Source organism: Algoriphagus machipongonensis, from assembly GCF_000166275.1.
In the GTDB taxonomy this organism is placed as follows: Bacteria; Bacteroidota; Bacteroidia; order Cytophagales; family Cyclobacteriaceae; genus Algoriphagus; species Algoriphagus machipongonensis.
The window spans coordinates 4,726,200-4,783,870 of the sequence record NZ_CM001023.1; the positions used below are offsets into that span (position 1 = coordinate 4,726,200).

A 57,671-nucleotide genomic window follows, 5' to 3' on the forward strand; every position below is an offset into this window, starting at 1 on the left:
TGGCAAATCTAACTCTTCAAAACTATTCTGGAAAAAGATTCTCCCAGATAGCCTCATCAGTTCGATTTCCATCTCCTTAATATTATAAATCGAGGTAATTAATCGGTTTTCTGCAGTCAATAAATTGACTTGAGCATCCCTAAATTCCAAGTAGGAGGATATTCCCAGTCTAAACCTTTCCAAAGCAATATCGGTGTTTTCTTTCGCCACTTCGTAATTACTCTTTTCGATTTCCAATAAGTTTCTGTTCGTCTCATACGTGTTATATGCTCTATGAATATCAGAAGTCAATTGAATTTCATATTGATCTAAGGCATAGCCCTGAATTTTCTTTTGGACTTTGGCATTTTGAATTCTTCTATTCAATGTCAATCCGCTGAATAGGTTCAACGTAATATTTCCGCCAAAATTAAAACCTTGTCTTTGGTTTTGAAGCAAGAAACCAGCATCTGAATTAGACGTGTTATTCACATATGTGCCCGTTAGATTTATCTGAGGAAGCCTTGACGTTTGAAGTTCTTTCAGTTGAAGGAATGCCACGTTTTCCTGTCTTTGCGACACTAATAACTGCTTATTTTCCATAAAGGCATTTTCTTCCAAATCCAATAATCTAAGCTGATCACCCACCGTAATGGTGTCATTCACTTGAAATTCAGTATCAGGTGCTAAAGCCATCAACTCATTCAAGTTAATTCTTGCTGCTCTAATGATTTGCTCTTGATTGACCAACAAGGTTAAATCTGAATTGTAATCCACTTCTGCCGTAAGGAAATCCCTCTTTCCAGCTCCACCTAGCTCATACTGAGCTTCGGCAATATCCAGTCTGGATTGACTCAGCTCAAGGGTTCTTTTTAAAACCTCATATCTCTGGAGTTCAAGCACCAATCGGTAATAGGCGGTAGAAATTCCTGCTACCGTATTTTCAACCACTATTTTAGCATCAAGTTCTGAAATTTCAGTCAGTTGACCGAGTCGTTTCATTACCACAATATTCTCTGGTTGAAATCCATAAATCCCCACTATACTAAAATTCTCTGTTCGGGATTTAGCGTTATCGATAGTACGAGGGTCTGGGTCATTGATAAACTTTTGCTCTACGTCCTCTTTACTGAAATTCCGGGCATAGGTCGCATCAATTACTGGAAGAAAATAATCGCCAACACCGATTTTTTCATTCGTTTCGTTGACCGTGACATTTTCCACAGCAATTTTTATCTCCAGATTTTTTTCCAAGCCAATTTGAATCGCTTTTTCTAGATCAAGAGATTCTGGACTTTGGGCAAAAAGAGTAGTACCTATACTGCTCATTAAGAGCACTGCAATAAAATTCTTCATTAAATTCTGGCTAATCTTCCTTCTTTGGATGTGAGATAAGTATAAATAGCTGGGATCACGAAAAGGGTTAATATGGTCGCAAAGGTCAAACCTCCAATTACTGCAGCTCCCATCGGAACACGGCTTTCGGCCCCTGCTCCTAGCCCTAGCGCAATTGGCAAAATCCCTAATATTGTCGATAAACTTGTCATCAAAATCGGTCTGAATCGTGCCACAGCAGCTCCATAAATGGCTTCATGAATTGACATCCCTGAGGCCTTTCGTTGATTGGCAAATTCCACTATCAGAATACCATTTTTGGTCACCAGACCTATAAGCATGATGATACCGATCTGACTAAAGATATTTAAAGTGAAACCTAGAGACCAAAGGGTAAACAGCGCTCCAAAAATCGCAAGTGGAACTGTAAACATAATGGTTAATGGATCCAAGAAACTTTCAAATTGAGCAGAAAGGACAAGGTAAATCAATACCAATGCAAAAAGGAATGCAAAGAGTAAGCTGTTTGAACTCTCTCTGAATTCTTTGGAAGGTCCTGATACGTCCGTGGCAAATGACTCATCCAGTACTTCAGCTGCGATTTTGTCCATCTCGGCCAATCCATCTCCAATCGTGTAACCAGGAGCCAAGTTGGCAGAAACAGTACCACTCACAAATCGATTAAATCTATACAATTGTGGTGGCGTACTTTTTTCTGTCACCTTCACAAGGTTATCTAGCTGAACCAAACTTCCATTTTCAGCACGTACATAAAGCATTCTTAGATTGACTGGTTCATTTCGATCTTCCAATCTCATTTCACCGACAACTTGGTATTGCTTACCATTCTTGATAAAATAAGCAAAGCGCTGGCCTGAATAGGATAATTGTAGGGTTCTAGCAATCTCCTGAACAGAAACTCCAATATTTCTTGCTTTTGCCCTATCAATTTCTATTTCAAGTTCAGGTTTGGTGAATTTCAAATTGATATCTGAGAATATAAACGCTGGGCTTTTACCTACTTCCTCCATAAAGGTAGGAATGGCTTCCTTCAGTTTTTCCAAGGTAGGTGCCTGCAGTACATACTGAACTGGAAGTCCCCCTCTTCTATTACCAATAGACTGCGGCTCGGAAGCAAAAGCTCTAACTGCAGTGTATTCTTTGAGCATTTCATTGATCTCATTGAAGTAATCATTTTGAGACCTTTCCCTATTTTCAGAATCTGTCAAAATAAAGCGGATAAACCCTGAATTCGTGCTGGAAGAACCAAAACCAGGTGAAGTCACAGAAATCAAACCAGTAACTTCATCAGGTGGGAATTCGGCCTTAAAATCTGCTACCATCTGATCGATTACTCGGTCCATGTAGGAAAAAGTTGCTCCTTCTGGACCACTTAATTGAATCCTAATTTCTCCTCTATCCTCCACTGGAGCTAACTCACTTGGAATTTGATTAAATAACCAATAGATACCGATACCCATGAATGCAATAAGTACAAAGGATACCCATCGGAACTTCATAAAACCTCCAAGCATGCGGTCGTATCCATCATTCAACCAAACAAAAATTGGCTCTGTTGCATTGTAAAATCTATTGTGCTTTTCTCTTCTCTTCAGCAATCTAGAGCTTAGCATCGGCGTCATGGTCAATGCTACAAAAGATGAAATAATTACTGCTCCTGCTACCACAATACCAAATTCACGGAATAGTCTACCTGTCGTTCCAGTTAAGAATATTACAGGAAGGAATACCGCGGCCAAGGCTACTGTAGTCGCAATTACCGCAAAGAAGATCTCTTCAGCGCCTTTTTCTGCTGCTGCTAAAGGTTTCTCTCCCTTTTCTATTCGGGTATAGATGTTTTCCAATACCACAATAGCATCATCCACCACCAGTCCAATCGATAGCACGATACCCAGCAATGTCAAAACATTGATGGAAAAATCCATCACATACATAATGAAGAAAACTCCAATTAAGGAAATCGGGATTGTCAATACTGGAATAAAAGTCGTTCTCCAATCCCTAAGGAAAAGGAAGATAATCGCCACTACCAGAATAAAGGCGGTGAGTATAGTTTCCTGAACTTCTTGAATGGAACTTCGGATATACTCTGTGGAATCAAATCCAATTTCCAAGCCCACATCTTCTGGAAGATCTTTCTTGATGAATTCTAATCTTCTATAAAACTCATCTACGATTTCAATGTTATTGGATCCTGGCAAGGGTACTAAAACCACCCCAACCATGGGAACGCCATCTCTTTTCAAAACGGTTCGCTCGTTTAAAGCAGCCAATTCAGCATGTCCTACATCTTGAAAACGAACAATGTTATTTTGATCTTCTTTGATGATCAATGAATTGAATTCCTGCGGTGTGCTCAATCTACTTTTTGTCCTTACGGATAATTCAATTGCTTCACCTTCTATTCTTCCCGAAGGAAGCTCTACATTCTCACTTTGTACTTTTGAGAGCACATCCAATGGTGTGACGCCATAAGAAGCCATCTTTAACGGATCCATCCTTAGGCGTATTGCGTACTCTTTCTCTCCCCAAATTTGTACTCGGCTGACACCAGGGATAGTTTGCAAACGCTCTTTGAATATATTTTCCGCAATATCAGAAAGCTCCAATAAAGTTCTTTCGTCACTTTTTACATTCAAAAAGACGATAGGCTGAGAATCCGCATCGGCTTTGGAAACTACAGGTGGTTCTGCATCTGGAGGCAAATTCCTCTGTGCACCAGAAACTTTATCTCGAACATCATTTGCTGCTGCTTCCAGGTCAGCCCCAACATCAAATTCCACAGTAATACTACTTCCTCCATCATTACTGGTAGAAGTTAGAGACTTAATCCCTTGTATACCGTTAATCGCTTCTTCCAGAGGCTCGGTAATTTGTGCTTCAATGACATCAGCATTGGCTCCTACATAGGTAGTCCGAACATTGATCACAGGAGGATCCACACTTGGAAACTCCCGGATACCCAATAATGAAATCCCAATAGCACCAAAAAGTATGATGACTAGTGACATCACTATTGCCAATACCGGTCGGTTGATACTTACATTTGATAAGCTCGCCATGTTAGTTAATTTGAGTGTACTCTACAGGTGACCCCTGCCTTGCTTGTAAAACCCCAGTGGTAAGAACCAGATCACCCACTTCCAGACCACTCGTGATCTGAACTTGCGTATCTGTACGTGTACCGATTTCTACTGTGCGTACCTCAGCTTTATTATCAGCACCTACTACAAAAACTTTATATCCTTGAAGTTCCGGGATGATTGCTTCTGATGGAACCATCATAGCATTTTCTGTTTCTCCCAAAACAAATCGTATTCTCACAAACATTCCAGGCAAGAACTTCTTCTCCTTATTAGGGCTTTCAGCTCTTAATTTCAAGGTTCTAGTAGCCGCATCAATCTGAGTTTCGAATGCATACACAGTTCCTGTTACCTCCTCAGGGGAAGACTCATTGGTAAAAAAAATCTCTGATCCTACAGTTACTTGATTGGCATATCTTTCTGGAATAGAAAATTCAATCTTAATCGGGTCAATATTGACAAAATTGGCAATGACATCCGCCGTACCGATCACACTACCTTCACTTATTTGTCTCAATCCCAAAACTCCATTGAAAGGAGCTCTTATCACTGTCTTTGCAAGTTGAGCCTCCACCAACTTTAAATCTGAAAGCGTGGTATTGTATTGGTTTAATACAATATCATATTCTTCCTGACTAATCGCCTCACGTGCCAATAATTGCTTTTGTCTATTTTCCTGACTTTCAAAAAGTTTTTGGGTATAAACCAAACGTTGATATTGAGCTTGTAACTCATCGTCATTTAAATAGACCAATGGAGTTCCTTTTGTTACGTACTGACCTTCCTTAAAAGATATACGAGTTACCAAGCCAGAAACTTCTGATCTCAAATCCACCGATTCATTAGGTATAATCGTACCAGTGACAGAAAGTTGATTTCTTAAAGTTTCCTCTCGGATTTCAACCACTTTTACAGGCAAAGTGGTAGGCGCCCCTGGTCCAGCCCCAGAAGCTGCAACACTTGCCTCATTGGAATTACGATTGTCTAGCCTTGGATATAAAAAAGCTGCAATGATGATGAGGACAATCCCTACTATCAGGATAATCTTAGTCTGGTTTTTCATAAATAATGAAAGTACTCCGTTTTAGTTTTGACTATGTATAAAAGCTAGTGCATGTTTATTAAATCGTTCTGGCTGCTCCACATTCACTACATGCCCGCAAGCTTCCACGATTTCCAACACCGCATTTTTATGTTCTTTAACAATTTTTTTCACTGGTTCTAAAAACATCAAATCCTGATCTCCCATCACATATAAAGTGGGTATCTCCGTTTTTTTCTCTTTGAAATACCTCAATAATGGGTTTATGTCTTTGGTTAACTTAAACCAGCGAATAAACTCTTTTTGACAAAGCTTTTTCGCTTCATTAATAAATAAATTCCTAGACTCAGAATGTTGCTTTCTCGGCATAATAATAAAAGCAAACAGACTATAAAGCCACATATATGGAATTACTTTCTTACCTGCATTACCTAAAAACACCAGAAACCTCGACCGGATGTTTAACCTGGTTATAGCTCCTGCTAACACCATAGTCTTCACTCTATCTGGCTCAAGCTCCGCTAGGTTTCTAGCAATAATAGTCCCTAGAGAAACTCCTGCAAAATGTGCTGGAGGAATCTTCCAATAGTCCAGAACTTCAATAATATCCTTTGTTATTTCTCTAAAAGTGTAATCATCCTCCCAAATGGCTTGTGGAATATTTGCCGACTTACCATGACCTCGAAGGTCTAATAACAAGACGTTGTAATTTTCCTTAAAATCCCTCAATTGTTTATACCAAACAACTGATGAACCACCTGCCCCATGAATGAAGACTACCCATTCAGAACTACTAGGGTGTAAGTACCTTTTATTATAGAGCATATAGATTAAACCCCTAGGCTAAACAAAGGTTTCGAGGTTAAATTTAATTGGATAAAATTTAGAAAGAGGTCAAAAAAGATACTGGAGGCAAATCTTCACTATCAATGGAAAAAATACAGGATGTTTTCTTCTGAAAAATTAAAAAAAACTTAAAATTTCCACCCAAGTGTACTTTGAAGGACATAATCAAAATCTGTTGCACCTACTGTCGGTTTGCTATCATAATTCACTGCTAATCCGATTTTTAAAAAAAAGTCATCGATAAACTTATACGTTGTATCTAACCTTCCATCTGCTCGATACCTACCTTTTTCTGAGAAACTTTTATAACCGTTCAAGGCACCAGAAAAATTAAATTTCCCAGCATCAAAAATGCTAAAGTCAGTACCAAAAATTGCTTCTCTGGTACTATTTGAAGGCAAATCCCCGGCAAAATTCTCATCGTTATTGTTAATACCCGCTTGAATATTCCAATACGAGTGGTTGGTATGAATTAGATAAAATCCAGCACCCACTACAGTGTTTACCCGAAGGTCAATTAATTGCTGGGTATTGCTCAACAAATTGATCATCCCAACCAAAAAGAAGTCTCTTGGTAAGTAAAAAAGCACATAGGCTGTCCCATCATACCTTTCAATTGGTTTTGTAGATTCTTGGATGGATCGAATCGCATTGAAGCTGAGTCCTCCTCCCCATCGATCTCCTGAATAGTTCAAGTTACTTCGAAAGGAATACTGTCTCAGCTTATTAGATCTGGCAAGGTTAAAACCCAAACTTATTTCTCCATTTAACTTACTCGCAAAGCTTTCATTGATTTCATTTAGCTGCACGACCATTTCTTTATGAACCAACGCCTGATCCTCAGTATCCAAATCTATATTATTTCTTGTCCTTTGACTGGGATCAAAAACAGACAGTTTCAAAGAATCATTGGAAATAGTTTCCAGTTTTGCTTTTAATCTCTCTCCACTTTGTAAGGTTACCAAATACAGGTGAGCGGTATTTATTTCACTTACCTCTTTCCATTTTACCTCGATATCGGAATTAGAATATACTGTTTTGACATAAAGAACTCCTTTGTCCAGATACTTTATTTCCCCAACCAAAATATCTTCGTTGGATAATCTTAACGTGTCTTTCTGGGCATAGCAAAAATGATGAAACCCTACCAAAAGCAGGGTTCCTAGTACTAGTACTCTATGATAAAGTTTTACAATTCCCATCCAACAGTGGTTTGAAAGATATAATCCAGGCTAGTTGCCCCTTCAATAGGCATATTATCGTAGTTCATGGTGGTTCCCACTTTTACATAAAAATCATCCAAGAATTCATATTTCACATCCAAGCTAAAATCTGTTCTGAAACGTCCTGACTCTGTGAGAGAGGGGTATGAAATCAAACTTGTGAGTAAAGTCAAATCACCTATGTCATAAAGATTTAACTGGGCACCTAGCATAGCTTCCCCAGATTTTCTAGAAGGAGTATCATCAAAATAAGTTTCAGAGTTTAAGTTGATACCGGCCTGAAAACCAAAATAAGTCTGGTTGGTGTGGATAAGGTATTTACCTAGACCTATTTGGTTACCAATCCTGCTTTTTATCAGCTGCTCTGTATTAGATAAATAGGTAAGATTGTAAAGTAAAAACCAATCCTTTGGTAGAAAGAAGTTAAATACTCCATTAGCGTCCGTACGCTTTACTGGGTCTACTTCATCTTGATTCGAGCGGAGAGAGTTATATGAAGCGTTGGCTTTCCAACGATCTGCTAAATATCCCAGACCACTCCTTACATTAAACTGCCTCAAATTATTTGCTTTGGTAACACTCCAACCCAAATCAATATTCGCTGACAGTCTACTCCAAAACCCATCATCCAAGGCATTTAAATAAACAATTTCCCCAAATGGAACATCTATGGAACCTCCACCTAAATCTTCTGTGTTATCGTTTTTCTTCTTTTTACCTATAGTAAGAAGTCGATCAGGATCGTAAGTGTTTATACTTATGGTACTATCATTCACGCTATTAATGGTACCATTGTAACGTTTTCCATTTGATAGTGTAATTAGATATTTGGTTTCGGAGAAAAGCTGCGAAATACCATCCCAGGAAATCTTAAAATCTGAGTCACTATAATCTGTCTCTACTGTGACCACCCCTTTGTCCATACTTTTTATTTCACCTATGATGACATCCTTATTTTTCAGTATCAAAGAATCTGTTTGTGCATAGGCTCCGAATGACAAACTAAAAGCAAATAATAATTGTAAAAATTTCTTCATATGATATACCATTTACAGTAAAAATAGAAAAACACCTCTAAAAAGTAGGTGTTTTTCTATATGAACTTTATGATTTTAAAACTTTCAAGGTTTAAAATAAATATCTCAAACCAAACTGCATGCTCCAGGTAGTAGAGAAATTACTAACATTCTGATAAGGGGAAGAAGCTAAGTTTCCAGAAACCTGACCCATCACGTAATTTGGATTTACGCTTACGTCTCCAGATCTAGACAGCAAATTCTGAGATCCATTCAATCTCTGCTGAATACCCCAGTCCTTATTAAGAAGGTTACCAAAATTGACGATATCCAAACTCAATTGAAGCGTATTTCTTGTATCTCCAATATTGGTGAAAATATCTTGTAGAATTCTCACATCAAATCTGCTCAAATAAGGCATTACTAGCGCATTTCGAGGTACATAGTCTCCTCTGAACTCTTCTAGGTCATTGTCCTCAACATATTGATCAAATGCGGCTGCTTGCTCTGCAGCAGTATAAACTACATTTCCATTAGACACAATATCTACGAAGTTGAAGTCGCTCGTATTTTCAGGAATGAATAGCAAGTCAGCATTGACACCATCACCATTCAGGTCATTTCCATAAGTGTAAGAATATCTTCCTTGGTTAGCTCCAGAATAATAAACACCTACAGTGGTGGCAAAATGGTTGGCATACTCCACTCGATAGCTAAAGTTAGCAACCACTCTATTTGGCACTGCAAAATCAGAAATGTGTAGCATCTGATCATTTGGAGAGTTGATGTTAGGACTTGCTCCCCAAGCCGAACTTGCATTCGAACCAGAGTTAGCACTCACTTCTTTTGCTGCTGAATAGGTATAGAAAACACTTCCAGAGAAGCCATTGTACTCAGGCACAGAAATACCTAAAGTAGCCGAGAAAGCATGACCTTTAACATCTGTGTTTGAAAGGATCGTCGCATTGTTTGCTCCCATCACAGGGTTGTAAGTGATATCATCCGTATCCAAAACCAATTCTCTATCATCGCCTGCGCTGTTCATTCTATCAGGAGAAATAGCTCTGTTAGCACCAAACTGGAATACCCCGTTTATGTCTCTTGTGTAAAGTAAATCAGCTGTCAACATAAATGGAGAGTTACCCAATTTATAATCAGCACCTAAACTTGATCTCCAAACCATTGGCATTTTGAAGTCTGTATCTACCAAAGCAAAAGAACTTGGCGCTCCCTGTTCGGGCGTTTTAATAAATACGTCTTCTGCACCTTCTGGCGGGTTTTCTACATAGTAATATCTTTCTGGCTGGAAAGTTACATTTCCTATCCAACCTTCAACCTGCCCGTAGCTTCCTGGCTCTACATTATTTTGCAATACACCTGCGCCTGTTGGCATGTTTGTTAACCAAACAAATGGAACTCTTCCTGAGAATACACCGGTACCACCTCTAAGGATAAGGCTTCTATCACCGTTGACATCATAATTAAATCCAAATCTTGGCGAAAGCATCAATTTGGAGTCAGGCCAGCTTCCAGAGTCATAATTCTTCGGATTGTACTCTGTATCCAATAATGTGATATCGTTAATGGAAGGATTTGGAGTCAAATCATTTAGATAAATAGGTAATTCAGCTCTTAAGCCAAGCGTCAAGGACAACTGGTCATTCACTGAAAATTTATCTTGTGCATAAAGAGAGGCTAAGCCGAAATTAACTCTGGCATAGGTCTCTTGCCCTTCGTAAGGATATGTCAATCCAAACATGATTGGAGCTACTTCATTAGCAGTACCAGTGGTCAAGAAATCTTCTACAGAAGCATACCTGTAATAAGAAGTACCCATTCTCACATAAGAGTTACCAAATTTTTGAATTTCAAAAGCAGCACCTCCAGTGATTGTATGACGGCCTTCAATATAGGTCAGGTTGTTAATAAATGAGAAGTTATCATTTACCACATCATTATTGTAAGAGAACAACTCCGTACCGAAGGTCATATAGTTCATATCACCGTTTCCGATTCCACCATCCCAGATATCAACCATTGGAAATAGTTGGTCACCTGGAGTAGTTCTAGTATCCTGGATTTTAGAGTAGGTAAACAAGAACTGGTTGGAAACTTTTGGACTGAAATAAGAATTCAATTCCGCTGTGATAGATTTTACTGAGTTTTCAAATCCATAGGCAGAATTTTCAAAAGCAATAGAATTAGGACCTACCCTTGCTCCTGCCGGAAAAGGCGTTCTTGGTCTAGGACCAGAAGTAGCATTGGTTGTCTGAGGGGAAGTACCCACCACTTGATTATACCTTACTGCTAACTTGTGCTTATCGTTAATGTTCCAGTCAATTCTAGCCAAAAACTTCGTACTCGCTTGTTCAGCTTCATTTGCGTAACCTTGATATCTTCCTGGGTCATATCCCCATTGGTTGATCAAATGATCTCTAACACTTTCGAGGTCAGAAACAGTCGTTCTAGAAATGTTATTTTCAGGATTAGAAACCCCATCTGTAGAAGCTTTCCAAAGGTTTGCTCCAGAGGCATTTGCTCCTGTGTTTACTTCTCTTTCACCATTTACAAAGAAGAAAAGTTTGTTTTTGATGATTGGCCCACCTAGTCTGAAACCAAAATTCTTAGTCGCTGCATCCACTTTTTCCAGCTCATTTTCTCCAATCTTTCTTCCTTGAAGACTTTGGTTTTTCCCAAAGAAATAAGCTGAACCTGACATTGTGTTGGTACCGCTACGGGTTACCGCATTGATACCTGCTCCTGTAAAACCTGATTGAGTAACATCAAATGGAGCAATGTTTACAGAAATTTGCTCAATCGCATCTAAAGAAATTGGCTGAGAGTTTCCTCCTGGAAGGGGGTTGCTACTTAAACCAAACCCATTATTGAAGTTAGCACCATCAATTTGAATGTTATTGTATCTAGCATCTCGTCCTGCGAAAGAAGTTCCGTTAGCCTGTGGAGTCAATCGAGTGAATTCCGTGACACTTCTATTGATTTGAGGCAGCTCTGTTAATTGCTTTGTAGAAATACTGGTAGAGGTACCTGTTTTATCAGATTCAAGTTCACCAGTCCTACTACCCGTCACCAAAACTTCTCCTAATTCTGTAGCATCATCCCCTAGGACCACATTCACTACATAGGGCTCACCTAATCTTAGGATTATCCCAGAGAAAGTGGAAGTTTCATATCCAATAAAACTTACTGTAACAGTGTATGGCCCCCCAATTCTCATATTTGGAATCGTGAACCTACCATCTAAGTTTGATACAGCACCGTATCTTGTTCCTGATGGCTCGTGTGTCGCAACGATATTTGCCCCTGGAAGGGTCTCGCCATCCGCATCATTAATCTGCCCTTGAATAGAGCTTGTTGTTACCTGTGCCTGAGCCATTCCTAATCCCAAGGAAATGAACAACATAACAAGGAAACTTCTCAGTAAATTTTGCCTCATAATTTATTGGTTTTGATATAAGTTGGTTTGATTATTAAATCACAGCAAAAGTAAAATTGTGATACGGCATTCTGGGATATTTATTGTTAAATTTCAACACTCGAATTTCACATTATTTAACAATAAATTAATATAAATCAGCTATTAATATTCTCTTTCCTACAAAAATTCTTTCGATTTTTTAGTGCTAGACAGAAGATTTTAAGAGTTTATTGAATTTTTTGTTGTTAGTCAGGTATTATACTTAGACTTAAAACAAATTTGTAATTCTTTAAATTGATCGGGATTTCATCCTGTGATTACAGAATAAGAAGGTTAATTTTACCTCTCAAATAATTATTCCCTTTGAAAGATAAAAGCATAGTCTGGCTGTATTTATTCCTTTTTGCGACCTTAGTAGATATCGCTTTTCTACTGGAGTACAAATCTCATTTAAGGTTTTTTTCAAAGCCATTAATACTTCTAGGCCTGATCATTTACTTCTTTAAAATCACTAAGCCAATAGCAAGTACATTATTGACAAAAGCTATTTTGGGAGCCTTAATTTTCTCTTGGATTGGTGACATTTTACTGCTTTGGCCTCAACTATTTGCCTATGGTCTCGGGGCATTTTTATTGGCACATGTTTGCTATATCATTGGGTTTAAGGTTGCTCAAAAGAATCCCGGGCAAATCAAAAATGTAAATTTTATCAAGATTTTCTTTTTAAACCTCCCCTTTTACATTTTGGCGGCCTTTGTTTACTATTTGACCCAACCTAATCTTGGTATTTTAAAAATTCCCGTAATCATCTATATCATTGCAATCGTATCGATGGTTACCACAGCAAGAGAAAGGTTTGGGAAATGCAACATTGCTAGTTTTTGGCAAGTGATGATCGGAGCCTCCCTGTTTTTTATCTCAGATGGTTTATTAGCTCTTAATCGCTTTTACCTAGAATTTCCCGAATCAGGAATATTGGTGATGGGTACATACGCTGTTGCCCAGCTACTGATCGTGATGGGAATTAGAAGCCATTTAATCCAGCCGCAATAAACATAACTTCAACACCTGCAAAATTCCTTATGGACAAGCAAATCCTCATCGATTTAGTTACCAAGAGAATGCCTTTTGGTAAATACAAAGGAAAGCTTCTTTGTGATATTCCAGAACATTACCTAGTCTGGATGCATGGTCAGGGCTTTCCTGAAGGGAAACTTGGGATGTGGCTTCACACACTTTATGAGATAAGACTTAATGGGTTGGAGGATATTTTGAGAGAATTAAGGAGGAATTATTGATCTTAAACCATTAGAATCAATGCTTCTTTGAATACACCAGCTCTCCAGCTTTTACCGCCTGTAGGATTTCCAATTCGGTTGCTTTGAAATCTAACACCAGCAAATCTGCTTTATTTCCTCTCCTTAGTCCGACAGATTTCTCCTTATTAATATATTGTAAGGGTCTTATGGAAGCCATTTCAATAGCCTCTGGCAAAGTAGCTAGCTGATGCTTCACCAAAAAATTCACGCATTGAAGTAAAGAAGAAGCGGAACCTGCCAATAATTCGGGCTTTTTCTCCATAAACAATCTTCCATATTTGTTTAGTACTACTTCTCCACCAATTGGACTTTGATATTTCCCAGGAGGAAGCCCCGCAAACTGTGTGGAATCGCTGATAAGAAAAGTGTATTCAGGCTTCACTTTCATAAAAACTTTAATGACTGCTTCCGGTAGATGAAATCCATCAGCGATGATACTCATCCACAGTTTTTCAGATGCTAGCTGATCCCAAAGATAGTTGGGATGTCTCGGCAGCATGAGGTGGGCAGCATTTCCGAGATGGGTGGATAAAGTGGCACCTGCTTTTACCGCAGCTTCTATCTGGGAAGTATTTGCAGCTGTATGCCCAATCGCTACTTTTACTCCCGATTCGACACATTTCTCAATAAACCCATTAGATTCCGTCCATTCTGGGGAAACTGTAATCAGTTCAATCCTTCCTTCAGTCTCCTCTTGCCAAGCACAGAACTTTTCCCAATTGGGTGCTTGAATATATTCTAAAGGATGTGCTCCTCTAGGACCTTCCTCTTTTGATAGAAAAGGACCTTCTAAGTGAATCCCCTGAATCGTATTTTGAACGAGTTTATTAGAGGAACAAGCTTTGGAAATGGTTTTTAATGATCTTCGAATAGATTCATCACTATTGGTGATAACAGTTGGGAAATAGGTGGTTACCCCATTTTCTAACAACGTCTGTGTAACATTTTGAATTTCAGACTCCTCTAAATTTGAATCGTTAAAATCTATCCCTTGGAAACCATTTACTTGAAGGTCAACAAACCCTGGTGCAATCAGGCTTTTCGATTCTGTTGCTTCCAATTCTATGATCTCTAAAATGATTCCATCTTTAATAATCACTTTGATTGGTTTCCCAGTCTGATAATGTATCCCTTCTATGCTGTTATTCATAAGGATGGGTTTAATCTTTCGCACTCAGGTTACTTAAAAGTTGCTTCACTTCTATCGAAGGTTCTTTTTTACTTAGCCAACCAGAAATGGTGTATAATAATAAAGAAACAATAGTAGGCGCACCTATAGAAACTGCCAACAAATCCACTGGGAATAATTTAAGAAGTATAAAAGTTATCAATCCACCCAGAATAGAAATCACAGCAATTTTTCCATCACTCCGCTTAAATGCCGGCAATAAACCTAAAATCATCGGGATTGCTATTGGCCCCAACAAGGCTGCAAACCAAGAGATTATTAAGCCGATAACTCCACCAAAATGAGATGAATTTAAGGCAGTAAGTATGGTCAGAAGGGTAAAACTAAATGTCGTTATTCTGGCTAACCTTAAACTTTTCGCCTTTGATAGGATTCTCACTTTAGGAAATAATATTGGTAAAATATCTCTACTGATGACTGCTGATATGGTATTGGAATCCGAAGCCGTCATGGAAAGTGTATTCGCAAATAGGGAGGCTAATATCAACCCTACCAGCCCTGCAGGCAAAAATTGTAAGACCAGCTTCCCATAAGAAAGAGTAGGGTCAGCCAGATTTTCAAAAAATATTGGAGCTGCGAACATTGGGTAGAATAAGATCAAAGGCCAGATGAAATACAATAAAGAGGATAATATTGCTGCTTTTTTTGCGACGAGCCCTGAAGTTGTAGAAATGAATCTAGTAGCCAAATTCCATGTTCCACCACTATAACTGAAAAAATTAATTACCAACATCACTAAGGCAAAACCTAAGGTATATGGATCATGAAAAAACTGGGAGTTTTCAGCTGGCAACCTATCCCATAAAGATACAATGCCTCCAATTCCATCTCCCAATTGAACAAGGATCATCACAAACATGGTCAGTCCAGCCAAAACCTGGATTACAAATTGTCCTAAATCATTCCAGACATCCGCCCAAAGTCCCCCAATAGTAATATATATCAGTGAAACAAACCCAACCAAGAGCACTCCAAAAGTAATGGAAGAACCACTGAATACATTTAATAAAATTGCGATGGCAGCCAATTTTCCTCCGGTGTCAAAAACCTTGATCAAGGTGCCTACCCAGGCAATTAATTGCTGGGTGGGTAAATTGTATCTCACTAATAGGTACTCTGTTGGGGACTGAATTCCAGAAAGTATTCTCAAACGAGACCAACGAGGCGCGATATAAAATGCGGCAATCAACACTGAAATCCCCACAGTAAATGCCCACCACACATAAATTGTAAATCCATGGGTATAGGCAATGCCTGCGTAGGCGACAAAAACTGCTCCACTATAACCTGAAACATGGTGAGAAATACCGGATAGCCACCAAGGTAATTTTCCTCCTGCAGTAAAAAAATCAGCAGAATTATTCACCTTGAAATAAGCCCATACACCTATGGATATAAGCATCAGGAAATACAAAGCGAGAATAATCCAATCCAGTAACTCCATGAATCAATTAGTAGTGAAATGAAACTGAGGAAGTTTACTTACGGCATCTGCATCAAAATAAAATTTGCACTGAGGATGTGTCATCAAAATGGAGGCAGGACATGTTTCAGATAGTGGTCCAGTCAAGGTGTTTTTCACTGCTTCACTTTTATTCTTACCCAGTACCACACAAAATAAATTATCTCCAGACATCAGAGCTGGAATAGTTAAAGTAAGGGCCTTTCTAGGAACTTTATCTAGGCTTTCAAAGCATCCATCATTCACTTGCTGAGTCCTGCATGCCTGATCCAATAACACTTCTTTAATGAATACTGGATCCTGAAAATTCGCAACGGGCGGATCGTTGAAGGCAATATGTCCATTCTCCCCTATTCCCAAGCAAACAATGTCAATTGGAGCTTTCTTCAACAAATTTGAATACCACTTGATCTCCAACTCTTGTTTCCCTTGGGTTTGAATCAAATGCACTTCTTTGAAAGGTACTTTGGAGAACAAATTCTCTACCAAATACTTGGAAAAAAATTGAGGAGACTCTGGAGGAAGACCAATGTATTCATCCATATGCATAGCCACTACTTTCTCCCATTGGATCTTTTTGGAATTAGCCAAGTAGTTCAGCATACCAGTTTGAGAGGGGGCTGCAGCAAAAACCATCCTGATTTCTTCTTGTCTTTCCTGAAGATCTACGATACACTTTTCTACCGCTTCTCCTGCCGACTTCCATGTTAAGTCTCTTGTAGAAAATACTTGAATCTCCTGTTGAATTTCTTTCATCTCTTGGAATATCTCTTAATTCCCCCAAATAGATCTGGCAGATTATCAGGGGCTATTTCTTAAATATAAGATATCCTTATTAGATCAAAAGCAATTTCATATTCTGTCTTTTCTATAAATTACGGGATATAAAAAAGGTCTTTACACAAAAAAAAGAGGCCGAAGCCTCTTTATTATTTTTTAATATTCAATTGTATGGAAAGCTCTCCCAGCTGTTCGGGCGCTATCGAACTTGGTGAATCAATCATCACATCCCTTCCAGAATTATTTTTAGGGAAGGCAATGTAATCTCTAATGGAATCAGAACCACCAAAAATGGCACATAGCCTATCAAAACCAAATGCAATTCCTCCATGGGGAGGTGCTCCGTATTCGAATGCTTCCATCAAGAATCCAAACTGCTTCTGAGCTTCTTCATCAGTGAATCCAAGGTGTTTAAACATCAACTGCTGAGTCGCTCTGTCGTGGATACGAATAGATCCGCCTCCAATTTCAACCCCATTGATCACCAAATCATAGGCGTTGGCTCTAACAGCCCCTGGATCAGAATCCAATAATGGAATATCTTCTTTCTTGGGTGAGGTAAATGGATGGTGCATCGCATGGTAGCGCTCAGTTTCCTCGTCCCATTCTAATAATGGAAAATCTACCACCCAAAGTGGTTTAAATACATTTCTATCACGAAGTCCCAAATCCTCGCCCATTTTCAAACGAAGTTCTGAAAGCTGTTTTCTCACTTTATTAGCATCTCCGCTGAGGATCAACATCAAGTCTCCTGGCTCAGCTTCAAATGCTGATGCCCAAGCTTGTAAATCCTCCTGAGAATAAAATTTATCTACGGTAGATTTGATCGTTCCATCCGCATTGTATTTGGCGTAAACCATCCCCTTCGCTCCAATCTGAGGTCTTTTGACCCAATCAGTTATAGCATCCAGTTGTTTTCTAGTATACTCTGCAGCGCCTTTGGCACAAATCCCTACAACCAATTCTGCATTATCAAATATGCCAAAACCCTTTCCTTGAGCAAGCTCATTCAGTTCGACAAATTTCATATCGAATCGAAGGTCTGGCTTGTCATTACCATAATACTTCATGGCATCTGCATAAGTCATACGCTTCACTTCTTCCAGCTCGACCCCTTTGACATTAGCAAATAGGTGTTTGGTCAAGCCTTCAAAAGTTGATAAAATATCTTCCTGCTCCACAAAAGCCATTTCACAGTCAATCTGAGTGAATTCTGGCTGGCGATCTGCTCTCAAATCTTCATCACGGAAGCACTTGACAATCTGAAAATACCGGTCAAAACCGGATACCATCAACAATTGCTTAAAAGTCTGAGGTGATTGTGGCAAAGCATAAAACTCTCCAGGGTTTACCCTACTTGGAACGACAAAATCTCGGGCTCCCTCAGGAGTGGACTTGATTAATACAGGAGTCTCTACTTCCATAAAATGCTCCGCATCCATGTATTTACGAGTCTCTTGCATCATTCTATGTCTCAGATGTAGCTTTTCCCTAACCACATTTCTTCTAAGGTCAAGATACCTGTATTTCATGCGAAGCTCCTCACCCCCATCCGTATCATCTTCTATAATAAAAGGAGGAACTTTAGCAGCATTTAGAACTTGCAGATCTGTTGCTTTGATCTCGATAGATCCTGTGGGGATTTTATCATTTTTGGAAGTCCGTTCAATGACAGTTCCTGTTGCTTGCACAACAAATTCACGGCCTAATTCTGCCGCTTTTTCCAATAGAGCTTTATCCGTAGATCCTTCTTCAAAAATTAATTGGGTAATACCATATCTATCTCTTAGGTCTACCCATACGAGACCTCCTTTGTTTCTTACTCGCTGTACCCAGCCAGACAAAGTGACTTCTTGATTGACATGATCTAGGCGTAATTCGCCACAAGTATGCGTCCTCAGCATGATGTTAGTTTTTTTGGGAGGTCAAAGATAAAGAAATGCCATGGAGTACACCACCTTCTTTTTGGGATTCATTAGGATTCTGTACAATTCTATGTAAAAAGTGCTCTTCTTCACCCATTTCTTTGAAAGAATTTCAATTTTTTCTTAAGCTTTCCTTCTTCTGAATAAATACTTTACACAAATGATTTGAAATATGTAGACGGTTGATTTCGTTGGTATGATAGTTGACAAGCCCTTTATGCAAGGAAATTGCATAAAAACTTGGAAAAACAAGTCATTTTTCCTTGCTTGAAAGGTTATTCGATCATCCCAAAAAAGAAAATAAATTAATGAACAAAAAATGGATTGTTGCTGGTTCGCTCATTCTCACCCTCGCAACAGCAGCCCTTTTCCAGTATTTTGGCTTTTCCCCTGAAAACAAGCCAACTCCAATTCCAACTGAAGAACTGGTTTTAGAAGACACTAATGATGATGTTTTCTTGTATGGAATCAATGTCACTGATCTTAATATTGTAGAGGGAACCGTAAGTAAAAATCAAACGCTGGCTACCATCTTAGCGCCTTTCAACGTTCCATATCAAATCATTGACGAAATCGCTAAAAAATCCAAAGAGGTTTTTGATGTTCGCGGTATCGCAACCAATAAAAAATTCACAGTACTTACTCCTGCTGATTCAACCATTGCTCAATTTTTTATTTATGAACCTAATCCTGTTGAATATGTAGTTTTCAATTTGGACTCCAAGGATATCTACAAAGCAGAAAAGCCAATAGAATTTGTCAAAAGAGAAGTTGCAGGTGTCATCAGAAAGCACAGCAATCTATCGGACGAAATGACCAATCAGCAGGTCAGTTATGATATCGTCGATCAATTTGCTGATTTGTATGGATGGTCTGTTGATTTTGGAGCTTTACAAGAAGGAGACAAGTTCAAAGTCGTTTTTGAAGAGAAAATGATTGAAGGGAATGTAGTTGGTGTAGGAGATATCAAACTCGCCTATATGGAACACCGAGGAGAGCAATTTCACGCTATTCCATTTGAACAGAATGGGGAAATGAATTTCTTCGATCAAGAAGGAAATAGCCTCAAAAAGGCATTTCTAAGAGATCCAGTTAAATATACAAGAATCAGTTCCCGTTACAGCAAAAGAAGATTCCACCCTGTACAAAAGCGCTATAAAGCTCACCTTGGAACGGACTATGCTGCGAGAAGAGGAACCGAAATTAGATCAGTTGGTGATGGATTGGTTACCCATGCAAGTTACACTGGAGGTAATGGAAATTATGTGAAGATTAAGCATAACGGAACTTACACCACGCAGTACCTGCATATGTCCAAAATAGCAAGTGGTATTAAACCTGGAACTCGCATCAAGCAAGGTCAAGTGATTGGTTATGTTGGTAGTACTGGTTTGGCCACCGGCCCACACTTGTGCTTCCGATTCTGGAAAAATGGGAAACAAGAAGATTGGTTGAGAGAGAAAATCCCTCCTTCCGAGCCAATATTAGCAGCAAATAAGGCCGCCTTTGAGTCAACTAAATTTGAATCTCTTCAACTTTTGGCTAATATCAATTACCCAGGAGAAGGCCCAAAACTGGTAGCAGAGGTTGAAAAAAATCCAAATGCTGCGACTTTGAAAGCTAAAACGGATTAATCTTTTACATAAAAAAATTGAAAAATGGCTCCAAAATGTGTTTGGAGCCATTTTTTATTTATGATACTTCTACATCACATCGACTTTCTTTTGTCTGCCTGAGTAGGTAAACTGGGACTTGCCCACCCTGAGTTCGGTCCTTCTGTTCAGCTGGTGCATCGCAGAGGTACAGTCCAGTTCACTGCAGTCGTTCACCGGTTTGGTCTCCCCGAACCAGGTCTCTTCCATTCGCTCCCCTTCAATGCCACGCTTGGTCAGATAGGCCTTCACCGCATCCGCTCTTCTTTCTGACAGGCTCTGGTTGTATGCATCATCACCTCGCTGGTCGGTATGCCCCTCGATGTACAGCATCAGGTTCGGCATACGCTTCAGCATGATCGCGGTACGCTCCAGCTCCTTCTTGTGAACACTTCTCAACATGCTCTTGTCAAAGTCAAAGTAAATCGTCGGGATCTGGGCAATCTCGTCCTGGATTTGCGTGAACAGGTCCTCCGGGTCACAGAAGTCCTTGTCCTTCAACTCCTCGGGAATCTCATACTGCTTGCTCGGGTCCGAAAACGCCTCCAGTACCAGTTCCGATCGCCTGTTCAGCTGGTGATCCGTCTCCGGACACGGTACCCCGTCCCCACAGTCATTGACCAGCTGCTGCTCCCCGAACCATTCCAGACGGATACGCTCCGCAGGGATGTTGTACTGGGCCATGTATTCGGTCACGGCCTCCGCACGGTTGTTGGACAGCGTAATGTTGTATTCGTCACTCGCCCTGGAGTCTGTGTGGGAGCCCACCAGTAAATCCAGGAACTCGTAGCGGTTCATCAGCTCGCCCAGCTTGTCCAGTACCGGTTTCGCATCTTCCCTGATCTGGTACTTGTCCAGGTCGTAGTACACAATGTCCACATACACCGGCAACTGGTAAGGAATCGGGATCAGCTTATACTCTCGCTTCAACGTGTCCCCCTCAAAGCCCTTCGTGCTGATATCCTCATCGGTGATACTGAAGTAACCCGGCTTGGAGATCTTGATCCCGAAGTCGCTGTCCGGCTCCAGTTCGGCCGTCAGCTCCCCTTTGGAGTTTCTGCTTGTCTGCACATCCCCGTTATGGGTCTTGTCCCTTAAGGTGGCCAGGTAGCTGTCACCGATCACCAGTCCTTCGCAGTCGATCACACGTGCCAGAAACTGCTTGTAAACCTCTGCCACACTGTAAATATCATCCAGTCCCATGCCCCCTTTTCTGTTCGAGGACAGGTACACTTCCTCTTTTCCTTCCCTCTCCACCTCACGGTAGGCAAAATCATCTGCCAGCGAGTTGACAGGTGAACCCATGTTCATCACATTGCTCATCCCCGTGGCACTGTAGTCGGCCATGAAGATATCCATGCCTCCCATGCCTTTGTGGCCCGTGGAGCTGAAGTAGAACTTATCCTCTTTGCGGAACGCATGGGATTCGTTGCCCGGGGTGTTCACCGGGGAGCCCAGGTTCACCGGGGTCCCGAAGGTCATGTTCTCGTCGTATTCTGAATAGTACAGGTCGGTGCCGCCCATGCCGCCCGGCATATCCGAGGTGAAGTAAAGTCTTTTTGCCGCCTCGTCCACATAGGGATTCATCACCGCATAGCCGATCGAATCGTTGAACGGGACAGCTGTAAAGCCCGTCAGCGTACCGTCTTCGTTCACCTTGCTGTAATAGATCTCCGGCTGTACCACGATGTCACGGGTCTTCTTCACTTTCGTGATCCCTCGGGTCACCGAGTAAAAAAGCATCCCCGATTCCTTGGCAAAGCTCGGGTCGGAAAAATTGTAGGTGTCCGGGATATTCGATACCACTTCACTCACATTCCCTTCTGTATCCTGCTTATACACCGAAAAATATTCCCGGTCGGTATAATCCTGTTTCTCTTCACTGAAAATCTTGTTTCTTCCGTCGATTCGAAGGCTCGGCATCTTGCTCGGATAAGTCCCGCCACGGTCGGAAACAAAGTACCTGTTGCCCGAGCCGTCCACGGCCATCTCAAAGTCTGAGCCGCTGGAGTTCAGTCCTTCCACGCCTTCCACCTTCAGCTTTCGCCTGCTCTGAACATTCAGAAGCTCTTCCACCTGAATGCTGTCCCCGCTCACTCCCTTGCTCTCCAGAATGCTCTTCGCCTCGGATAGCTGGTCGGTCAGCTGACCATACCGCAACAGCTGCATATAGTCTCCCGGTGTAGCCTCATCGTATTCCGATACCGTCGTCTTCCACCAGTCATAGCTGTTGTCATAGTCACGCAGGACTTCATAGGCCTGCGCCGTCTTCTTTGCCGCCTCATACGTCGGCTTCTTCGCATAGGCTTCCTGATACACTTCCACCGCATGCTGGTAGTTCATCAGCTCCATCTGCTCGTCGGCATAGCGTATCTTGCTCTTCTGTGCCTCCGTGGTTCCCACTGTTACCAGTGTCATTGCCGCGGCTATACTCAATATCGTCAATGTCTTTTTCATAATCAGAACCATCTTTGGTTTTTCATTGCTGCTTTTCTAGGGGTCATGTAGAAGCCTACTGACAGCTCATGGGAGTTGTTCTTGTAGTTGCTCAGTACGTTCAGGTTATGGTCATACGCATAACCCAGTCTCAGACGGTCCGTCGCAAAAATCTCGATGATCGCCGCCACCGCGTTCCGGTTGTTCAGGTTCTCGGCAAGGTTGTCGTTCCAGATCTTTACGTTGCTCCGGTAACTTCCTCCAAGCCAGATCCTGTCGTAAAACAGAAACATCGCGTTCAGATCGTAGTTCGTCGGGGCTCCCTTCACTTCCTTGATCAGGAAGCTCGGCTTGAACTGTACCTGATCGGAGAAGGGGATCATCACACCCGCGGTCAGGTAATAGTGAAAATCATGATAGGCCAGCGCAACATCCTCTTTCTCCAAAGCCTTGCTCCCTACCATGTTGTACATACTGAAGCCCGCATAAAATCGGTCCGTATGGAAAAACAAACCCGTGTTCAGGTTCGGGGTCATCAGGTTGATACGTCCGTCGGGTATCTCGCTGTCAGGATAATCGTTCGGATCCAGCATGCTCCCGTCTATCGAATACTGGCTGAAACCAGCACTCACTCCAAGACCCAGCCAGCTCTTCGCTCCCGTCTGGATTCGATAAGCATACGTCAACAGACCTCCGGTCGTCTTCGCAGGACCCAGATTGTCGCTCATAAAACTCACCCCAAAGCCCATCGTTCCCTCGTTCGCCGCCAAATCAGCCGTCACCGTGAACGTCTCAGGCGCTCCCGGAAAATTGATCCACTGGCTGCGGTACGTGCTCTGGATATAGGGCTCGCCCTTGTAACCCGCATAACCCGGATTGATGTGCAACCCGTTGAAAATGTACTGGCTGAACTGCGGAAGCTGTTGGCCATTTCCCTCATGTACGCCGATAAAGATGGAAACCAAAAATGCAATACTTAAAATCCTGAAAAACGTTCTCATATCGATAGAGATTTAATGCTATAACAGATGGAAAGGAAATCACTTCTAATTTCCTTTCCCTTTGTGACTCGTTAATTTTTAATTACCTGGATCCAGCCTTTGAACTCATGGGTTTCACCTGAACTATCGACCGCAGTCAATACGTAGAAGTAGGTTCCTGCAGTCTGATCAGGAGCATCCCAGTTATTCTGATAATCTTCTGTTTCAAATACATGGTCTCCGAATCTGTTGAAGATTGTGATTTCGTTGCTCACAAACTTACCTAGACCCTGGATCTCGAAAGTGTCATTGTCTCCGTCATTATTAGGAGTAATCACATTCGGAATATGGAACGGTAAGATGGTATTCACATCGTCGTCCTGATTATCGACTTCATCCGTATCGGTTTCACTCGAGGTAACCTCAGCCACATTAGTAATTAACCCTGGATCTCCAGCCTTCACTCTAATGTTGATAATCAATTCGGCATCAGCTTCAAAGAATGGAATAGTCCAAGTTATTGCACTTCCAGATATATTCTCAGTCACTTCTGCATCACTATTATTGCTTGAAATCTCAGATGATAAATAAGTGACATTGATTGGTAAATTATCCGTCAAAACAACGTCTGTCGCATCAGTTCCACCAATATTCTTTAATGTCACTTCATACTCAAATTCATCTCCTTCAAAAATTTCAACTTCAAAAGAGGTTTTCTCAACAGCAAGGTTTACATCATCCGGCACTTCAAAACATCTGACACCATAATCAAAGTTAAATTGGGTTGGATTTTCTCTAGAAACAGTCCCCGTCTGAACCATTGGTGTTGTTACCTCACAAACCAAAGCATTCACACCCTCAGTTTGACTAGTTCTACCAGAAGGATCCGGCAAGACTTTCACCAAACCTGAGCTTCCCAAAGCCAAAGCTTTCGAATCAAACACTGGATCTGGGATCAAAGTCACCTCATAATCTCCATAAGGTAATGGCTGAGTTAATTCATGTTTCCAGTTTCCAAAGGATCCCACGGACTCCATGGCTTCATAGTCATTTGGTCCTTTGATGGAAATGTTCTGTCCTCCAGGGTTTCCAAATCCTGCTTTGTTGAGCTCCCCTGCATTTTCTGGTCCTTCATAACTTCCATCTCCATTAAGATCTAACCATTCCCAACGGTAAATATCTATTGGTTGGTCAAACGTGATGAAGTTTTGGGTTACTTCTCCATCATCGTTGGCATCGTACCACTCATTTTCTATGCCGTCGCCATTAATATCGTACCAAACGAAGCCTCTTAGGAATGGATTATCACCACCAATCACAGTACCTGACCCTGCCAAAGTATATCTGAAATCAACGGGGTTATAGTTACATACCTGAACTGTAATGGAGGCTTCATCCCCGTCAATTGACCGGAGACCTTCGTTGATCTCTAGATTTTCATCCAATACCTTGATCAGGTAATCTCCCTCATCTACTCCAATAAATTGATACCTACCCATGCTATTCGTTACACTAATAAGTGTGTCACCAGGTGTATTTTCCCCAGGAATTAAAATAACAGGAACATTCGGTAAGCCTGTCTGAGAACCAAGTCGATAAATCAATCCAGTCACTAGAGTCTCTCCGTTACACTCTATTCTGGTAGTAGCTTCATCCTCATCTGTGAGCGGATCAATATCTACCGGATTTGGAGCAGACACATAGGCTATGTTTACAATAGGATCGCCTGCATCAACGTCTGCTTCAGTGACTGTATAAGTGGTAATGAACTCAATAGTTTCTTGCGGGGAGATACTGGTGATATTCTCATCAAAGCCTGTCAAAGGATCTGTCACATGCACATCTAACAAGTCTACGTTTCCTGTATTGGTGACGGTCAAAGTATAGGTGATCACCTGGCCGCTTGCTATGACAACATCCTTATCTGCAATTTTTTCAATCTCAATACCGGGCTGTGCATCAGTAACCACAACAGCATCATCACTATCTTCCACATCATTACCCATTGGGTCCTGTGCAACAACACTAGCTGAATTGGTGATGCTTCCCTTCTCCATATCTGGAATAGTAACAGTGTAAGTAGTAGTATAAGTAACTGATTCGCCTGGAGTCATGACAGGATAAGTTTCCACCAATCCAGATAGAGGATCTGTAATCAAGGCATTGCTCAAGGTTGTATTTCCGGTATTGGCTATCGTAACGGTATAAGTGATCACATCACCCACCTGATCGTAAGTGGCTACATCTGCTGTTTTCGTCAATCCAATTCCAGAAGACTGAACCGCCGTCACCGTAGCTGTAGCAGTATCGCTTAAGTTGGAGTTGGTTGCATCAGTTGCAGTTACTGTCGCTACATTCACTACTTGGCCTGCATCGATGTCAGCCTGAGCAATGGTATAACTTTCTGTAACTGTCACTAGTTGGGCAGGTACCATCGAACCGATAGCCTGATTCAATCCTGTTAATGGATCGGTCAAGGTTACATTAGTCAATGTCTCATTTCCGGTATTGGTCACTGTCAAAGAATAAGTGATCACATCACCCACCTGATCGTATGTGGCAACATCCGCTATTTTGGTCAATTCGATGCCTGAAATTTGAACTGCTGTCACCGTAGCAGTAGCCGTGTCGCTCAAGCTTGCATTGGTTGCATCCGTTGCAGTAACCGTAGCTACGTTCACCACAGATCCATTATCAATATCAGATTGTGTAACCGTATAGCTTTCGTTCACTGTGATCACCTGAGCAGGTGTAATGCTGCCAATGTTCTGGTTTAGTCCCGTCAATGGATCAGTCAAAATCACATTGTCCAAAGTTTCGTTACCTGTATTCGTCACTGTCAAAGTATAAGTGATTACATCACCTTCCTGATCATAGGTAGATACATCAGCCTCTTTCATCAAGTCAATACCTGAAGTCTGAACAGCTGTGACAGTTGCCGTTGCTGTGTCAGAAACACTAGCATTTGTAGCATCAATTGCTGTGACAGTAGCAATATTCACCACCTCACCAGCATCGATATCAGTTTGCGTAATTGTGTAGGTTTCAGAAACAGACACTACCTGACTAGGTGTCAAGTTGCCAATGTTCTGGTTCAAACCAGTCAATGGATCAGTCAAAATCACATTGGTCAGGGTCTCATTACCAGAATTGGTCACGGACAAGGTATAAGTAATCACATCACCTTCCTGATCATAGGTTGCCACATCAGCCACTTTTGTCAAGTCAATACCTGAAGTCTGGATAGCTGTCACTGTCGCAGTGGCCGTGGCACTCAAGTCTGCATTGGTCGCATCCGTTGCAGTTACTGTCGCCACATTCACCACTTCTCCAACATCTATATCAGATTGAGTGATGGTATAGCTTTCGTTCACTGTGATCACCTCACCAGGTGTCATGGTACCGATATCCTGGTTCAAGCCGGTCAATGGATCAGTCAAGATCACATTGTCCAAGGTTTCGTTTCCGGTATTCGTCACTGTCAAGGTATAGGTAATCGCATCACCCACTTGATCATAAGTCGTCACGTCAGCCACTTTCGTCAAGTCAATACCTGAAGTCTGGATGGCTGTCACTGTCGCAGTGGCCGTGGCACTCAAGTCTGCATTGGTCGCATCCGTTGCAGTTACTGTCGCCACATTCACCACTTCTCCAACATCTATATCAGATTGAGTGATGGTATAGCTTTCAGTTACCGTAATCACCTGAGCAGGTGTCATGGTACCGATATCCTGGTTCAAGCCGGTCAATGGATCAGTCAAGATCACATTGTCCAAAGTCTCGTTACCCGTATTGGTCACGGTCAAGGTATACGTGATCACATCACTCACCTGATCATAGGTTGCCACATCAGACACTTTTGTTAGTTCAATTCCAGAGGCCTGAATAGCTGTAACCGTGGCCGTTGCTGTATCACTAAGAATTGAGCTATTTGGATCAGTGGCTGTGACAGTTGCTATATTCACAACTTGACCAGTATCGATATCTGATTGGATTACAGAATAGGATTCTTTCACAGAGACTACTTGACTTGGTGCCAAGGTGCCAATGTTTTGGGTCAAACCAGTTAATGGATCTTCAAGAACTAAATTGCTAAGTGTTACATTACCGGTGTTAGTAATTACCAATGTATAAGTGATGACATCACCCGCTTGATCATAAGTCGTCACGTCAGCCGTTTTGGTCAACTCGATTCCAGAAGTCTGGATGGCTGTCACTGTAGCGGTAGCCGTGGCAATTTTGTCCACACCTCTGCTATCTGTTGCTGTTGCAGTAGCGATGTTGATCACCTGACCTGCATCCACATCCGCCTGGCTCACCGAATAGGTCTCAGTCACACTGGCCGATTGCAGAGGAGCCAAGGTCCCTGCATCATAGGTCAATCCGGTCAGAGGATCAGTAATCACCACATTGTTTAAAAGTAGGTTGCCTATATTCCTTACCTCCAGATTGTAACTGATCACATCACCCACCTGATCGTAAGTTGCTACGTCCGCTGTTTTGTTCAACTGCAACTGGGATATTCCAATGGCTCTCACCACTTCACTGTCTGTCGTGGTCAAGGTCGTGTTGAACGGATCTTCGGCTGTTAATGTCGCAGTGTTGTTCACACTGCCTGCATCCACATCAGACTGTATAATCGTGTAGCTGGTAGGTATAACGGTCATTACACCCGGATTCAGTGTTCCAATGTTCTGGCTGAGATTAGTCAATGGATCTGTCACAGTCACATTGTCCAAGGTCAGGTTACCCGTATTGCTTACCTCCAAGGTATAATCAATCACCTGTCCGGCTAGAAGGTACAGTTTCGGACTTGCCGTCTTGATTAATTGGATACCTGCAGCCCGAACTGCCGGTACGGTTTTGCCATCCTTGGACGACACTATTCTTCCTCTGGAACCTTCTGCTCTCACGTTGGCCGTATTGTAGACCTGACCTGCATCTATATCGGTCTGTGTGACGGTATAGCTTGTAGGGATGACGGTGACTGCACCCGGTGCCAAGTCATTGAGCATAATTTGATCCAGGCCGGTCAACGGATCGTTCAGCGTCACATTGGTCAGGGTCACATTACCTACATTGGTTACCGTCAAGGTGTAGTCAATCACATCTCCAGGCTGACTGTAGTCCGCCGTCGTGCTTTGCTTGTCCAGCTTGATACCCGGCTGTCTTTTGGCGATCGATACCGCATTGTCCTTGTCACTTACCGGTCTTGCCTGCGGCGTGTCTTCGATACCTGAGGCTGAAGCCACATTCGTGATCAGACCGGCATTTAGATCAGCCTGCGTCACCGCATAGGTAGTTGTATAAACCGCACTGGCACCTGGCAACATCGTACCGATGCTTTGGGTCAGCCCGGTCAGGTCATCGGTCATTACCACATTGGTGACTGTCACGTTTCCTATGTTGGTTACCGTAATCTGGTAATCGATCTGCTCATTGACCGCACTGTATACTTTTTTCAGCGATACCTTATCTACTTCGATCGCACCGAAGTCCTCCGCAGCGATCAGGGCACGGTCAGTTGCGGTAGCCGTACTGTTGTCCGGTGCTCTACCGTTTACCGTCGCCGTGTTGATCAGGAACTGGTTGTTGATATCTGTCTGGGTCAACGTGTAAGTTGCCGTGAAAGTCTGACTGTCCCCAGGAGCCATTGTTCCTACTAACTGATTGTATGGGATCAATGGATCATTGAGGACCACATTGTAGAGAGTCACATTGCCTGCGTTGGTTACCTCAAACGTATAGGTCACCACTTCTCCCGCATTCACAAAAATCCTTGGGCTGGCGGTCTTCACCAGATCCAGAACAGGTGCTGTGTTGGCCAACACCAGTTCGTCGTCTACTGCATCCACCATCACATTCGCAGGGGAAACACCTGTTGCGGTTGCCGTATTGAATATGCCTCCTACATCGATGTCTGCTTGATCGGTTGTATAGGTCGTCGTATAAGTTACTGTTGCACCCGGTGCCAGGCTAATCGCAGGTGTAGAGCTGAAGCCTGTCAATGGATCGCTCACCGTCACATCGTCCAGTGTCACGTTGCCTCTGTTCTCCACTTTTAGGGTGTAGGTAATCACATCCCCGGCCTGATCCACGGTCAGTCTGTCTGCCGTTTTCTCCAGGCTGATTGCAGGACTCTGACCTGCGGTTATACGTTCTGAAGCCGTCACTGTCAATACCGTATTGCCCGGATCGGTACCCACCGCTGTTGCGGTATTGTCTATTGAACCTCTGTCAATGTCCGCCTGGGTAATCGTCACGGTTCCTGTAACAGATTCTTTCTGTCCCGGTACCAGCGTGAAGCTCGGTGAGGTATAGCCTGCCAAAGGATCGTTTACCACCACATTGGTCAGGGTCACGTTACCGGTGTTCTCTATCTCCAACGTATAGTCGATCAGCTCTCCAACCTGGCTGTAGGTATGCGGGTTCGCAACCTTCTTCAGATCCAGTGCTGCTGTCTGAACGGCTGTTACCGTCGCAGTGGCAGTTGCCGTCTGGGTTCCGTTGTTGGAATCCTGGCCTGTTGCTGTCGCGGTATTCACAAAGCTGCCGTTGTCTATGTCTGTCTGGGTGATCGTATAGCTGCCTGTAACAGTCGCTGTCTGACCTGGCTGCAGCGTGCCGACCTGCGGATTCGACAGCGTCGTACCCGGATCGCTCAGTGTTACCGCGTCTAAGGTCAGGTTGCCCGTATTGCTCACCACCAGCTCGTAGCTGATCACTTCGCCAGGCTGGCTGTAATCCCCAGGGTTGGCTGTTTTGGTCAAGCCGATGCCCGGATTCTGTACCGCTGTCACCGTGGCAGTCGCTGTCGCTGTCTGGGTAGCTCCGTTCGGATCCTCACCCGTCACTGTTGCCGTATTCACATAACCTCCTGCGTTGACATCTGCCTGGCTCACCGTGTAAACTGCAACGACTGTGGCAGTCTGGCCTGGCGACAAAGTGCCCACGGCTGGATTCGAAACTGTCGTTCCTGCATCACTTACCGTTACATTTTCCAAAGTAACATTACCCGTATTGGTCACTACCAAGCTATAGCTGATCTGATCACCGGATGTAGAATATGTCGTCGGAGATGCCGTCTTACTTAGGCTTATTCCTGGAGTCTGGATCGAAGTGACTGATGCAGATGCGTAGTCATTGACTTTTTGATTTTTCGGATCTACACCACTAGCAGTCGCAGTATTATGGATAATTCCGGTATCAACATCGTTTTGCGTAGCAGTATAAACTGTGGTTAATGTATATGTTTCTGCTGGATTCAGACTTCCTATTCCTTGCCCCAAATTGGTCAATGGGTCGGTGACATTTACTTTTTCCAAAGTCACATTACCTGCATTAGTCACCACCAAAGTATAAGTAATGAGCTCTCCTGCATTAGAGAAAGTGGCTTTATCTGGAGTTTTGGTCAATTCAATATCTGGACGACGGACAGAAATCAACCTAATATCATCAGAGTCACTCACAATAATCGACTTAGGATCTGTACCAATCGCCGTTGCAGTATTGACAAAACTACCTGCATTAACATCCGCTTGAGAGATGGTATAACTTGTAGCTAAGTTTGTCACTGAACCAGGTGCCAGAACCCCAATGTTGTTGTTAAGGCCGGTCAATGGATCTGTCACGGTCACATCCGTCAAAGTCACATTTCCTGTATTGGTAATAGTCAGCGTAAAGTTTGCTGTCTGATTAGCCTGAGTATAAACAGATATATCGGAAGTTTTGGTGATTTGAATGTCTGCTGATTGGACCACAGGAACAGTCACAGAATCATCATCCTGAACCGTCTGATTAGTTGGATCCAAACCTGTAACTGTTGCAACATTGACAATTGATCCGGCATCCAAATCCGCCTGGCTAACTAAGTAGGATTGATTATTGGTAACTACCTGACCAGGAAGCATCGTGCCAATATCTACTGTTAGCCCTGTAAGCGGATCCGTCAAGACCACATTTTTCAAAGTGACATTTCCTGTATTGGTGGCTTCCAAATCATAATTGATCGCATCTCCAACTGCATCCACTTGATTGACATCAGCAGTTTTTACCAAAGTAATTTCAGGTTGCTGAATTGCTTGTATCGTTACTGAAGCTTGGCCGTTGACCGAATTTCCTTGAGGAGAGAATCCTATAACGGTTGCCACGTTGGTCAGTGAACCAGCGTTTACATCTGCCTGAGTGACTGTATGAGTAGCAGAATACACCCAAGTTTCTCCTGGAGCCATTCCAGCTTTTACTTCCAAGGCCGGAATCTGCTTGTCTGCTAAGGTTACTCCTACTAAAGAGGTATTTCCAGTATTTGTCACCGTCAGTGTATACTCTATTAAGTCACCTGCATTTTGATAAGTAGTTACATTAGCAGTTTTTGTAATGCCCAGAGCAGGTGAATTAGAAGCTGTGATTCTTTCTGTATCTATTGCTCTAAATCCTTTTCCTTTTGGCCCTGTACCAAATGCAGTAGCTTCATTGAATATATAGCCTCTGTTGAGATCAGCGAGAGTTACTGAATAGGTTGCGGTTGCAGTAACTGATTGGCCTGGGGCTAAGGATGCAAAATTTTGATTCAGGGAAAGTTGAGCATCTGTTAGGTTAACCGGTGCCAGAGTCAAATTACCTGTGTTTTCGATTACGAAAGTGTAGGTTATTACTTCGCCTGGAACAGCATAGACTTGTGGATTTGCAGTTTTTGTTAGAGTAATACTTCCATTTTGAATCACATCGACTGTGGCATCATCAGTATCCATTCTTAACACCCCATAGCTGGTACTACCTTCTACAGTGGCAATATTTTGGATGCTTCCTGCATCGATGTCCGCTTGAGTAGTTGTGTAGGTAGTTGTGTAAACTACGTTTGCACCTGGAGCTAAACTGATTTCAAATTCGCTCAATCCTGTCAAAGGATCATCCGTTGTTACATTATTAAGAGTGAGATTTCCTGTGTTGGTCACAGTCAAAGTGTATGTAATGACCTCACCTGGAGAAGTTACAGTGCTTAGATCTGCGTCTTTTTGGATAGAAATGGATCCGTCTCGTTGGACTTTTACAGTTGCTGCATCTATGTTTGAAACAGTATTATTGTTAGGGTCCAAAGCGGAAACTCTAGCCACATTGACTATAGATCCTCGATCAATATCTGCTTGAGTGGTCTGATAAGTTGCAGTGAAAATTTCTGTCTGCCCAGGATCTAGGTCAAAAGTAGCAGGGCTGAATCCTGGCAATTTTGTATCAACCAATTGGGCTCCTGTCAGTGTGACATTGCCTGTATTAGTTACGGTAAAGGTATAAGTAAGATCCACTCCTGGAGCTACAATAGAATTTGGATTTACCTCTTTCACCAAATTAATTTGAGGATTCTGTGCAGCTGTCACTAGGGCATTGTCCGTATCACTTTGAGTCTTGCCATCACTATCCAAAGCAGTAACGGTGGCAGTATTGGTGATAGATCCGGCATCCAGATCCGCCTGAGTCACGGTATAATTTGCCGTAAAGACCACTGTCTCTGTAGGATTCATAGTGGTGATAGACTGAGAATAAGAAATTCTCGGATCATCCAATTGGACATTGTCCAAAGTGAGTGTGCCGATATTAGTAAGGTCCAACTCATATTGTATCACATCACCCACTTGGTCATAGGTATTCGTAAGAGCTGTTTTCGTCAGTTCTATTCCACCTTTACCATTGGAAATGGCAATTGCATCATCTTGTCCTATGGTTTTATTTCCATTTGGCTTAATGCCAGTAGATTGAACCGTATTTCTAAACAAGTCATTGTCTACATCTTGCTGAGTGACCGTGTATGTAGTGGAATAAGTCAATATACCACCTGGTGCCAAGGTTGGCTCAGATTCTGAAAGTCCTGTTTGTGGGTCTTCTGTACGAACAAGGTTGAGGGTAACATTCCCTTTATTTTCTACAGTGATCTGATAGGTCAATACATCTCCGGCAATGCTGTAAACTACTGGGCTGACTGATTTTTGAACATCCAATTGACTGTACTGAACTGCTAAAGCAGTCCATGAATCCGATGCTGTGACATTTGGACCAGTAGGAGGTGTACCTTTGACATTGGCGACATTGACAAAGCTACCTTGATCAATATCTGCCTGAGTAATAGAATGGACTCCAGTGTACGTAAATGATTCACCTGGGAGTAATGTACCCAGTTCATTGATTCCCAACTTATTGTCTACTGTGTTGACATTCGTCAAAGTGACATTTCCAGTATTGGATACTATTAATGTGTAATTGATATCCTCGCCAACAGCAGTGTAATAAGATAGGTCTGCAGTTTTGGTCAGTTCGATGAGAGCATTTTGATCCGCATAAACAGTGACTTCATCGTTATCAGAAATCGTTTGACCGTTAGGAATTTCACCAGTGACTGTTACTGGATTGACAATTTCTCCGCTGTCAAAGTCCGCTTGGGTAACTGTGTAGGTTGCAGAATAAGTCTGTACATCACCCGGAATCATGGTACCAATTACCTGCGTAAATGGAATTCGGGAATCTACCAACTCGACATTTGTCAAAGTCTGATTTCCGGTGTTTTCCACCACAAAAGTATAGGTGATCAATTCACCAGCTGCACTCACCTGAGAGACATCTGCTGTTTTCTGAATTGAAATATCAGGATCCTGTACACCAACTGATTCTTCTTGGTCTGTATCAGTAACAGTGACGTTATTCGGATCAACGCCAGTTGCTGTGGCAATATTAGGCACAGATCCGTTATCCAAATCAGTCTGAGTGACTGAATAGGTCGCGGTGGTTGAATAAATCTCTCCTGGAAGCATGCTGCCGATTGGATCATTTAATCCTGTCAAAGGATCCAACAGATTGACCTGATCCAATGTGACATTTCCTGTATTCTCTACTACCAAAGTGTAATTGAGCACTTCATTAAGAGAATCATAGGAAACAGGATCAACAGCTTTGGACACTTGAATTTCAGCATCCTGAACGGCCGTCACGGTCACTGAATTTGTGGTAGCCGAAATTGGGTCTGAATTGACATCAATTCCATCCACGGAAGCAATGTTGATGATTCTACCTGCGTCTATATCCGCTTGAGTTACTTGGTAAGAAGCAGAAACATTAAGTGTCTGGCCAGGTGACAAGGATGCGATCGGACTGCCGCCATTTACTGTAGCTTTAGCATCCGAAACAGCCAAATCCGTAAGGGTTAAATTTCCGGTATTTGTTACGGCAATATTGTACTGGATCACCTCGCCCACTTGACTGTAGTTCTGGACAGAAGAAGTTTTCACTGCTTCTAAATCAGATGATTGGACAGCAGTTACAGTTACTGAATTGGAGATGGACGAGATTATTCTGTCCTGTGGATCTTTCGCCTGAACAGTTGCCACATTTACGATAGTGCCTGCATCCAAATCAGCTTGAGTAACAGTATGTGTTGCAGTCACTGTTTGAACTGAATTTGGTTGCATGGAGAAAGGTCCTCCCGCTACAACTGTGTTATTGTCAAATACTCTGGTATTGTTCACAGTCACATTACCAGTATTTGTAATTACAAACTCATAATTGATTACCTCACCTACCGAAGAATAAGTGGCTTGTCCAGCACTTTTTACAATCTCTAGGTCTGGATTTTGTATAGCCGGAACAGTTACCTGATTGGAATTTCTATTAACGTCTTTACTATTTGGATCCTTGGCTTTGGCGGAACCTGTATTTTGGTATTTACCTGCATTGAGATCGGCTTGTACCACACGATGTTCGGCTGTAATGGAAGCCGATTGTCCCGGTGCCAAAACAGGAATAGGATTCCCACCTGTAATCTGGGCTTTTGGATCTGTCAACGTGACTTTAGTGAGGGTCACATTTCCGGTATTCTCTACCACAAAGGTGTAATCAATCACATCTCCTGGAGCATCATAATCTGCTGTGGAGCTGGATTTGGTAACAGTATAGTCAGGATTTTGGACAGCCGGTACTCTTACCTGATTTGTTTGTTTTGTAATAACCGTTCCATCTGGCTCAGATCCTGAAACTGTGGCTGTATTCACATATTGACCAGCATCAATATCAGCCTGCACCACTGTGTGCTCTGCATCTACTACCACTGTCTGTCCCGGAGCGATTGAGGAAATCGGCATTGGAGTGATAATATCCGCTTTTGGATCCTCCACTACTACATTAAACAAAGTCAAATTCCCAGTATTTTCAACCGAAATGTGATAGTCAATCACATCCCCCGGATTAAAGTAACCAGCTGTGGTGGTAGATTTACCGACCACTAACTTTGGATCCGGAGTACCAATCAGCAATTTGGAATCAGTGGCACTTAGGATATTTCCGTTAAAATCTCTTCCAATTGCCGAAACCACGTTGGTGATGCTACCCAAATCAACATCTGCCTGTGTGACTATGTAATCCACATCGAACTGGGTTAATTCGCCAGGTCCGAACACCGGAATGGTCGTATTAAGACCCACTTTATTATCCACCACCTGAAGATCAAAAATGTTGATGTTTCCAGGGTTTTGAACGTAGATAGTGTAGTTAATCACTTCACCAGCAACATAATACCCACTTTGCAATACATCTTTGAAAAGGTTCAACCCTGAGGTTTGAGCACCATTGATGATCTCAGTGGCTGTATCGGAAATGGTGGTTTGATCTGGTTTGGTTCCGGTGACTGTAGCTATATTTTCAATAGTACCACGGTCAATATCTGTTTGAGTAATCGTGTAGTTTTCCTGATAGGACTTTGTATCTCCAGGATTCATAAGAGCGATCACATCCGAAAGCCCTGTATTTGGATCCTCCACTAACACATTGGTAAGAGTCACATTCCCTGTGTTTTCTACCTCAATTGTATAATTCAGCACATCACCTACTTTGCTAAATCCGTTTTGCGCTACGTTTTTGGTAATATCAATAGTCGCTGTTTGTACAGCAGGCACGATCTCGTTGTCTACAGCAGATGGTAAATTTCCTCCTGATGGATTACCTGTTGCCGTTGCCGTATTTTCATATTGTCCAGCATCAATATCCGCCTGTTTGGTAGTATAATTTGCCGAGTAAGTCCAGACTTCCGTAACATCTAATTTCTGGTTGTTATTCAAATCTCCAGATCGATAAGTTGGTCCTGTGGTAGCTCCTGGGTCCAAAACAGAAACCGAACTGATAGTCACATTTCCAGTGTTTCTAACAATAATATTATAGGATAATCCCTGACCTGGTTGGTTGAAAGAATTTGGCAGTGTGGTACTTATTTTTTCCAACTCCCAATCTGGGGTCTGAAGAGCTGAGACAGTTTCGGAGTCTGTTACATTCGGTATGGAGCCACTAGCTAAAGTTCCTGAAGCCGTCGCAGTATTAGTGAAGCTACCATTGTCCAGGTCAGCCTGAGTCACTGTATGATCCGCTGTGTAGGTCCAAGTCTCAGTAACACCAAGTTTGTTGTCATTATCTGTATCTCCACTTAGGTAGCTTGGTGCAGCGTCTGCTTTTGGATCGGTCACAGTAACATTGCTGACAGAGACGTTTCCGGTATTTGTTACCGAAATCTGATAAGATAGGACATCACCCACTGCCTGATAAGAGGCAGGATTGTTAGATACCGTTTTGGTTATATTCCAATCAGGTTGAATATCAGATGGAACATTCACATCCGTGTTGTCAGAAACCGGACCTGCTGAAGAAGTAGTACCGGAAGCATTGGCATCATTGGTAAATCCGCCATTATCCACATCATCTTGCGTGACGGAGTAGCTGGTGGTAAAAGTCCATATCTCTCCAAGAGAAAGTATAGTATCTCCACCCGTGTCACCTGAGGCGTACGCAGGTGCATTTGCTTTCGGGTCAGTAACCTGAAGGTTTTCAACAGAAATATTTCCAATATTCTCAACAGTGATTGTGTAATTGATCACATCACCTTCTGAATCAAAAGAGTTTACATCAGCAACTTTGGTAATAGAAATGGCAGGATTCTGATCAACATTTGTTTTTGTTGATGAATTGCGGTTATAAGTATTATTTAATGCATCCGAACCTGTCAAAGAAGCTGCATTCGTGATACTACCATTATCCAAGTCAGTTTGGGTGACTGTATAAGTAGTTGTGTATGATTCAATTTGATTAGGATCCAATCTTGCTATTGTCTCATCCAATGAGACCAGTGGATCTGTGATATTTACATTGAACATGGAAATATTACCTGTATTCGCCACTCGCAGAATATAGGTGATCACATCTCCAACTCCATCAACTGTTTTCGGAGTGGACGTCTTGACAAAAACCAAGTTAGGGTTTTGTGCTGCATCGATAACGGCATTGTCCTGTGAGAATACCCGCTGCCCTTTTGGACTTGTTGCTTCTGCATTCGCAGTATTGGTAATAGAACCAGCATTAATATCATCCTGCGTGACAGTATAAGATACCACTCTGGTAATAGTAGCTCCTGGTGCGATATCAGGAATAACCACCGGTGCAGAAGTGACTAATGGGTCATTAACCCTGACATTACTTAGGGTAACATTACCCGTATTAACCAAGGTAAATTCATATTCAACAATCTCACCAGCAGTATCATATCCGGTGGCTAAGGCACGCTTCTCGAGTTTAATTTTCGGAGTTTGACTTCCAAGAATAACTACCACGTCTTCATCAGAAACTGAAACCCCTTGGCCAGGTGCATCAGCTGTAACACTTGCGAAATTCTGGATTTCTCCGAGATCCACATCTTGTTGGGTAACCACGTAGCTAGGGTTATAACTGATGGATTTTTTAGGAGGAAGAGTACCTATGGATTCAGAGAGCCCTAATTTGGCATCCACTAAAATTACATTCTGAAGTGCAGTATTTCCATTGTTAGTAATTACTATGTCATAAGTAATAACCTCTCCCGCAAATGAATAACCAAAGGCAGACGTACTTTTCTTAATTTCAATTCTAGGATTAGGATTTCCGTCAATCCAGTTAGTATCCTGATCTTCGACAATATTTCCATTTGGATCTTGACCAGTTACGGTAGCTGTATTGATAACATTTCCACTATCAATATCTGTCTGGATAACCGTATAATAAGCAGTGACAGTAGATGACTCCCCTGGATCAAGATCACCCACATCGATTGTAGATGGAGTAGTCATTGGGTCATTTACTTCTATATCATAAACCGTTACGTTTCCTGTATTGGTCACCACAAATTGGTATTCAATCACATCTCCCACTGTATTGATATCATTGATGTTAGATTTATCAATGGTCAATTTTGGATTTTGCGCACCGTTTAGAGTATCATCATCTGCAGCTTCGACATCTCCTCCATTAGGATCTTTTCCATTTACAGTAGCTGAATTGGTGATGCTGCCATTATTGACATCATCTTGCGTAATGGTGTATTGAATCGTATAGGAAACAGTTTGCCCTGGTGACAAATCACCTACGTCAATGTCATCTCCTGTGAGCGGATCTATGACTTCTACATCAGACAGATTAACATTCCCAATATTTTCAACCACCAAGACATAATCCAAAATATCTCCGGCTTGATCATATCCCGTGTTGAGGACAGTCTTATTGATATTCACAGCAGGAGTAAATGAACCATCAATGGTAACATCGTCAGAACCTACCACCGGATCATTATTTGGATCTAGAGCATCAATAGAAGCCAAGTTGGTAATAGATCCATTATCCACATCAGCCTGAGTCACTGTGTAGCTGGTATTAACAGTGTATGCCTGACTTGGAGCTAGCGTAGGTCTAGTTACATCTAAGCCAGTCATTGGATCCGTGACATTGAGGTCATCTAAGGTGACATTGCCATTATTTACAATGACAATTGTAAAATCAATCACATCATCGGCATTAGTATAGCCAGATGCATTCGTGGTTTTGAGTATCTGAAGATCCGGGTTCTGGATGGCATTGGCATCCACCTGAGTGTCGTCCTCTACTGTGTTGTTGTCTGGGTCAGTACCTGAAGCTGTTAGGGTATTGCTTAGGGAACCATTATCTATATCAGCTTGCGTAATTGTATAAGTCCCTGTCAGTGTCCTCGACTGACCTGGTGCAAGTGTTGGAATGGTTTGGGTAAAGTTGATTTCTGGATCGGAAACCTGAACACCGGAAATAGTTACATTTCCAGAATTGGTTACTTCCAACTTATAAGTAATAATCTGACCTGGAGTATCGTAGGTGGTTGGGTTTACAGTTTTATTGACTGTAATGTCAGGGTTTTTGTCGGCAGTTATTGTTTCATCAGCAGTCGTAGGGTTCAGCGAACCTTGAGATGGTGTACCAGTCGCAGTTGCACTATTTGTAAAACTACCTGAATCAATATCCGCCTGAGTAATTTGATATGTTGCTGTAAAAGTCCATGTCTCGGATGGTTCCAATTTATTGTTTGAATTGGTATCACCGCTTTGCAATGTAGGACTGGAAGTCACATTTGGATCATCTAGGACTATGTTAGAAATAGTCACATTGCCGGTATTCTCCAATACAAAAGTGTAGGTAATCGTCTGACTCGCTGAATTGTAAGTAGGTTGAGAAGCAGATTTATCAAGCGTCCAACTTGGGTTGCTGGTCGCAGGAACAGTCTCACTGTCTGTTTTTTCAGGAAGAGTTCCGATAACAGAAGTTCCATATATAGTTGCAGTATTGGTAAAATCTCCAGCATCTACATCTGCCTGAGTGACGGTGTAAGTTGCTGTATAAGTCCAGCTTTCGCCTACATCCAAGATACCAGTATTTGCTACATCCCCAGATGAAAAAGTAGGCCCAGTACTTGCCTGAGGGTCATTAACATTGATTCCTGTGATGGAGATATTTCCAGTATTGCTGACTACAATATCATAAGTGAGGATATCACCTGCATTGGTATATTCACTAGGACTGTTTGTATTAATTTTCTCTACTGACCAATCCGGGTTTTGATTACCTGATGTGGTAACTGAAGAAGTTTCTGGTGACAAAGATCCTGCGGCAGGTGTACCATTTGCCGTGGCGGTATTCGTAAATGTACCTGCATCCACATCTGCTTGGGTTACAGTATGGGTAGCGGTGTATGTCCAAATTTCTCCAACATCGAGTACTCCTACATTAGTCAGATCTCCTGAGACATAAGTTGGGCCAGTATCGGCATTTGGATCAGTTACCACAGGATTATTGATGGTGATGTTTCCATCATTCTCTACAATAATTGTGTAGGTGATCACTTCTCCAGCAGCAGTGAACTGAGTCGTGCTGGTGGATTTATCTATGGCTATTCGAGGTGTCTGAGAAGCATTAATCACTAGGTCATCACCTTTTTCCAAAGGATCTCCATTCGGATCTGTTCCGGTGACACTTGCCACATTGTTAATAGACCCCGAATCAATATCTGCTTGAGTGATCGTGTAGCTAACAGTATAAGTCTGGGTTTCTCCAGGTGTGATACTTGCTACTGGGAAGGTATCACCTGTATTCACATCTTCTACCTCAAATCCATTCAAGGTGACATTTCCGGAGTTATTGATATTGATGTAGTATTCTATCACCTCTCCTGCCTGACTATAGCCAGTGACATTAGAAGTCTTGATGATGTTAATGTTTGGATTCAATACCGCATCAATCGTGAAGCTACCTGTACCAGGAATCAGAGTGCCTTGAGAAGGAGTACCGTCTGCAGTTGCAACGTTCACGATCTGGCCAGCATCCAAGTCTGCCTGAGTCACTTGGTGAGTAAGTGTATAAATCCAGTTTTCTCCAGGAGACATGATATCGTCATTACCTATATCTCCAGAAACATAAGTTGGCCCAGTGGTAGCTATTGGATCATCCACAGTAACATTAGAAATTGACACATTTCCAGTATTCTCAACTTCAACCGAGTAGGTAATGGAACTTCCAAGCTGGCTATAATTAAGATTTGAAGAAGTTTTAGTGACGGTCAATTCTGGATTCACATCAGCCGGAACAACAACTGTATTGCTGGTTGCATCAGCTAATGTGCCTCCTGCTGGAGTACCCGTGGCTGTTGCTGTATTCGCATATTCACCTGCATCGATGTCCGCTTGGTCCACTGTATAAGAGGCAGTATAGATCCACGTTTCCCCAACATCCAAAGTGCCCGTTGGTGCAGAGTCTCCCGTGATTGTTCCACCGACTGTTGTATTTGGATCTGTCAGTGTAACTCCAGAAATGGACACATTTCCTGTATTTTCCAGATAAAGCTCGTAATTAATCACATCTCCAGGACTAGCATAGTCTGGGGTAGAATTTGATTTGGTCAGGGTCCAGGATGGTGACTGAACGGCAGGAACAACTACTTGATTGCTGCTCGCATCAGCTAATGCACCTCCGGCAGGCGTACCACTTGCAGTGGCAATATTCGTTACACTTCCAGCATCGATATCTGCCTGGCTCACCCCGTAAACTGCCCCATAAGTCCAGCTTTCTCCTACATCCAAAACACCAGGATTCGAATTGTCACCAGTGATTGTCGGAAATATTTGAACCTTGGGATCTGTAAGACTCACATTGGAGATCGAAACATTCCCTGTATTCTGAAGTACAAATTCATAGTTGATGAAATCGCTGGTGGAAGAATAGCTGGTTTCAGTTGCTGATTTGGTCAAAGTCCAAGAAGGAGTCTGAATAGCGTTAATCACCACCGGATTAGATACAGCATCATCCAATGTACCTCCTGCTGGAGTTCCATCAGCTGTGGCAATATTCGTTATACTTCCAGCGTCAATATCAGCTTGGCTCACCACATAATCTGCATTATAGGTCCAGCTTTCTCCCACATCCAACACACCTGGGTTGGACGTGTCTCCAATTATTGTAGACTGAATCTGGGCAATTGGATCGGATAGGTTGACATTGGAGATGGATACATTCCCAGTATTCTCCAAGACAAATTCATAATTGATGATATCTCCTGCCAAGGAATAATTAGTAGGTGTGGCAGATTTTGTCAAAGTCCAAGAAGGAGTGGTAGGACCAATGATAAATGTAAAGACAGCTCCTTGGTTTAATGGAACTCCTCCAAAAGCTGCTACTCCGCCGGCAAAGCTAGAAGAAGCAATTACCTGTGGGTTACCAGTTTGGAAATCTCCATCTCCATCTGAATCAATCAGTATAAATATGTCTTCTTTTCTAGTTGCTGAATAGGTCAACCCGTTAAGGTCAAAATACAGATTGATGTTGGTAGGGTTGCCTGTTAGTTGAGCTTTCCACTCTCTACCCACTCGGAAATATTGGCTGTAATTAGTAGGCAAATCTGAAACTTGGGGATCAAGGGAATTATTGTCATGGCCTACTACCAAAAAGGTGTTATTAGGAAGACTTCCACCGATATGTTGTAGTCTTATATTCCCTTTACCGCTTTGTCCTATTCCATTTCCACTTCCCGTATTAATGCTATTTGAACTGCTTTGATTCAGGCCACTTCCATCATCCTTGCCTATACCAAAAACATCGTTCCAATAAGTCGGTTGATTCCAAATCACTGTGCCATCCGATGTCAAATAATTAGTGATGGATGGATCTAGCGTAATCCCGTATTTGATCGCGAGATAACTCTGAATTTTTGTTCGTTCTTCTGAAGTCAGGAATTGATTAAAAACAATCACTTCAGCAAGATCCATATTTGCTTTTTGGAAGTCATTCCCGCCAAATGTTAGTGGATTTGAAGAGGAAACATCTTTATAAGTCCCAGTAACATTGGAAAAGGATGTACCATTTTCGCTGTATTCTAAAGTATTGGAAACTGAAGAGGTTTGGGCATTCAAATCAATCAATACAACCTCGTTGGCATCTGTAGTATTGCCACTTGCTTCTAATCCATGCTGGGTGACCCCACCTGCTAAATTTGTACCGATTTTCCAATCTGAACTTAGGGAATTAGAATTGTCTGAATAAAAATATACAGGCGCATCATCTAAACCAGAAGCTCCTTTACGATATACCACAAATTGAGAACCGATGTTTTCTCCATTGCTAAAGCTTAATGGATCACCTATAGCTCCTGTGACCAGCTGATCATCCGATCCATCAAATCCTAAGGTAGGATTGAAATTTATCATTCGAGAATCAGCATCTTGATATTGCGGCTGACTGCTGGCTACTGATTGGATTGCATTCGAATTCGGAGAGCTTCCCTGATTTTCCCAAGTCAGGGTACCCCCAGTTAAAACCCCTTCATTGGCCTTATACCATAATTTTGGATTGGATACCCCTCCAGGTCCGCCCGTTTGGTAAATAGAGAAAATATAATCTTCAATTTCTCCATCAGAAGCAGTTGATATACTTCTTTCATCCACATCTGTAGTTGAAGGATTATCTACGAGAAGTCCACTCGTAATCCTTAATCGCATAAACTTATCTCCAAAGCTGGTATTGGCAGGAATTGAAAAGTTTAGCGTGAGTGTATCCAAAGAATTGGTTGGACTTACCGAAATATCTGCGAATTCATTTGCTTCGAATGATCCATTCTCATTAAAATCGATCCAAGCATTAATTATTGCATCGCTACCTGTGTTATTAAAAGCCGATACGTCAACGTCCATACTGGTTTGAGTACTATACTCAAATTCAGTAGTAACTAACCCATCTTCATCATCTACCTCATCTTTATCATCATTGAGTGCGTCAAGACTACTTGGAGATACAGGATCAAAGTCTCCTTCCAATGCTCCCAAATGCAACCTTGGGTCTAAAGTAACCACTGCTGATTCTATAATATCGCCACCAGCCGGAGGATTCGTTAAGTAATAAACCGTCTCTGTTGCCGGAGGAGGAGATCCTCCACCTGTTACTTGTGGGATAAGGACATGGATTGGGTCACCGTAAGTATCAGGTGCATCTCCCGCCTCTAGACTAGTCAAAAGTCCAAATGCGACAGCAGTTTGTCCACCGCCTTTGAATTCTACCTCAATCTCTAATGGGTCTACATTTGTAGCTTGAGCTTTCTGTGTAAATAATAAGGCAACATTAAACCCAGCTTCAATTTTGGCAGATTTTGGATTTCCTCCATTTGTCAGGGTAATTGAGCGAAAAGAATTTTGCCCAAAGACTCCCTTCTCTAACAGCTGCCAATCTGAACTATTGGTTGTTCCCTGTGAGTATTCTTCACCACCATCGTCCTCTGCATTGCCAAAAACAAAACCAAGATTAGCAGGAGCTCCGTTTAATACCGCATATGCCCTTAGTCGAAAACTGACTGTGGCTCCATCATTATTGATTATCCCGTTATAAAGTTGGTTAGCTGCATCTACCCCTCCGATATTATACAGTTGATCCATTTTATCCCCAACCCAAGTACCAGGTCTATACCTTCTCAATGCATCATTGGGATCTGTGGACACCACCTGATCTATTGTTACAAAAACCTCAATTCCATTGGTTTCAAATGAGGTATTGACAATGTCTCCTGGGATAATTCTACCTTTTTCAATAGTGATCCAATTGATCAGGTTTCTATATTGACCAGCACCACCAGTCGCCTGTATTGCTTTCAATACTAAACCTGAATTTGCCTTATTGGTCACTAATGCTATAACAGCACCATCAGGTAAGTTGACGCTGCTGAAACCCAAGATTCCATTCGAATAAGCATCAGGAGTGATTTGATTTACACTACCAGTTCCAAAATTCCCGTCTCCATCAGTATCTACCAACAATGTAAATTGGCCAAGACTGGATCCTGAGATAGTTATTCCATTCAAATCAATTGACAAATCAATCGTGCCAACATCTCCGGTATGTCTAATTTTCCATTCTCTACTCAAGCGCTTTGCCCCTGAATAAAGTGAAGGCAAATCTGAAGTCTGTTCACTTAATGGGGCATTGTCATGACCCATTAATAGGTAGTCTCCATTATCCAATGAACTTGGATTAGATAAGACAATATTTCCTTTACCGGTTTGTCCGGAGCCGTCCCCACCTCCTGCGTTGATACTATTGGAATTTGTTTGATTCAGTCCACTTGCATCATCCCTACCTATTCCAAAAACGTCATTCCAATAGGAGGTATTATTCCAGATTACAGTACCTGATGAATTTACATAGCTGGTAACCGAAGGGTCTAATGTGATGCCGTATTTCACAGCCAAATAAGACTGCACTTTGTTTTTATCAGCAGGTGTAAGTGAATTTGGGAAAAGAATCACTTCAGCAAGTTCTCCCTGGAAATGCTTCCAACCTTCGTTTGGAGTAGCTCCATTATTGTTGGTACCACCAATTCTTGGAGTAAAGCTAAATTGGGTATAATCACTGCCTGTACCTGGGATAACAGATTGTGCAAGACCATTATATCTTCCCGCAGCAAATGGACTGGATGTCAAACTTACATCCCAGTTTACCAAACCGAATCCCTGCGCCAGCATTGGGTTCACAAAATGAGAATAGGTATTTAGAACCCCATTTCCTACCCATGTATCATTTGCTGCTTCCCCTCCAAAAATAGCAACACCATAATTGCTTGATGGAGATATCCCTCCTATTACTGCTCCTCCAGATGTACCATTTTGTTTTTTGTATACTGCAAATCCATCCACATAAGTAATGGAGGTATTCCCATCCAACCTATTTGATGGTTGGGCAGAATTAACGTCAGTGTTGGAAAAAGAAACTGAAGGGTTAAAGTTTAAGGCATTTGATACATATCCGATAGTTCCTGCCTTTGTAAAAGTGTTTGTTCCAGTTTGGTCAGTCCAGTTGTTAAGGCTTGTTCCGGAAATGTTTACTCCTAAATCGGCCTTTAGCCAAAGATTTGCCCCTGAAATTCCACCAGGTAAAATGACATAAGGCACTGTGGCCGATGCCTGCTCCTCTGGAAGGGCTCCTGCTGGAGAGGTCCCATTTATTGTTGCAGTATTGGTATAGGACACCGAGGAAATATCCGACTGGGTGACTGTATGAGTGGCTGTATAGGTCCAAGTCTCTCCCACATCCAAAATATCCAATGGTGCTAAATCTCCTGTTTTCGAAACAGCGATTGTGGCATCAGGATCTGAAACCGTGACGCCTGAAATGGATACATTTCCTGTATTGCTTAAGATGAGGTTAAAGGCTATTACATCCCCCACAAGTGTATATCCAGAGGAAACTGCAGTTTTTTCAAATGTCCAACTTGGGGTCTGGACTGCATTTACTGTCTCTGAATCTCTTTGCTCCACCATTGGACCGGCAACGGAGTTTCCATTTGCCCTCGCGGTATTGGTGATGAACCCTCTGTCCAAATCGGCTTGGGTGGTCCTGTACACAAAGGTATAGGTCCAAACTTCTCCTGGATTCAAAATACCATCTTGTGTAGCACCAGTTTGAACTAAATTTGGAGCAAAATTGAGCGTCTCATCGAATACATCAATAGATGTAATATTCACATTGCCGGTATTGGTTACTAAAAACTGATAAACAATCGTCTGTCCCGCCAAATCGAAAAAAGTAACCCGAGCTATTTTTTCAAACGTCCAATCCGGAGTTTGGACCGCCGGAACAGTCACGGAATTGCTAATGGCCGGAGTCAGCGTGCCCCCTGCTGGAGTTCCAGTGGCGGTAGCCGTATTGGTGAAGCTGCCCGCCTCGATATCCGCTTGGCTAACTCCATAAACTCCTTCGTAGGTCCAGCTTTCTCCCACATCCAAAACACCTGGATTGGAAGTATCCCCTGTGATAGTGGGAAATACGTTAACATTAGAATCATCCAGAGTTATTGAGGAAATCGACACATTGCCGGTATTCACTAAAACAAATTCATAATCAATAAAATCTCCAACAGCAGAGTAACTTGACTGGGTGGCTGCTTTTGTCAAAGTCCAACTTGGGTTAGGAGCTGCATTGATGGTTTCAGTTCCAATAACGCCAATGCCAGAACCTCCCACAGGAGTGCCGGTTGTCGTGACTGTATTTGTGATTTTTCCGGCATCCAAGTCAGCTTGCTGAACAGTGTACGAAGTAGAATAACTTTCTACATCTCCCGGTGCTAATTGAGAAAGGTTTTGATTTAATCCTGTAAGCGGGTCAATAGTTTGAAGATTTTGGAATGTTACATTTCCAGTGTTTTCAACTTCAATCACATAATTCACCACCTCGTTTACGCTCGAATAATCTTGTTGCTGAGCAGTTTTTCTCACTAATAAACCTGGAGCTTTCACTGCTGCCACAAAAAGTCTGTCTTTACTTGCCAAATTTCCTCCACTTGGAGTTTCCGCTGTAACACTGGCTAAGTTTTCTACTCCCCCTGCATCAATATCCTGCTGTGTAATTGTGTAATTTGTTGGGATAACAGTAACAGCACCCGGGTTGAGCGTTCCCAATGATACCTGAAGACTTGTATTTCCATCAAACACCTCAACGTTATTTAGTGTAAGATTACCGCTATTGATTATCTCCAATTCATAAGGAATCACTTCATCTACCTGTTGGAAAGAATTCACTGATGAAGTCTTATTTATTTTCAGAGAAGGAGAATTAACGGCGTATGAAATTGCGATATCTTTATCTGAAACCGCTCGAGATCCTGGAGCAATTTCCACACCGGTTACTGAAGCTGTATTTTCAATTTTGCCATTATTTAAATCAGCCTGTGTTACGGTATAAGTAGTTGTTAATAAGGTAGATTGACCTGGATTAAGAGTCCCCAAACTCTGATTTAATCCCGTTAGATCATCGGTTAGATTAACATTTTCTATCGTAATATTTCCGATATTTAGAACCTCGATTTCATACTCAATTACCTCATCAACAGATGAATATTTTTTAGTCAGAGCAGTCTTCAATACTTCCAATGCCCCAAGATCTTCCGCAACAATGTAGGCTCTATCAATCGCTTCTATATTTGAGTTATTTGGATCAATACCTGAAACAGTTGCAGTATTAATTAAAACCTGATTATTGATATCCTGTTGGCTAAGCGTGTAAGAGGCTGTAAGTGTAGCTGTTTGCCCTGGGGATAAATCTCCTATTATTTGCCCTGTAAAGCTGATGAGAGGATCATTTAATTCTACATCCGTCAAAGAAACATTACCTACATTTTCAATAATAAATGTATAATTAGCGACCTCTCCTGCATTGACAAAAACACTAGGAGTAACTGATTTTTGTAAATCCAAGGAAGCATTTTGACCGGCCAATATTTGAATGTCATCTGAATCACTAATGGATACATTTCCTGGTGCGTTAGCGGTAACGGTTGCCGTATTTGTCAACTCCCCATTATCTAAATCCCCTTGAGTTACCGTATAGGTTGTTTGAATTGTTTGGCTTTGTGAAGGTGATAGGCTTCCGATATTTTGACTTAAACCAGTTAATGGATCAGAAATAATGACATTAGAAAGGGTCACATTCCCTGTATTCCTCACTTCCAATGAATAATTGACAGGTTCTCCTAAGGTTGAGTAATTAGGAGTTGAACTGGATTTGTTTAGCGTTATTGAAGAATTTTGTGAAGCGGGAACTACCACCTGATTACTTATCGCATCTGACAAAGTTCCCCCAACTGGAGTTCCGGTGGCAGTGGCAATATTCGTTACACTTCCTGCATCAATGTCTGTTTGGGAAACTCCATAGATTGCTTGGTAAGTCCAGCTTTCTCCCACATCCAAAACTCCTGGATTGGAAGTATCTCCTGTTATCGATGGAGACAAATTGACTTTCGAATCTGCCAGATTCACTGAGGAGATCGATACGTTTCCCGTATTCGCCAATACAAGCTCATAGTTGATAAAATCAGTCAGGGAAGAATAACTAGTCTGGCTTGCTGATTTGGTCAGGGTCCAAGATGGGGTCTGGATTGCATTTACTGTCTCTGAATCTCTTTGCTCCACCATTGGACCGGCAACGGAGTTTCCATTTGCCCTCGCGGTATTGGTGATGAACCCTCTGTCCAAATCGGCTTGGGTGGTCCTGTAGACAAAGGAATAGGTCCAAACTTCTCCTGGATTCAATATACCATCTTGTGAAGCAACATTTTGAACTAAATTTGGAGCAAAATTTAGCGTCTCATCGAATACATCAATAGATGTAATATTCACATTGCCGGTATTGGTTACTAAAAACTGATAAACAATCGTCTGTCCCGCCAGATCGAAAAAAGTAACCCGAGCTACTTTATCAAACGTCCAATCCGGAGTTTGGACCGCCGGAACAGTCACGGAATTGCTAATGGCCGGAGTCAGCGTGCCCCCTGCAGGAGTTCCAGAGGCGGTAGCCGTATTGGTGAAGCTGCCCGCCTCGATATCCGCTTGGCTAACTCCATAAACTCCTTGGTAGGTCCAGCTTTCTCCCACATCCAAAACACCTGGATTGGAAGTATCCCCTGTTACCGTTGGCGACAAATTGACTTTCGAATCTGCCACATTCACCGAAGAAATCGGAACGTTTCCAGTGTTCTCTAAAATCAATGTGTAATCTAGAAAGTCCGTTGTAGAAGAGTAAGTACTTTGGGTAGCAGATTTGGATAAGGTCCAACTTGGATTTAAAGCCGCATCTACTACCACCGTGTTTGATACAGCATCCGCTAAACTTCCTCCGGCTGGAGAACCAGTAGCGGTGGCCGTGTTGGTGTGACTTCCTGAATCAATATCTGCCTGGGTGACTACATAGGTGCCTGAATAATTCCAAACCTCACCTGGTTCTAAAACGAAAGGAATTCCTACATCACCAGATATCAACCCAATGGTAGATGAAATATCGGGGTCAACGAGGTCAACTGAACTGATGCTGACATTTCCAGTATTTTCTAACTCTAAATCATAATCGAGAAAATCCCCAACAACATTATATTCCTGAGTCGTAGTTGATTTGGTCAGCGTCCACGAAGGTGACTGAACGGCGTCGATCAAAACTGTATTGGATACAGCATCGCTTAGGTTTCCACCGGAAGGAGTTCCACTGGCTGTAGCGATATTAGAAACACTTCCTGCGTCCAAATCTGATTGAGAAACCCCATAAACCGCTTGGTAAGTCCAGCTTTCTCCTACATCCAAAACACCAGGATTCGAGGTGTCTCCTGTTATCGTTGGCAACAAATTGACTTTCGAATCTGTTAGAGTGACTGAGGAAATCGGCACATTTCCAGTATTCTCCAAAATCAGGGTGTAATTGAGAGTTTCGGATGCCGATGAGAAAGATTTTTGGGTAGAGGATTTGGTTAAAATCCAAGAGGGTTGTTGCTGTCCTGTTACCAAGGTAAAAACAGCTCCATCAGGTATGGTGACTGCAAAAAAACTTAGGAGATTGTTTGAAAACAGTGTTGGAGTAATTTCTTGCACTAAACCAGTTTTGAAATCACCATCCCCATCTTCGTCGATTATTAATTTAAAATCTGACTTTTGATTTCCAGTTAGAGACAGACCATTGATGTCTATACCTAAATGAAAAGTTCCTACATCTCCTGTTTTTTTTACTTTCCATTCCCTGGAAATTCTCAAATTATTGGAAAGGCTTATAGGTAAATCATTAGTTTGTTCTATTAATGAAGCCCCATTATTACCAATCATTAAAAAGTCTCCATTATCCAAAGAGGAGGGACTGCCTAAAATTAAATTTGCTTTTCCTGTTTGGCCCGTACCACTTCCACTACCTGTGTTTGTACTATTTGATGAAGGTTGATTCAATCCACTCTCATTATCCAAACCTATCCCAAAAACATCATTCCAATAGGTAGTTTCATCCCAAATTACCGATCCTGCGGAATTGGTATAACTTCCAATAGATGGATCAAGGGTAATCCCATATTTGACAGCTAAATAAGAATGGATTTTGGATCGATCTCCTGCTGATAATGAATTCGGAAATACAATCAGTTCTGCCAAATCTCCCTGCATTTGTTTCCAATTGTTGCTGCCTGCCCCACCAATGATTGGCGCATTAAGTGAGATAGATGTAAAATCAGAACCCGCATTTTGGGATACATTGGTAGCTAATCCATTGATATATGCATTCGCAATGCTTGGTGCAAGGTCAACGGTATTAATGGAGAAATTTTTTTCAAATTCAGAATTGGTGTAAGTCTGGCTATTCAATGGGTCGGTACCAAATATGGTTCCGTTGAGTAGGGAACTAAAGACAACAGAGGAACTAGTGGTAGATCCCAAAACAGCCCCTTGATTTAATAAGCTATTGTATTTAAATACACCAATTACCTCAACAGCCGTGATTTGAGTTGAGCCAACTAGCCCATTATCTGGTAGACCTGAGTCATCAGAATTATTGAATTTAATAACAGGGTTATAATTCAGTTGCTGCGATACAAATTGAGGAGTTCCGCTAATCACAAAATTATTTATTCCTGTTTGATCGGTCCAACCAGTTAAATTACTCCCTGAAGTAGTGGTTCCAGAATTTGCTTTCAGCCAAAGATTTGAACCTGACACCCCCCCTGGACCTGTTTGGGAAAATACGTTACCAACACCAACTAGATAGCTGAAGCAGCTAAAAATCAAAGCACAGAAATATCTGCTTTTAAAAAGATTCATAAAAATAGCTCAGTAGTAGTTTTCTATATATTCTGGGAGTAGATAATTAGCACTAACTTTTTAAAGAATTCATTGACTTGAATTCAAAATTCAGTTTTAAAGGCTATGACTTTCGGTCAATAACTCACTAAAATAGAAAATTCTATATAAAAAACTCCCGAAAGAATAATGAATTTGATTACTTCTTTAAGTATTTTCTTTTTTAGTATAAATTATCGAAGAAAAAGAGATCAATGAATATCAAGCTTTATTTTATATAAAATAAAAGCTCAATGTGATTAACTACTTTTTTCAGTATATATTCTGAGTTCATTCGTTTAAAATTTTCTAACCCACCTTAAGGAAATTTCTAATTGTCTTCACCAACAAATTTTGAGAATATCTCCCTAAACAAATGTTTTGGAGAATAGGCCGAAACAAAACTTTCCAATACCTAAAAGGTTGATGAAACTACCACTATTCAAATTCCATGAAATTTAAAATTCGTGACAAGCCGAAAAAAAGATGATTACCTATCTATAAAAATGAAAATCAATTTCTTTAAAACCTCTTCTATATAAGAGACTTTTTCAATTAGGAATAATGTTACTTAAAAACAAAAAACCCGGATTTTAAATAAATAAGATCCGGGTTTTATTTGTGTTTTAGACTCTTCTACATCACATCGACTTTCTTTTGTCTGCCTGAGTAGGTAAACTGGGACTTGCCCACCCTGAGTTCGGTCCTTCTGTTCAGCTGGTGCATCGCAGAGGTACAGTCCAGTTCACTGCAGTCGTTCACCGGTTTGGTCTCCCCGAACCAGGTCTCTTCCATTCGCTCCCCTTCAATGCCACGCTTGGTCAGATAGGCCTTCACCGCATCCGCTCTTCTTTCTGACAGGCTCTGGTTGTATGCATCATCACCTCGCTGGTCGGTATGCCCCTCGATGTACAGCATCAGGTTCGGCATACGCTTCAGCATGATCGCGGTACGCTCCAGCTCCTTCTTGTGAACACTTCTCAACATGCTCTTGTCAAAGTCAAAGTAAATCGTCGGGATCTGGGCAATCTCGTCCTGGATTTGCGTGAACAGGTCCTCCGGGTCACAGAAGTCCTTGTCCTTCAACTCCTCGGGAATCTCATACTGCTTGCTCGGGTCCGAAAACGCCTCCAGTACCAGTTCCGATCGCCTGTTCAGCTGGTGATCCGTCTCCGGACACGGTACCCCGTCCCCACAGTCATTGACCAGCTGCTGCTCCCCGAACCATTCCAGACGGATACGCTCCGCAGGGATGTTGTACTGGGCCATGTATTCGGTCACGGCCTCCGCACGGTTGTTGGACAGCGTAATGTTGTATTCGTCACTCGCCCTGGAGTCTGTGTGGGAGCCCACCAGTAAATCCAGGAACTCGTAGCGGTTCATCAGCTCGCCCAGCTTGTCCAGTACCGGTTTCGCATCTTCCCTGATCTGGTACTTGTCCAGGTCGTAGTACACAATGTCCACATACACCGGCAACTGGTAAGGAATCGGGATCAGCTTATACTCTCGCTTCAACGTGTCCCCCTCAAAGCCCTTCGTGCTGATATCCTCATCGGTGATACTGAAGTAACCCGGCTTGGAGATCTTGATCCCGAAGTCGCTGTCCGGCTCCAGTTCGGCCGTCAGCTCCCCTTTGGAGTTTCTGCTTGTCTGCACATCCCCGTTATGGGTCTTGTCCCTTAAGGTGGCCAGGTAGCTGTCACCGATCACCAGTCCTTCGCAGTCGATCACACGTGCCAGAAACTGCTTGTAAACCTCTGCCACACTGTAAATATCATCCAGTCCCATGCCCCCTTTTCTGTTCGAGGACAGGTACACTTCCTCTTTTCCTTCCCTCTCCACCTCACGGTAGGCAAAATCATCTGCCAGCGAGTTGACAGGTGAACCCATGTTCATCACATTGCTCATCCCCGTGGCACTGTAGTCGGCCATGAAGATATCCATGCCTCCCATGCCTTTGTGGCCCGTGGAGCTGAAGTAGAACTTATCCTCTTTGCGGAACGCATGGGATTCGTTGCCCGGGGTGTTCACCGGGGAGCCCAGGTTCACCGGGGTCCCGAAGGTCATGTTCTCGTCGTATTCTGAATAGTACAGGTCGGTGCCGCCCATGCCGCCCGGCATATCCGAGGTGAAGTAAAGTCTTTTTGCCGCCTCGTCCACATAGGGATTCATCACCGCATAGCCGATCGAATCGTTGAACGGGACAGCTGTAAAGCCCGTCAGCGTACCGTCTTCGTTCACCTTGCTGTAATAGATCTCCGGCTGTACCACGATGTCACGGGTCTTCTTCACTTTCGTGATCCCTCGGGTCACCGAGTAAAAAAGCATCCCCGATTCCTTGGCAAAGCTCGGGTCGGAAAAATTGTAGGTGTCCGGGATATTCGATACCACTTCACTCACATTCCCTTCTGTATCCTGCTTATACACCGAAAAATATTCCCGGTCGGTATAATCCTGTTTCTCTTCACTGAAAATCTTGTTTCTTCCGTCGATTCGAAGGCTCGGCATCTTGCTCGGATAAGTCCCGCCACGGTCGGAAACAAAGTACCTGTTGCCCGAGCCGTCCACGGCCATCTCAAAGTCTGAGCCGCTGGAGTTCAGTCCTTCCACGCCTTCCACCTTCAGCTTTCGCCTGCTCTGAACATTCAGAAGCTCTTCCACCTGAATGCTGTCCCCGCTCACTCCCTTGCTCTCCAGAATGCTCTTCGCCTCGGATAGCTGGTCGGTCAGCTGACCATACCGCAACAGCTGCATATAGTCTCCCGGTGTAGCCTCATCGTATTCCGATACCGTCGTCTTCCACCAGTCATAGCTGTTGTCATAGTCACGCAGGACTTCATAGGCCTGCGCCGTCTTCTTTGCCGCCTCATACGTCGGCTTCTTCGCATAGGCTTCCTGATACACTTCCACCGCATGCTGGTAGTTCATCAGCTCCATCTGCTCGTCGGCATAGCGTATCTTGCTCTTCTGTGCCTCCGTGGTTCCCACTGTTACCAGTGTCATTGCCGCGGCTATACTCAATATCGTCAATGTCTTTTTCATAATCAGAACCATCTTTGGTTTTTCATTGCTGCTTTTCTAGGGGTCATGTAGAAGCCTACTGACAGCTCATGGGAGTTGTTCTTGTAGTTGCTCAGTACGTTCAGGTTATGGTCATACGCATAACCCAGTCTCAGACGGTCCGTCGCAAAAATCTCGATGATCGCCGCCACCGCGTTCCGGTTGTTCAGGTTCTCGGCAAGGTTGTCGTTCCAGATCTTTACGTTGCTCCGGTAACTTCCTCCAAGCCAGATCCTGTCGTAAAACAGAAACATCGCGTTCAGATCGTAGTTCGTCGGGGCTCCCTTCACTTCCTTGATCAGGAAGCTCGGCTTGAACTGTACCTGATCGGAGAAGGGGATCATCACACCCGCGGTCAGGTAATAGTGAAAATCATGATAGGCCAGCGCAACATCCTCTTTCTCCAAAGCCTTGCTCCCTACCATGTTGTACATACTGAAGCCCGCATAAAATCGGTCCGTATGGAAAAACAAACCCGTGTTCAGGTTCGGGGTCATCAGGTTGATACGTCCGTCGGGTATCTCGCTGTCAGGATAATCGTTCGGATCCAGCATGCTCCCGTCTATCGAATACTGGCTGAAACCAGCACTCACTCCAAGACCCAGCCAGCTCTTCGCTCCCGTCTGGATTCGATAAGCATACGTCAACAGACCTCCGGTCGTCTTCGCAGGACCCAGATTGTCGCTCATAAAACTCACCCCAAAGCCCATCGTTCCCTCGTTCGCCGCCAAATCAGCCGTCACCGTGAACGTCTCAGGCGCTCCCGGAAAATTGATCCACTGGCTGCGGTACGTGCTCTGGATATAGGGCTCGCCCTTGTAACCCGCATAACCCGGATTGATGTGCAACCCGTTGAAAATGTACTGGCTGAACTGCGGAAGCTGTTGGCCAAAAGTCCCCCCGGTGGCCAGTAAGGCCACCAGGAAGGTCATTCCAATGATTTTAAAAGTCGTTTTCATATCGCTTCTTGATTAATCTTTAATTACCTGGATCCAGCCTTTGAACTCATGGGTTTCACCTGAACTATCGACCGCAGTCAATACGTAGAAGTAAGTTCCTGCCACTTGTCCTGGGGCATTCCAGTCATTTTGATAGTTTTCCTCTTCAAGAACATGGTCTCCATATCTGTTGAAGATTGTGATTTCGTTGCTCACAAACTTACCTAGACCCTGGATCTCGAAGGTGTCATTGTCTCCGTCATTATTAGGAGTGATCACATTCGGAATATGGAACGGTAAGATGGTATTCACATCGTCGTCCTGATTATTGGACTCGTCTGTATCATCTTCATCTGCTCCGACTACCACTGTATTTGTAATAGAACCTGCAGCACCTGCTTTCACTTTCACTCTTATCGTTATGCTTGCTTCTGGAGCCAATGCCGAGATCGTCCAAGTAATTGCACTTCCGGACACATTATCGGTTACAGTTGCATTGGTACTGTTTTCAGTCACCGAATTACTGATGTAAGTCACTCCTGATGGTAGGTTATCAGTGACCATCACATTGGAAGCAGGAGTATCACCGTTTGTGATGACGATTTCGTATTCAAACTCATCACCCTCGAAGATTTCAGCTTCAAATGATGTCTTCGTCACACCAAGGTTCACTTGATCATTTTGCAATCTGAAGACCACAAATGCATCATCTTGATTATCAGGGAAGGCAGTCTCACGAAGCGTATATTTCAAAGTATACTCTCTTGCTTCATTTACTCCTGGGATCAAGCTCAACTCTCCGTTTTCATCGATCAATAGACCTACGATTCCGTCAAGTTCTGTGAATTCGAAGTCCACATCAGCTGGATCAGGACGCTGACCTTCAAGCAGATCGTTTTCAAGGATATTACCTAGTAAACCACCATAGCTTAAGAAGTAGGTTCCGAAGTCATCATCATTTGCAATGATTTTTACTTCAGCTTCAAGACATCTGATACCAAAGTCCATATCAAGGAATACAACTTCAGATGCTGTAGCAGTTCTTGTATGAGAGTTATCTGTTGTTACTCCACATCTTGTTTCAAATCTGATACCTTCATTTATGCCAGTAGTTCTAGCACCTGCATCAGGCAAGACTTTAATTAAACCTGTATCTCTAATGAATACTGCTTGCTGACTTAAGAATTCATCTACTTCAATAGTAGCAGTGTATTCTCCTAATCCAGCTTCTGGTCTAGATCTCCAGTATCCAAGGATTCCGATAATCACATCATCCGTATATCCATTAGGGCCGGTGATAAAGATGTTTGCACTTTGATCATTACCGAATCCAGCTTTGTTCAACTCACCTTCATTTTCAGGTCCATCGTATCTTCCGTCACCATTCAAATCAAACCATTCCCAATCTCTAATATTAATAGGAGTAGTGTTGATTGGATTCTGAGTTACTTGACCATCGTTATCAGCATCAAACCACTCATTCTGGATT

At 42.5% G+C, this 57,671-nt stretch carries 20 protein-coding genes (2 of these 20 cut by a window edge); 3 read left to right on the forward strand and 17 right to left on the reverse strand.

What is annotated here, in order from left to right; translation table 11 throughout:
* The 7 genes from ALPR1_RS20030 to ALPR1_RS20060 all read right to left on the reverse strand — a co-directional run.
* On the reverse strand, positions 1 to 1,335 hold the 5' portion of the coding sequence (locus ALPR1_RS20030; protein ID WP_008203430.1) for a TolC family protein. The gene continues 12 nt to the left of window position 1, outside the view; only the first 1,335 of its 1,347 coding nucleotides appear in the window; it begins with the start codon at positions 1,333 to 1,335; its stop codon lies beyond the left edge, outside the window.
* Complete coding sequence (locus tag ALPR1_RS20035; protein WP_008203431.1) at positions 1,335 to 4,397, reverse strand: efflux RND transporter permease subunit; 3,063 nt, start codon at positions 4,395 to 4,397, stop codon at positions 1,335 to 1,337. Before ALPR1_RS20035 ends, ALPR1_RS20030 begins: the two co-directional genes overlap by 1 nt.
* A gap of 1 nt (position 4,398) precedes the next feature.
* Entirely contained in the window at positions 4,399 to 5,481 is a 1,083-nt protein-coding gene (locus tag ALPR1_RS20040) for an efflux RND transporter periplasmic adaptor subunit (protein WP_008203432.1), read from the reverse strand.
* Between the two features lie 21 nt (positions 5,482 to 5,502).
* Positions 5,503 to 6,285 (reverse strand): alpha/beta fold hydrolase, encoded by a 783-nt coding sequence (locus ALPR1_RS20045; protein ID WP_008203434.1) that lies wholly within the window; start codon positions 6,283 to 6,285, stop codon positions 5,503 to 5,505.
* A 149-nt stretch (positions 6,286 to 6,434) separates the two neighbouring features.
* Complete coding sequence (locus ALPR1_RS20050) at positions 6,435 to 7,508, reverse strand: DUF481 domain-containing protein (protein ID WP_008203436.1); 1,074 nt, start codon at positions 7,506 to 7,508, stop codon at positions 6,435 to 6,437.
* The gene (locus tag ALPR1_RS20055) at positions 7,496 to 8,566 is read right to left on the reverse strand and encodes a DUF481 domain-containing protein (RefSeq protein ID WP_008203438.1); all 1,071 of its coding nucleotides are present in this window, start codon (positions 8,564 to 8,566) and stop codon (positions 7,496 to 7,498) included. Before ALPR1_RS20055 ends, ALPR1_RS20050 begins: the two co-directional genes overlap by 13 nt.
* Before the next feature lie 91 nt (positions 8,567 to 8,657).
* Positions 8,658 to 11,999: a TonB-dependent receptor gene (locus tag ALPR1_RS20060; protein WP_008203439.1), complete on the reverse strand. Its 3,342-nt coding sequence runs from the start codon at positions 11,997 to 11,999 to the stop codon at positions 8,658 to 8,660.
* Positions 12,000 to 12,344: 345 nt separating this feature from the next.
* Here ALPR1_RS20060 and ALPR1_RS20065 point away from each other — a divergent pair, with 345 nt between their 5' ends.
* Together ALPR1_RS20065 and ALPR1_RS20070 are read left to right on the forward strand one after the other, a co-directional pair.
* Entirely contained in the window at positions 12,345 to 13,034 is a 690-nt protein-coding gene (locus tag ALPR1_RS20065; RefSeq protein WP_008203440.1) for a lysoplasmalogenase, read from the forward strand.
* 29 nt (positions 13,035 to 13,063) lie between these two features.
* Entirely contained in the window at positions 13,064 to 13,279 is a 216-nt protein-coding gene (locus tag ALPR1_RS20070; protein WP_008203441.1) for a DUF3820 family protein, read from the forward strand.
* 16 nt (positions 13,280 to 13,295) lie between these two features.
* On the opposite strand, the gene ALPR1_RS20075 is transcribed toward ALPR1_RS20070, so the two are convergent.
* The 4 genes from ALPR1_RS20075 to aspS form a co-directional block, all read right to left on the reverse strand.
* On the reverse strand, positions 13,296 to 14,450 hold the full coding sequence (locus ALPR1_RS20075) for an N-acetylglucosamine-6-phosphate deacetylase (RefSeq protein ID WP_008203442.1): 1,155 nt from the start codon (positions 14,448 to 14,450) through the stop codon (positions 13,296 to 13,298).
* A 10-nt stretch (positions 14,451 to 14,460) separates the two neighbouring features.
* On the reverse strand, positions 14,461 to 15,933 hold the full coding sequence (locus ALPR1_RS20080; protein ID WP_008203443.1) for a sodium:solute symporter family protein: 1,473 nt from the start codon (positions 15,931 to 15,933) through the stop codon (positions 14,461 to 14,463).
* Positions 15,934 to 15,936: 3 nt separating this feature from the next.
* The gene (locus ALPR1_RS20085) at positions 15,937 to 16,707 is read right to left on the reverse strand and encodes a 6-phosphogluconolactonase (protein WP_008203445.1); all 771 of its coding nucleotides are present in this window, start codon (positions 16,705 to 16,707) and stop codon (positions 15,937 to 15,939) included.
* Between the two features lie 173 nt (positions 16,708 to 16,880).
* A complete protein-coding gene (gene aspS / locus ALPR1_RS20090; RefSeq protein WP_008203447.1) occupies positions 16,881 to 18,635 on the reverse strand; it encodes an aspartate--tRNA ligase in 1,755 nt (584 codons plus the stop codon).
* A gap of 329 nt (positions 18,636 to 18,964) precedes the next feature.
* Between aspS and ALPR1_RS20095 the strand changes: the two genes are divergently transcribed.
* Positions 18,965 to 20,290 carry a M23 family metallopeptidase gene (locus tag ALPR1_RS20095; protein ID WP_050776440.1) on the forward strand — a complete coding sequence of 442 codons (1,326 nt, stop codon included), beginning with the start codon at positions 18,965 to 18,967 and terminating at the stop codon, positions 20,288 to 20,290.
* A 69-nt stretch (positions 20,291 to 20,359) separates the two neighbouring features.
* Here the strand turns inward: ALPR1_RS20095 and ALPR1_RS20100 are convergent, their stop codons facing one another.
* From ALPR1_RS20100 to ALPR1_RS20465, 6 genes are all read right to left on the reverse strand, one after another.
* Positions 20,360 to 22,765 (reverse strand): OmpA family protein, encoded by a 2,406-nt coding sequence (locus ALPR1_RS20100; RefSeq protein ID WP_237701603.1) that lies wholly within the window; start codon positions 22,763 to 22,765, stop codon positions 20,360 to 20,362.
* Between the two features lie 2 nt (positions 22,766 to 22,767).
* Complete coding sequence (locus ALPR1_RS20105; protein WP_008203450.1) at positions 22,768 to 23,745, reverse strand: PorP/SprF family type IX secretion system membrane protein; 978 nt, start codon at positions 23,743 to 23,745, stop codon at positions 22,768 to 22,770.
* 71 nt (positions 23,746 to 23,816) lie between these two features.
* The gene (locus ALPR1_RS20870) at positions 23,817 to 52,166 is read right to left on the reverse strand and encodes a T9SS C-terminal target domain-containing protein (protein ID WP_008203451.1); all 28,350 of its coding nucleotides are present in this window, start codon (positions 52,164 to 52,166) and stop codon (positions 23,817 to 23,819) included.
* Positions 52,167 to 52,820: 654 nt separating this feature from the next.
* Complete coding sequence (locus tag ALPR1_RS20115) at positions 52,821 to 55,226, reverse strand: OmpA family protein (RefSeq protein WP_237701603.1); 2,406 nt, start codon at positions 55,224 to 55,226, stop codon at positions 52,821 to 52,823.
* Between the two features lie 2 nt (positions 55,227 to 55,228).
* On the reverse strand, positions 55,229 to 56,203 hold the full coding sequence (locus ALPR1_RS20120) for a PorP/SprF family type IX secretion system membrane protein (RefSeq protein ID WP_008203452.1): 975 nt from the start codon (positions 56,201 to 56,203) through the stop codon (positions 55,229 to 55,231).
* Positions 56,204 to 56,215: 12 nt separating this feature from the next.
* On the reverse strand, positions 56,216 to 57,671 hold part of the coding region annotated (locus ALPR1_RS20465) for a DUF7507 domain-containing protein (RefSeq protein ID WP_161599243.1) (this coding region is incomplete at its 5' end). The annotated region continues 2,854 nt past the right edge of the window; 1,456 of 4,310 annotated nt are visible.

Bases quoted from the DNA above. Each gene is read 5' to 3' on its own strand.
- aspS (WP_008203447.1), bottom strand. From the start codon at position 18,635: ATGCTGAGGACGCATACTTGTGGCGAATTACGCCTAGATCATGTCAAT.
- ALPR1_RS20070 (WP_008203441.1), top strand. From the start codon at position 13,064: ATGGACAAGCAAATCCTCATCGATTTAGTTACCAAGAGAATGCCTTTT.
- ALPR1_RS20075 (WP_008203442.1), bottom strand. From the start codon at position 14,450: ATGAATAACAGCATAGAAGGGATACATTATCAGACTGGGAAACCAATC.
- ALPR1_RS20040 (WP_008203432.1), bottom strand. From the start codon at position 5,481: ATGAAAAACCAGACTAAGATTATCCTGATAGTAGGGATTGTCCTCATC.
- ALPR1_RS20095 (WP_050776440.1), top strand. From the start codon at position 18,965: ATGAACAAAAAATGGATTGTTGCTGGTTCGCTCATTCTCACCCTCGCA.
- ALPR1_RS20105 (WP_008203450.1), bottom strand. From the start codon at position 23,745: ATGAGAACGTTTTTCAGGATTTTAAGTATTGCATTTTTGGTTTCCATC.
- ALPR1_RS20080 (WP_008203443.1), bottom strand. From the start codon at position 15,933: ATGGAGTTACTGGATTGGATTATTCTCGCTTTGTATTTCCTGATGCTT.
- ALPR1_RS20050 (WP_008203436.1), bottom strand. From the start codon at position 7,508: ATGGGAATTGTAAAACTTTATCATAGAGTACTAGTACTAGGAACCCTG.
- ALPR1_RS20870 (WP_008203451.1), bottom strand. From the start codon at position 52,166: ATGAATCTTTTTAAAAGCAGATATTTCTGTGCTTTGATTTTTAGCTGC.
- ALPR1_RS20120 (WP_008203452.1), bottom strand. From the start codon at position 56,203: ATGAAAACGACTTTTAAAATCATTGGAATGACCTTCCTGGTGGCCTTA.
- ALPR1_RS20085 (WP_008203445.1), bottom strand. From the start codon at position 16,707: ATGAAAGAAATTCAACAGGAGATTCAAGTATTTTCTACAAGAGACTTA.
- ALPR1_RS20100 (WP_237701603.1), bottom strand. From the start codon at position 22,765: ATGAAAAAGACATTGACGATATTGAGTATAGCCGCGGCAATGACACTG.
- ALPR1_RS20035 (WP_008203431.1), bottom strand. From the start codon at position 4,397: ATGGCGAGCTTATCAAATGTAAGTATCAACCGACCGGTATTGGCAATA.
- ALPR1_RS20055 (WP_008203438.1), bottom strand. From the start codon at position 8,566: ATGAAGAAATTTTTACAATTATTATTTGCTTTTAGTTTGTCATTCGGA.
- ALPR1_RS20060 (WP_008203439.1), bottom strand. From the start codon at position 11,999: ATGAGGCAAAATTTACTGAGAAGTTTCCTTGTTATGTTGTTCATTTCC.
- ALPR1_RS20045 (WP_008203434.1), bottom strand. From the start codon at position 6,285: ATGCTCTATAATAAAAGGTACTTACACCCTAGTAGTTCTGAATGGGTA.
- ALPR1_RS20115 (WP_237701603.1), bottom strand. From the start codon at position 55,226: ATGAAAAAGACATTGACGATATTGAGTATAGCCGCGGCAATGACACTG.